The 57,671-nt window shown below is 70.0% G+C and carries 48 protein-coding genes (2 of these 48 running past the window's edge); 21 read left to right on the top strand and 27 right to left on the bottom strand.

From position 1 onward, the window contains the following. The 3 genes from prmC to rpmE form a co-directional block, all read right to left on the bottom strand. Nucleotides 1–179: the 5' portion of a peptide chain release factor N(5)-glutamine methyltransferase gene (prmC, locus tag EDD27_RS52940; RefSeq protein WP_127940221.1), read on the bottom strand. 676 nt of this gene lie to the left of the window's left edge; 179 of the gene's 855 nt are visible here — the first part of the coding sequence; it begins with the start codon at nucleotides 177–179; its stop codon lies beyond the left edge, outside the window. After that, on the bottom strand, nucleotides 176–1,228 hold the full coding sequence (gene prfA / locus EDD27_RS52935) for a peptide chain release factor 1 (RefSeq protein ID WP_127940220.1): 1,053 nt from the start codon (nucleotides 1,226–1,228) through the stop codon (nucleotides 176–178). The genes prmC and prfA overlap by 4 nt, the downstream gene beginning before the upstream one ends. Before the next feature lie 82 nt (nucleotides 1,229–1,310). Continuing rightward, a complete protein-coding gene (rpmE, locus tag EDD27_RS52930; protein ID WP_127940219.1) occupies nucleotides 1,311–1,529 on the bottom strand; it encodes a 50S ribosomal protein L31 in 219 nt (72 codons plus the stop codon). A gap of 199 nt (nucleotides 1,530–1,728) precedes the next feature. Here rpmE and EDD27_RS52925 point away from each other — a divergent pair, with 199 nt between their 5' ends. Next, nucleotides 1,729–2,751, top strand: a complete 1,023-nt coding sequence (locus EDD27_RS52925) for a hypothetical protein (RefSeq protein WP_127940218.1) — start codon at nucleotides 1,729–1,731, stop codon at nucleotides 2,749–2,751. 1 nt (nucleotide 2,752) lies between these two features. On the opposite strand, the gene EDD27_RS52920 is transcribed toward EDD27_RS52925, so the two are convergent. The 5 genes from EDD27_RS52920 to thrC all read right to left on the bottom strand — a co-directional run bounded on the left by EDD27_RS52920 (nucleotide 2,753) and on the right by thrC (nucleotide 9,325). Then, nucleotides 2,753–3,388: a response regulator gene (locus EDD27_RS52920; RefSeq protein ID WP_127940217.1), complete on the bottom strand. Its 636-nt coding sequence runs from the start codon at nucleotides 3,386–3,388 to the stop codon at nucleotides 2,753–2,755. A gap of 10 nt (nucleotides 3,389–3,398) precedes the next feature. Next, nucleotides 3,399–4,661 carry a sensor histidine kinase gene (locus EDD27_RS52915; RefSeq protein WP_241564742.1) on the bottom strand — a complete coding sequence of 421 codons (1,263 nt, stop codon included), beginning with the start codon at nucleotides 4,659–4,661 and terminating at the stop codon, nucleotides 3,399–3,401. A 223-nt stretch (nucleotides 4,662–4,884) separates the two neighbouring features. After that, on the bottom strand, nucleotides 4,885–6,879 hold the full coding sequence (gene rho, locus EDD27_RS52910) for a transcription termination factor Rho (RefSeq protein WP_127940216.1): 1,995 nt from the start codon (nucleotides 6,877–6,879) through the stop codon (nucleotides 4,885–4,887). Between the two features lie 457 nt (nucleotides 6,880–7,336). Further along, nucleotides 7,337–8,242 carry a homoserine kinase gene (thrB, locus tag EDD27_RS52905; protein ID WP_127940215.1) on the bottom strand — a complete coding sequence of 302 codons (906 nt, stop codon included), beginning with the start codon at nucleotides 8,240–8,242 and terminating at the stop codon, nucleotides 7,337–7,339. A gap of 24 nt (nucleotides 8,243–8,266) precedes the next feature. Further along, nucleotides 8,267–9,325: a threonine synthase gene (gene thrC / locus EDD27_RS52900; protein ID WP_127940214.1), complete on the bottom strand. Its 1,059-nt coding sequence runs from the start codon at nucleotides 9,323–9,325 to the stop codon at nucleotides 8,267–8,269. Between the two features lie 155 nt (nucleotides 9,326–9,480). Between thrC and EDD27_RS52895 the strand changes: the two genes are divergently transcribed. Next, nucleotides 9,481–10,953 (top strand): glycosyltransferase family 2 protein, encoded by a 1,473-nt coding sequence (locus tag EDD27_RS52895; protein WP_127940213.1) that lies wholly within the window; start codon nucleotides 9,481–9,483, stop codon nucleotides 10,951–10,953. 565 nt (nucleotides 10,954–11,518) lie between these two features. Here the strand turns inward: EDD27_RS52895 and EDD27_RS52890 are convergent. After that, nucleotides 11,519–13,192: a glycosyltransferase family 2 protein gene (locus EDD27_RS52890; protein WP_241564740.1), complete on the bottom strand. Its 1,674-nt coding sequence runs from the start codon at nucleotides 13,190–13,192 to the stop codon at nucleotides 11,519–11,521. After that, complete coding sequence (locus tag EDD27_RS52885; RefSeq protein ID WP_127940212.1) at nucleotides 13,189–14,271, bottom strand: glycosyltransferase family 2 protein; 1,083 nt, start codon at nucleotides 14,269–14,271, stop codon at nucleotides 13,189–13,191. The genes EDD27_RS52890 and EDD27_RS52885 overlap by 4 nt, the downstream gene beginning before the upstream one ends. A 256-nt stretch (nucleotides 14,272–14,527) precedes the next feature. Between EDD27_RS52885 and EDD27_RS52880 the strand changes: the two genes are divergently transcribed. From EDD27_RS52880 to EDD27_RS52865, 4 genes are read left to right on the top strand one after another with little or no spacing between them, the layout of a single operon-like run. Continuing rightward, nucleotides 14,528–14,968 carry a hypothetical protein gene (locus tag EDD27_RS52880; RefSeq protein ID WP_127940211.1) on the top strand — a complete coding sequence of 147 codons (441 nt, stop codon included), beginning with the start codon at nucleotides 14,528–14,530 and terminating at the stop codon, nucleotides 14,966–14,968. Next, nucleotides 14,965–16,482 (top strand): glycosyltransferase family 2 protein, encoded by a 1,518-nt coding sequence (locus EDD27_RS52875; RefSeq protein ID WP_127940210.1) that lies wholly within the window; start codon nucleotides 14,965–14,967, stop codon nucleotides 16,480–16,482. Before EDD27_RS52880 ends, EDD27_RS52875 begins: the two co-directional genes overlap by 4 nt. After that, a complete protein-coding gene (locus EDD27_RS52870; RefSeq protein WP_127940209.1) occupies nucleotides 16,479–18,590 on the top strand; it encodes a glycosyltransferase in 2,112 nt (703 codons plus the stop codon). The genes EDD27_RS52875 and EDD27_RS52870 overlap by 4 nt, the downstream gene beginning before the upstream one ends. Continuing rightward, nucleotides 18,587–20,257 (top strand): glycosyltransferase family 2 protein, encoded by a 1,671-nt coding sequence (locus EDD27_RS52865; protein WP_127940208.1) that lies wholly within the window; start codon nucleotides 18,587–18,589, stop codon nucleotides 20,255–20,257. Before EDD27_RS52870 ends, EDD27_RS52865 begins: the two co-directional genes overlap by 4 nt. A 4-nt stretch (nucleotides 20,258–20,261) precedes the next feature. Here EDD27_RS52865 and EDD27_RS52860 read toward each other — a convergent pair whose 3' ends face one another. From EDD27_RS52860 to EDD27_RS52845, 4 genes are all read right to left on the bottom strand, one after another. Next, a complete protein-coding gene (locus tag EDD27_RS52860; protein WP_277750820.1) occupies nucleotides 20,262–21,551 on the bottom strand; it encodes a homoserine dehydrogenase in 1,290 nt (429 codons plus the stop codon). Beyond that, nucleotides 21,548–22,930 carry a diaminopimelate decarboxylase gene (gene lysA, locus EDD27_RS52855; RefSeq protein WP_127940207.1) on the bottom strand — a complete coding sequence of 461 codons (1,383 nt, stop codon included), beginning with the start codon at nucleotides 22,928–22,930 and terminating at the stop codon, nucleotides 21,548–21,550. Before lysA ends, EDD27_RS52860 begins: the two co-directional genes overlap by 4 nt. Before the next feature lie 125 nt (nucleotides 22,931–23,055). Continuing rightward, complete coding sequence (locus EDD27_RS52850; protein ID WP_127940206.1) at nucleotides 23,056–23,670, bottom strand: anticodon-binding protein; 615 nt, start codon at nucleotides 23,668–23,670, stop codon at nucleotides 23,056–23,058. Between the two features lie 10 nt (nucleotides 23,671–23,680). Next, nucleotides 23,681–25,528, bottom strand: coding sequence for a hypothetical protein (locus EDD27_RS52845; protein WP_241564739.1), 1,848 nt, complete (start codon nucleotides 25,526–25,528; stop codon nucleotides 23,681–23,683). Between the two features lie 136 nt (nucleotides 25,529–25,664). Between EDD27_RS52845 and EDD27_RS52840 the strand changes: the two genes are divergently transcribed. Continuing rightward, nucleotides 25,665–27,299, top strand: a complete 1,635-nt coding sequence (locus EDD27_RS52840) for an asparagine synthetase B family protein (protein WP_127940205.1) — start codon at nucleotides 25,665–25,667, stop codon at nucleotides 27,297–27,299. A gap of 263 nt (nucleotides 27,300–27,562) precedes the next feature. Next, nucleotides 27,563–29,284 (top strand): maltose alpha-D-glucosyltransferase, encoded by a 1,722-nt coding sequence (gene treS, locus EDD27_RS52835; protein WP_127940204.1) that lies wholly within the window; start codon nucleotides 27,563–27,565, stop codon nucleotides 29,282–29,284. Here treS and EDD27_RS52830 read toward each other — a convergent pair. The 3 genes from EDD27_RS52830 to EDD27_RS52820 form a co-directional block, all read right to left on the bottom strand. Next, nucleotides 29,271–31,538, bottom strand: a complete 2,268-nt coding sequence (locus EDD27_RS52830) for an ABC transporter permease (protein ID WP_127940203.1) — start codon at nucleotides 31,536–31,538, stop codon at nucleotides 29,271–29,273. The genes treS and EDD27_RS52830 overlap by 14 nt on opposite strands. Before the next feature lie 76 nt (nucleotides 31,539–31,614). Continuing rightward, nucleotides 31,615–32,343, bottom strand: a complete 729-nt coding sequence (locus tag EDD27_RS52825) for an ABC transporter ATP-binding protein (protein ID WP_127940202.1) — start codon at nucleotides 32,341–32,343, stop codon at nucleotides 31,615–31,617. Then, the gene (locus tag EDD27_RS52820; protein ID WP_127940201.1) at nucleotides 32,340–32,846 is read right to left on the bottom strand and encodes a PadR family transcriptional regulator; all 507 of its coding nucleotides are present in this window, start codon (nucleotides 32,844–32,846) and stop codon (nucleotides 32,340–32,342) included. Before EDD27_RS52820 ends, EDD27_RS52825 begins: the two co-directional genes overlap by 4 nt. A gap of 127 nt (nucleotides 32,847–32,973) precedes the next feature. On the opposite strand from EDD27_RS52820, the gene EDD27_RS52815 reads away from it, so the two are divergent. The 6 genes from EDD27_RS52815 (at nucleotide 32,974) to EDD27_RS52790 (ending at nucleotide 40,025) form a co-directional block, all read left to right on the top strand. Further along, nucleotides 32,974–34,224, top strand: a complete 1,251-nt coding sequence (locus EDD27_RS52815) for an ABC transporter substrate-binding protein (RefSeq protein ID WP_241564738.1) — start codon at nucleotides 32,974–32,976, stop codon at nucleotides 34,222–34,224. 7 nt (nucleotides 34,225–34,231) lie between these two features. Then, on the top strand, nucleotides 34,232–35,554 hold the full coding sequence (locus tag EDD27_RS52810; protein ID WP_127940200.1) for an ABC transporter substrate-binding protein: 1,323 nt from the start codon (nucleotides 34,232–34,234) through the stop codon (nucleotides 35,552–35,554). Between the two features lie 12 nt (nucleotides 35,555–35,566). Next, nucleotides 35,567–36,943 carry an ABC transporter permease gene (locus EDD27_RS52805; RefSeq protein ID WP_421917188.1) on the top strand — a complete coding sequence of 459 codons (1,377 nt, stop codon included), beginning with the start codon at nucleotides 35,567–35,569 and terminating at the stop codon, nucleotides 36,941–36,943. Further along, nucleotides 36,940–37,839: a carbohydrate ABC transporter permease gene (locus tag EDD27_RS52800; RefSeq protein WP_127940199.1), complete on the top strand. Its 900-nt coding sequence runs from the start codon at nucleotides 36,940–36,942 to the stop codon at nucleotides 37,837–37,839. The genes EDD27_RS52805 and EDD27_RS52800 overlap by 4 nt, the downstream gene beginning before the upstream one ends. A gap of 65 nt (nucleotides 37,840–37,904) precedes the next feature. Then, nucleotides 37,905–39,278, top strand: coding sequence for a M1 family metallopeptidase (locus EDD27_RS52795; protein WP_127940198.1), 1,374 nt, complete (start codon nucleotides 37,905–37,907; stop codon nucleotides 39,276–39,278). A gap of 69 nt (nucleotides 39,279–39,347) precedes the next feature. Then, nucleotides 39,348–40,025: a uracil-DNA glycosylase gene (locus EDD27_RS52790; protein ID WP_127940197.1), complete on the top strand. Its 678-nt coding sequence runs from the start codon at nucleotides 39,348–39,350 to the stop codon at nucleotides 40,023–40,025. 1 nt (nucleotide 40,026) lies between these two features. Here EDD27_RS52790 and EDD27_RS52785 read toward each other — a convergent pair whose 3' ends face one another. The 5 genes from EDD27_RS52785 to mscL form a co-directional block, all read right to left on the bottom strand. After that, the gene (locus tag EDD27_RS52785; RefSeq protein WP_127940196.1) at nucleotides 40,027–41,622 is read right to left on the bottom strand and encodes an FAD-dependent monooxygenase; all 1,596 of its coding nucleotides are present in this window, start codon (nucleotides 41,620–41,622) and stop codon (nucleotides 40,027–40,029) included. A 132-nt stretch (nucleotides 41,623–41,754) separates the two neighbouring features. Then, nucleotides 41,755–42,048, bottom strand: coding sequence for an MTH1187 family thiamine-binding protein (locus tag EDD27_RS52780; protein WP_127940195.1), 294 nt, complete (start codon nucleotides 42,046–42,048; stop codon nucleotides 41,755–41,757). Between the two features lie 110 nt (nucleotides 42,049–42,158). Further along, entirely contained in the window at nucleotides 42,159–42,482 is a 324-nt protein-coding gene (locus EDD27_RS52775) for a hypothetical protein (protein ID WP_127940194.1), read from the bottom strand. Between the two features lie 42 nt (nucleotides 42,483–42,524). Beyond that, a complete protein-coding gene (locus EDD27_RS52770; protein ID WP_241564737.1) occupies nucleotides 42,525–43,100 on the bottom strand; it encodes a hypothetical protein in 576 nt (191 codons plus the stop codon). 60 nt (nucleotides 43,101–43,160) lie between these two features. Continuing rightward, nucleotides 43,161–43,580 (bottom strand): large conductance mechanosensitive channel protein MscL, encoded by a 420-nt coding sequence (gene mscL / locus EDD27_RS52765; RefSeq protein ID WP_127940193.1) that lies wholly within the window; start codon nucleotides 43,578–43,580, stop codon nucleotides 43,161–43,163. A 173-nt stretch (nucleotides 43,581–43,753) separates the two neighbouring features. Here mscL and glgX point away from each other — a divergent pair, with 173 nt between their 5' ends. From glgX to treZ, 3 genes are read left to right on the top strand one after another with little or no spacing between them, the layout of a single operon-like run. Then, nucleotides 43,754–45,847, top strand: a complete 2,094-nt coding sequence (gene glgX, locus EDD27_RS52760; protein ID WP_127940192.1) for a glycogen debranching protein GlgX — start codon at nucleotides 43,754–43,756, stop codon at nucleotides 45,845–45,847. Beyond that, nucleotides 45,840–47,975, top strand: a complete 2,136-nt coding sequence (gene treY / locus EDD27_RS52755; RefSeq protein ID WP_127940191.1) for a malto-oligosyltrehalose synthase — start codon at nucleotides 45,840–45,842, stop codon at nucleotides 47,973–47,975. The genes glgX and treY overlap by 8 nt, the downstream gene beginning before the upstream one ends. After that, nucleotides 47,965–49,680, top strand: a complete 1,716-nt coding sequence (treZ, locus tag EDD27_RS52750) for a malto-oligosyltrehalose trehalohydrolase (protein WP_127940190.1) — start codon at nucleotides 47,965–47,967, stop codon at nucleotides 49,678–49,680. The genes treY and treZ overlap by 11 nt, the downstream gene beginning before the upstream one ends. Nucleotides 49,681–49,791: 111 nt before the next feature. Here the strand turns inward: treZ and EDD27_RS52745 are convergent, their stop codons facing one another. Continuing rightward, a complete protein-coding gene (locus EDD27_RS52745) occupies nucleotides 49,792–50,586 on the bottom strand; it encodes a phosphotransferase family protein (RefSeq protein WP_241564735.1) in 795 nt (264 codons plus the stop codon). 464 nt (nucleotides 50,587–51,050) lie between these two features. Between EDD27_RS52745 and EDD27_RS52740 the strand changes: the two genes are divergently transcribed. Further along, entirely contained in the window at nucleotides 51,051–52,034 is a 984-nt protein-coding gene (locus EDD27_RS52740; protein WP_127940188.1) for a hypothetical protein, read from the top strand. Between the two features lie 80 nt (nucleotides 52,035–52,114). Beyond that, a complete protein-coding gene (pip, locus tag EDD27_RS52735; protein WP_127940187.1) occupies nucleotides 52,115–53,080 on the top strand; it encodes a prolyl aminopeptidase in 966 nt (321 codons plus the stop codon). Nucleotides 53,081–53,180: 100 nt separating this feature from the next. On the opposite strand, the gene EDD27_RS52730 is transcribed toward pip, so the two are convergent. Continuing rightward, nucleotides 53,181–53,741 (bottom strand): phosphatase PAP2 family protein, encoded by a 561-nt coding sequence (locus EDD27_RS52730; RefSeq protein ID WP_127940186.1) that lies wholly within the window; start codon nucleotides 53,739–53,741, stop codon nucleotides 53,181–53,183. 129 nt (nucleotides 53,742–53,870) lie between these two features. Then, nucleotides 53,871–54,173 (bottom strand): hypothetical protein, encoded by a 303-nt coding sequence (locus EDD27_RS52725; RefSeq protein ID WP_127940185.1) that lies wholly within the window; start codon nucleotides 54,171–54,173, stop codon nucleotides 53,871–53,873. A gap of 78 nt (nucleotides 54,174–54,251) precedes the next feature. On the opposite strand from EDD27_RS52725, the gene EDD27_RS52720 reads away from it, so the two are divergent. Further along, nucleotides 54,252–55,046: a universal stress protein gene (locus tag EDD27_RS52720; protein ID WP_241564734.1), complete on the top strand. Its 795-nt coding sequence runs from the start codon at nucleotides 54,252–54,254 to the stop codon at nucleotides 55,044–55,046. Between the two features lie 137 nt (nucleotides 55,047–55,183). Here the strand turns inward: EDD27_RS52720 and EDD27_RS52715 are convergent, their stop codons facing one another. After that, nucleotides 55,184–56,305, bottom strand: coding sequence for a glycosyltransferase (locus tag EDD27_RS52715; RefSeq protein ID WP_127940184.1), 1,122 nt, complete (start codon nucleotides 56,303–56,305; stop codon nucleotides 55,184–55,186). Further along, nucleotides 56,302–57,255 carry a glucosyl-3-phosphoglycerate synthase gene (locus tag EDD27_RS52710; protein ID WP_241564949.1) on the bottom strand — a complete coding sequence of 318 codons (954 nt, stop codon included), beginning with the start codon at nucleotides 57,253–57,255 and terminating at the stop codon, nucleotides 56,302–56,304. The genes EDD27_RS52715 and EDD27_RS52710 overlap by 4 nt, the downstream gene beginning before the upstream one ends. Nucleotides 57,256–57,294: 39 nt before the next feature. Here EDD27_RS52710 and EDD27_RS58215 point away from each other — a divergent pair, with 39 nt between their 5' ends. Next, nucleotides 57,295–57,671: the start of a Gfo/Idh/MocA family protein gene (locus EDD27_RS58215; protein ID WP_338324740.1), read on the top strand. 670 nt of this gene lie beyond the right edge of the window; 377 of the gene's 1,047 nt are visible here — the first part of the coding sequence; it begins with the start codon at nucleotides 57,295–57,297; its stop codon lies beyond the right edge, outside the window.

The following is a 57,671-nucleotide window of genomic DNA, read 5'->3' as shown; positions in this document are numbered from 1 at the left end:
CGGGCGACGCCTTCCCAGAACAGCGCGTCGAAGTCGCCGTCCTTGACCGTGTGGAGCTCGCTCCTGCGCACGCCGTGGACGAACGCCGCGATCTCCTCCGCGTCGGTGCGCGGTGAGGGCACGCCCGCCTCGGCCAGCCGCGCGGTGGCGAGGGCGATCTCGTCCAGCAGAAATGTCATGAGTGTTGTGCGAGCTTCTCCGCCATCTCGGCGTCGATGAGGGCCTGGGTGACGGCGCTGAGCTCGCCGTCGAGAACCTGGTCGAGGTTGTACGCCTTGAAGCCGACGCGGTGGTCGGAAATGCGGTTTTCCGGGAAGTTATAGGTGCGGATGCGCTCGGAGCGGTCGACCGTGCGCACCTGGGACTTGCGCTCCGCCTGCGCGGCGGCATCGGCCTGCTCCTGCGCCACGGCCAGCAGCCGGGCACGCAGAATGCGCATCGCCGACTCCTTGTTCTGCAGCTGGCTCTTCTCGTTCTGGCAGGAGACGACCACGCCGGTGGGCAGGTGGGTGATGCGGACCGCGGAGTCGGTGGTGTTGACGCTCTGGCCGCCGGGGCCGCTGGAGCGGTAGACGTCGATGCGCAGATCGTTGGGGTCGATCTGGACCTCGACCTCCTCGGCCTCCGGGTAGACGAGCACGCCCGCGGCGCTGGTGTGGATGCGGCCCTGCGACTCGGTGACGGGCACGCGCTGCACGCGGTGCACGCCGCCTTCGTACTTGAGCCTGGACCACACACCCTCGTCGCCCTTGGCCTTGATGGCCACGGTGACGTCCTTGTATCCGCCCAGGTCGGAGGGCTGGGAGTCGATGACCTCGGTCTTCCAGCCGAGCCGCTCGGCATAGCGCAGATACATCCGCAGCAGGTCGCCGGCGAACAGCGCGGACTCCTCGCCGCCCTCGCCCGCCTTGATCTCCATGATGATGTCCTTGTCATCATTGGGATCACGCGGGATGAGCAGGTGCTTGAGCCGCTCCTCCAGCTGCGGGACGCGCTCTTCGAGCTCGGCGGCCTCGGCCGCGAACGTCTCGTCCTCGCCGGCCAGCTCCTTGGCGGCGGTCAGGTCGTCGCGGACCGACTCCAGCTCGCGGTAGGTGCCGACGATCGGCGTGAGCTGGGAGTAGCGCCTGCCGAGGGTGCGGGCCTTGCTCTGGTCGGCGTGCACGGCGGGATCGGCGAGCTGCAGCTCCAGCTCGGAATACTCCTTGAGCAACTCGTCGAGATTCACCGTGGGTCCTTCAGTCGTGGGGTTCTTCACCAAGAACGCCGACCCGGCGCACACGTGTGCGTCCGGGCCGGCGTGTGGGAAGCTACTTGCCCGTGGCCTTCTTGCCGAAGCGCTTCTCGAAGCGGGCCACCCGGCCGCCGGTGTCGAGGATCTTCTGCTTGCCGGTGTAGAACGGGTGGCAGGCAGAGCACACGTCAGCGTGGATCACGCCGTTTTTCGCCGTGCTGCGGGTGGTGAACGTGTTGCCGCAGGAGCAGGTCACCTGCGTCACGTTGTAGTCAGGGTGGATATCGCGCTTCATCGCTGTCCTTTCGGGCTGCGGCCGCCGGGTCGCCGTCATGCTGGGCGTGAACCGGAACCGCAAAATGGTCAGCTACCAGTGTGCCAGATCGTCCAACCATCCCAGGCCATCGGACATTCCCCGCGATCTACGCAGCGCCGGACCAGATATCACATTAGGCTCCCTGCCACCATCCCTCACTTTGGTAAGGATCCCAGGCATGAAGAGAAGGGTGCGGTCGCTGCTCGCGATCGCCATGGGGGCCGCCGTTCTCCTCGCGGGCACGAGTGTGAGCGCCGCCGCCGCGATGGCCGACGACTTCACGGGTGACGCCTCCGCCAGCGCATCCATCCCGCTCCAGAACGACGTCGAAGGCGTCGTGACGCTCAACCTCAAGGAGCCGTCCAAGGTCTCCAGCGTCACCGGCTCCATCGAACCGCCGGGCAAGGCGGCGAAGACGGTGACGTTCGACTTCAGGACGGGCGACACCGCCGCGACGCAGAAGATCACCGGCAAGTGGCCGATCTCCAAGGACGACCCGGCGGGCGACTGGAAGCTGAGCGTCGTCGTCGCTCGCGACACCGGCACCAACACCACGCCGTTCGTGGTCAAGGTCGCCGGCAAGCAGGGGATCACCGGCGCGAAGGTCAGCCCTGACCCCGTCCAGCTCGTCAAGGGCAAGGACGTCCAGGTCTCGGTCGAGGCGTCGGTGAAGGACGCGACCACGGTGTCGGCCAAGCTCGTCAGCGACGCGGGCGGTGAGTTCTACGACCTGGGCGACCTGGCCAAGGAGCCGGACGGCCGCTACCGCGGGAGCACGTACTTCGCCGACAACAGCACCCCCGGTGATTGGACCCTCGAGGTGTACGCGCACAAGGGCGGCGAGACGCTCAAGGGCGTGGCGGGGTTCACGGTCGTGGCTCCTGAGGGCGGCGCGTCCAAGAAGACCAAGACGCGGGTCACGATCGCCGCGCCGAACAAGGTGACCAAGGGCAAGACGTTCAAGGTGTACGGCAAGGTCTACCGCGGCACGAAGGCGTACAAGGGCAAGACCGTCGAGGTGTACTTCAAGGCCAAGGGCGCCAAGACGTACAAGCTCCTGGGCTTCGCCAAGGCCTCGTCGACCGGCAAGTACGCCAAGACGTACCAGGCGAAGAAGGACGGCTACTTCCGGGTCCGGGTGCCCGGCACGACGACGACGCGCAGTTCGTTGTCGCCGCAGGAGTTCGTGGACGTCAGGTAGCTCAACGACCCAGATAGGTCAGCACGGCCAGCACACGCCGATGGTCCTCGGGCGCCGGCCCGAGGGCCAGCTTGGCGAAGATGCCGGAAATGTGCTTCTCGACCGCGCCTTCGGTGACGACGAGGCGGGCGGCGATGGCGGTGTTCGAGCGGCCCTCGGCCATCAGGGCGAGGACCTCGCGCTCGCGGGGGGAGAGCGTGTCGAGCGGGGCGCCGCGGCGCTGGCGGCTGAGCAGCTGCACGACCACCTCGGGGTCGATGACCGTGCCGCCCGCCGCCACCTGCCGCACCGCCTCCAGGAACTCGGCCACGTCGGCCACCCGCTCCTTCAGCAGGTAGCCGACGGCCTTTCCGATGAGGTCGCCGGCGTAGCGTTCCTCGACGTACTGCGACAGGACCAGGATGGGAAAATCCGGGCGGACCTCGCGGACCCGCAGCGCCGCCCGGAGGCCCTCGTCGGTGTGCGTGGGCGGCATGCGTACGTCGACGATCGCCAGGTCGGGGTCGTGCTCCAGCACCGCCGCCTCCAGCGCGGGCCCGTCGGAGACGCTCGCCACGGTCTCGATGCCGCCGTCGGCGAGCAGCCGGGCCAGCCCCTCCCGCAGGAGTACGGAATCCTCGGCGATGACCACGCGCATGGCCACATGACTACCACTCGCAGGGCAGCTCCGCACGCACGATCGTGGGGCCGCCGATGGGACTGTGCACGACGAGCACGCCGTCGATGGTGGCCGCCCGGTCCGACAATCCCGACAGCCCCCCTGTGGGGGTGACGACGGCGCCGCCGACCCCGTTGTCCCACACGTCGACGATCACGCCGCGACGGTCCCTGAACACCGACACCGACGCCTCCGTCGCGCCCGCGTGCTTGGCCATGTTGGCCAGCGCCTCCGCGACGATGAAGTAGGCGATGCTCTCCACCGCGGCCGGCGGCCGCTCCTCCAGCTCGACCGACACGTCCACGCGGATGGGCGCCCGCGCGGCCAGCCCCGACAGCGCCGCGTCGAGCCCGCGGTCGCTCAGGATGGCCGGGTGGATGCCTCTGGCCAGGTTGCGCAGCTCCGCGATGGCGGCCTTGGTGCCCGCGTGCGCCTGGGCGATGAGCATCCTGGCCTCCTCGGGCTCGGCGTCGAACTTGGCCTGCGCCCGTCCCAGGTCCACCGCGACGGACAGCAGCCGCTGCTGCGCGCCGTCGTGCAGATCACGCTCGATCCTGCGCCGTTCCGTCTCGGCCGCGTCGATGCCCCGGGCCCGGCTGGCCCGCAGCCGCTCCTCCTCGCTGCCGCCGAGCAGCACCACGGCGAGCGTCCCGTGCAGCCAGGCCATCCCCCGGACGAGGTACGCGGTCAGCACGAGCAGCAGGACGCCGAAGAACGCGGCCACCCAGGCGGCGGACCATTCCTCCAAGAAGTACTCGCCCTCCCCCAGCGTCTCGTCGATCGCCAGAATGATGGGCGCGAGCATCAACCCGCCCGTGACTATCCACAGCGCGGCCGACGCCACCGCCTCCACCAGCCCCAACGGCAACAGCATCAGCAGATAGCCCAGGTCCTTCCATGTCGCCGGATCCGTCACCAGCCAGCGGATGTGCGCGCCCAGCCCGCGCTCGGGACGGCTGCGGTACGGGTCGGGGATCCTGATCCCTAACGCCGCCCCCAGCATCCTGCGCTCCAGCATCGCCCCGCCGCGCCACATCAGCATGGTCGCCATCGCCAGGGGCACGCCGACCCAGACGACCGTGAGCGTGAGCGAGGTCGGCACCGCCAGCGACAACACGATGAACCAGCCGACCCCGAACGCCACGCTGACCAGCAAGTACGGTGCCGCACGCCACGTCATCGGATCGACCAGGACCCCCAGCGGTCCCTTCGGCCCGAAGGGCACGCGGTCTTTCAACGCCACCGATCGCATGCCCCAAGACTGCCCTCCGGCGCGCACGGAGTGAATGCGGCTGCCGTCCGGCCTGAGGTAGGGCTAGCCCCACTCCCCACAGGCCCGCCTGCCCCGCACAGGAATGGGCTCGCCGGCGTACGAGCCGGGATTCGGCCGCATGGTGGGCCCACCCGGCCACTCGTACCAACGGAAAGGGGGCGGCAGGGGAAGAACCCCTGCCGCCCCCTCCCTACAGGAGCCGCTAGTCGCGGTCGTTGCTCACCGTGGTCTTCTGGACCTGCAGGAGGAACTCCGCGTTGGACTTGGTCTCCTTCATCTTCTCCAGGAGCAGCTCAAGAGCCTGCTGCATGTCCAGCGCGTGCAGCACGCGCCGCAGCTTCCAGACGATCTGGAGCTCTTCCCTGGCCATGAGGATCTCTTCCTTACGGGTGCCGGACGCGTCCACGTCCACCGCCGGGAAGATCCGCTTGTCCGCCAGGGACCGGTTGAGCTTGAGCTCCATGTTGCCGGTGCCCTTGAACTCCTCGAAGATGACCTCGTCCATCTTGGACCCGGTCTCGACCAGGGCCGTGGCGAGGATCGTCAGCGAGCCGCCGTTTTCGATGTTGCGGGCGGCGCCGAAGAAGCGCTTGGGCGGGTAGAGCGCCGTGGAGTCGACACCACCCGACAGGATGCGACCGGACGCCGGGGCCGCCAGGTTGTAGGCGCGGCCGAGGCGGGTGATCGAGTCGAGCAGGACGACCACGTCGTGGCCCAGCTCCACCAGGCGCTTTGCCCGCTCGATGGCGAGCTCGGCGACCGTGGTGTGGTCTTCGGCGGGACGGTCGAAGGTCGAGTGGATGACCTCGCCCTTGACCGACCGCTGCATGTCGGTGACCTCTTCAGGCCGCTCGTCCACGAGCACGACCATCAGGTGGCACTCGGGGTTGTTGCGGGTGATCGCGTTGGCGATGGCCTGCAGCACCATCGTCTTACCGGCCTTCGGCGGCGAGACGATGAGGCCACGCTGGCCCTTGCCGATCGGCGACACGAGGTCGATGATCCGCGTGGTCAGGATGTTGTGCTCGGTCTCCAGGCGCAGGCGATCCTGCGGGTAGAGCGGCGTCAGCTTGTTGAAGTCCGGCCGGTTGCGGGCCTGCTCCGGGTCCATGCCGTTGACGGTGTCGAGGCGGACCAGGGCGTTGAACTTCTCGCGCCGCTCACCGTCGCGGGGCTGCTTGACGGCGCCGGTGATGACGTCGCCCTTGCGCAGGCCGTTGCGGCGGATCTGGGCGAGCGAGACGTAGACGTCGTTGCTGCCCGGCAGGTAGCCGCTGGTCCTGACGAACGCGTAGTTGTCGAGGATGTCCAGGATTCCGGCGATGGGAATGAGCACGTCGTCGTCGCCGATGACGGGCTCGCCGCCCTCGAAGCGGTCACGGCCGCGGCCGCGGTTGCGCTCCCTGAAGCGGCCCCTGCGGCCGCGCCCGCCGCGCTCGTCCTCGTCGCCGCCGCGCTGCTGGTCGCCGCGCTGGTCACCGCGCTGGTCGCCACGTTCACCGCGCTGGTCACCGCGCTGGTCACCGCGCTGGTCGCCACGCTGGTCACCGCGCTGGTCGGCACGGCTTCCCGCGTCGGTGACACGCTGGTCGCCGCGGCCTGCGCTCTCGGCGCGGCCGCCCTCACCGCGGTCGCCGCCGGAGCGCTCGCCGCGCTCCCGACGCTCGCCACGGCTACGGCGCTCCCTGCGGCTCTCGCCGCGGTCGGCTCGGCCCTCGCCCTGCCCGGCCTCGACGGCCTGGGGCTGCTGCTCCACGACCGGCTCTGCCGGGGCGGCCACGGGCTCGGGCGCTGCGGCCACGGGCTCAGGCGCCGCGGCGGCGGGCTGCGGGGCGGGCTCCTCGACGGTCTTGGCGCGGGAACGTTCCCTACGCGTACGGGTGGGCCGCTCGGCGGCCGGGGCGGCCTCCGGCGTTGCGGCGGGCGCCTCGGCGGCGGCCGCGGGAGCCGGTGTGCCTTCTCCGGAACCGCCACCCTGCTTCTCCTGGATGGCCGCGATGAGCTGGCTCTTCCGCATGCGCCCGGTCCCGCTGATGCCCAGCTCCGCCGCGATCTTCTGCAGCTCAGGCAGCACCTTGGCGGACAGGCCGGTGCCGGAGCGACGCGCACGCGGCTTGGCCGGAGCGCGGGTGGGGGTGTCGCCGGACGCCGGCTCTGCGCCTGATGCGTCGGAGAGGAGTTCGGTGGTGTCGCTCAACTAAAAGGTCCTTCCCAGGGGTCGGGCGCCGGTTTTGTTCTGCCGGGCGTCCCGGAGGTGCTTGCGATCCGGCGGGACAGACCGGGTCGGGGTGCACTCTGCGATCTTCGGCTGTCGCTTGAGACGGCCGCCACTCTTGGGGAGGGGCTCGTCCACGCCGCCAATGGGCCATGGCGCGTGGCTGACACCCCCCAGATTGCTGTCGCCAGCCAGATGTCGAGTTGATTCGAACGCGCCGATCCCCGTCGTCGCCGCCTCGTTCAGAGCCAACCGGGTGTGGGCCAACCGGAGGCTATTGAGTTCGGGGAGACAGCCGCGCCGCCCACGCCTCGCGACGTGCAGCGTGATGCAGCGATGTATGGCTGACAAGCACGCACCCACCAAGGGGGCATCTGGTGCGGCTACCAGCCTAACATCACCAGCGCACACGGCTATTCCCTGAAGGTCTAAAGAGGCATCAGCGTGTCTCGGGGAACTGAACGTTCGCACCAACCGGGTCGACGTCCATTAGCTGGATGTGCCAGTCATTACCCACTTCTGGCGCGATCAAATCCTGCGTATCCGATGTCGAAAACGCAAGAACCGTGGGACCCGCTCCCGAAACGACCGCGGGCACGCCCACTGCACGGAGACGTTCTACCAGATCCGCGCTCGCCGGCATCGCAGGCGCGCGGTAATGCTGATGGAGCCGATCTTCTGTAGCGGCGAGCAGAAGCGCTCGCTCCGGCCGCTGGGTCAGCGCGGCGATCAGCAACGCGGCCCGGCCGGCGTTGAAGGAGGCGTCCTTGTGGGGCACGTCCTTCGGCAACAGCCCCCGCGCGGTCTCCGTGGCCAGTCGCGCCGACGGAATCAGGGCGACAGGGCGGACCCGCTCGTCGGGAGCTAGTTTCACCATATGCGGTGACCCGGTGTGGTCGGACCATGCCACGGTCAGCCCGCCGACCAGGCACGGCGCCACGTTGTCCGGATGGCCCTCCATCTCGGTGGCCAGCGCGAAAACCTCGTCGTCGGAGAATTCGCCCCCCGACAACGCGCGCGCGGCGAGAATGCCGGCGCAGATGGCCGCCGAGGAGGAGCCCAGCCCGCGGGCGTGCGGAATCCTGTTGCGGCAGCGCAGGCGGATGCCGTCCGGCTGCGGGACGCCCATGCGGCCGAACGTCTCGCGCATCGCCTTGACGATCAGGTGACCCTCGCCGCGATCGACCTCGCCCGCGCCCTCGCCCTCCACCGTGACGTGCACGCCGTGCTCGCCGGTGAGTGCCGCCTCGATCTCGTCGTACAGGCTCAGTGCCAGGCCGAGCGAGTCGAAACCCGGGCCGAGATTCGCCGAGGTGGCGGGCACGCGAACGTCAACGGTCCTCATTCACTCTTCTCCCTGCTGACCCCGTCAGGCGAGGTTGAGCGCCGCCGCGGCGGCGTGGACGTCGATCGGGATGACCACCGGCGCCGGCGCACCCGAGATGGCCCAGTCCGGGTCCTTGAGTCCGTTGCCCGTGACCGTGCAGACGATGCGCTGCCCCGGCGCGACGAGCCCCTGCGCGTGCGCCTGCAGCAGCCCCGCGACGCTGGCCGCCGAGGCCAGCTCCACGAACACGCCCTCTTCCTGCGCGAGCAGCTTGTACGCGGCCGCGATCTGCCGGTCGGTCACCGCCTGGATGGCCCCGCCGGACTCGTCGCGGGCCGCCGTGGCCAGCCCCCACGACGCCGGGTTGCCGATGCGGATCGCGGTGGCGATCGTGTGCGGGCGGGCCACGGGCGCGCCCTCGACGATCGGCGCCGCCCCGCTGGCCTGGAACCCGAACATGCGGGGCCGCTTGGTGGCCACGCCGTCGGCGAAATATTCCTGGTAACCCATCCAGTAGGCGGAGATGTTGCCCGCGTTGCCCACCGGGATGCAGTGGATGTCGGGGGCGTCTCCCAGCGTGTCCACGATCTCGAACGCCGCCGTCTTCTGCCCCTGCAGCCGGAACGGGTTGACTGAGTTGACCAGCGCGATCGGGTAGCTGGACGACAGCTTCCTCGTCATCTCCAGGCAGTCGTCGAACGACCCCTCGACCTGCAGCAGCGTTGCGCCGTGCACGAGCGCCTGGGCCAGCTTGCCCATGGCGATCTTCCCCCGAGGCACCAGAACGGCACATGTCAGCCCTGCGCGAACAGCGTAGGCCGCCGCCGAGGCGGAGGTGTTGCCGGTCGAGGCGCAGATGACCGCCTTGGCCCCCTCTTCGACCGCTTTGCTGATGGCCATGGTCATGCCACGGTCCTTGAAGCTTCCGGTCGGGTTGGCTCCCTCGACCTTCAGGTAGACGTCGCAGCCCGTCAGCGCCGAGACACGGTGCGCGGGCACCAGCGGCGTGCCGCCCTCAAGCAGCGTGATGACAGGCGTCTTCGGCGTGACGGGAAGACGCTCGCGGTATTCCTCTATGAGGCCACGCCACGACCTGCTCATGATGACTCCCTACCTGCGGTGTTGGGCCAGAGTGTACGGGGTCCTGACGACAGGCGCGGATCCGCGTCCACCGGTCGGACGTACCGGTTGGAGATGGCCACTATTGAGGAAATTCTCAGCATCTCCCGATAAGGTCTCGGCAGGGGGTCACCACCATGAACGCGCGTCCTGCTTTGAGGCAGAACGACTATTCACCACTGGCAGCGCCACCGCTCGGCGCCTGGTCGCCCGCCCTTTCCGTGAGCGTGGTGATACCCGCGCACGGAGGGCAGGACAAGCTCGACCTGACGCTGGCCGCGCTGGCGGCGCAGACGTACCCGGACCACCTGCTGGAGGTCCTCGTCGTCGACGACGGCAGCCGGCCGCCGATCCGGCTGCCCGAGATCCGGCCGGTCAACACCCGGGTCATTCCCGTGCGGGACGGGTGGGGGATCTCCAACGCCGTCAACACCGGCGCCAAGGCCGCCGACGGCGAGATCATCCAGCGGCTCGACTCCGACATGGTGGCCTGCCGCGAGCACATCGAGGCCCTGGCCCGCTGGCACCACGTGACGGACTATCTCGTCACGATCGGCATGAAGAAGTTCGTCGAGGTGCCGCCGCTCACGCCGCGCCAGGTGTTCCAGGCGGGACAGCTGGGAGAGCTGTTCCCGCTGGACGAGGCCGTGTCCAGCTCCACCGAGGCGACCATCGCCAAGACCGACGGGCTGCGCAAGAGCCGCAATCCGTACCACGTGTGCACGGGACCCACCTTCGCCCTTCCACGGGAGGTCTTCCACGCCGTGGGCGGTCTCGACCCGACCGTGGTGCGGGGCGAGGACACCGAGTTCTCCTACCGGCTGGCCATGCACGGCGTCGTGTTCGTGCCCGACATGGACGCGCAGGCCGTGCATCTGGGGCTGCCCGCGCAACACCGCGACAGGGAACGTGCCGTGCGGGCCGTGGAGCCGTACCTGGCGCACCGGATCCCCCTGCGCAGGGACCTGCGCAAGGATCGGGGGCGCCGGTGGCTGGTGCCGTACGTGGAGATCGTTCTCGACGTCACCGACACCTCCGAGTCGGTCGTGCGGCAGGCGGTGGCGGCGGCGCTGGACGGCAAGCTCCAGGACGTCGTGGTGACGCTGGTGGGGCCGTGGTCGCGGCTCGACCCCGGGCGGCGGTCCGTGTTGTCGGATCCGTGCTTCGAGCTGCGGCTGATGCGTGACCTGTTCGCGCACGACGAACGCATCCGCCTGATCGACGAGGCCGCCCCCACGCCCGCGCCGACGCCGTTCCGCTACCGCGGGCCGGTGGACGTGCCGTTGCACAAGGTCACGCTGGAGCGCATGATCGAGTCGGTCCAGAAGGATCTGGCGGGCGTGCTGATCGTGGACCTGCCTGATGGGCGCACCGCACGTCTGGAGCGCACGTCGGCGTTGGGCCGTGCCATGTTGCTCGCCGACCCCGGCGCCGACCTGGACGCCGTCATCGCCAGCACCCACGGGGTACGCCACGAGGGCCCGGACCGCTACTGGCCCGCCCCCAAACAGCCGGACGCGGTCACCATCCCGGCGCCGGTGACGGTCCCCGTCGAACCCGCCGAAAAGACCCTCCTGCACCGCCTGAAGTCCGCCCTCCGCCCCAACTGACCCACCGAACACCTCGCGGGCCCAGCGGCCACCGGCTTGGCCACCCTGGCCGTGGCCCGTTGCCCCTTCGCCCGCGAACCACCGCCGATATCCCCGCCCGCCGCAGTCGGACGGCCGACGCGCACTGGCCGCCTCGCCAGCCAGGGGCACGGGCCAGCGGGCGCGGCATGGCCACCACGACCGCCACCGGGCCGATGCGCCCCGCATAACGGCCGCAACCGGCGGCCCGGCCCCACCGGACCAACACCCGTGGCTGCGAGTTCTGCGCCCGGTGCGGACGCGTCCCACGCGCAGCAGGCGGGGCGGCGCGGCAGGCAGGAGTGACGGGCCCCCGCGCTGCCGCGGAGGGCACGGCGCCCGCACCCCCGGGCAGCACAGAGCAGGCGCTCCACCGCACCGGGCCCAGACGCGGCACTCCGCAGAGCCCGAAGGCCTGGGGCACGGGTCCGGAGCCAGCTCCTCTGGAAACCCACGAGCTCGCGAGCCGGGGAAGCGGCCAGGGCCCGAAGTTGGCCGGATGGGCGTGGGAGGCGGGACGAGGGGGGCCGGTGGTGCGGTGAGGCGGTCAGTTGCGGAGGCGCTTGCCCAGGGCGCGTCTCATGGTGGAGGAGATCAGGGCGCGGAGGTTCTTCTGGGTGTGGGTGGCGGCGGAGAGCCGGCGGCGTAGTGTCCCGACCTCGCGCCGGAGCTCCACGGCAGTCTTGCGCCAGCGCCCCGACTCCTCCTTCCACTTGGCCACCTGCTCCCGCAGCCGCTCCGTCTCCTTGGCCAGCCGGGCGGCCTCGGCCTGGGCCTCCACCCGGACCCGGTACGCGCTGCGCCGCCCCACCGGCGACGTCGCCTCGGCGGTGAACCCGTACGTCTCGCCCTCGACCCAGGACACACCCGACACCGCGTCCACCACGTCGTCCAGGTCCTCCCCCGGCTCGGCCACGATGCGGGCCCTGGCGAAGGCGGACACCCGTTCCAGGCGGCCCGCGACGACCGCTTGGGACGACTCGTCGAGCAGCACGTTCACCAGGCCCAGGGCCTCGTCGCGGGCGAGATCGAGGAGGCGGGCCAGACTGTCCTCGCCGGGAATCCAGCCGGCCGGCAGCCGCAACACGAAAGGCACGGCCGGGTCGACGTCCTCGGCGGCGGACAGGCGTACCCGGCCCTCGTGCCGGTAGTGGCCGTGGACCAGCACCAGGTCGAGGGCGGGGTCGCGGAGCGGGGCACGGCGCTCGTGCTGGAGGGTGTCCCACGGCCCCAGGAGGAGTACGGAAATGTCGGGGATGGTGCTGGCCAGCAAGGCGTCCACCGTCGCTCGCACCGCGTCATAGCCCGCCGTGCCGTCCACCACGACCGTGACGTACGGGACCTTCCACTGCCGCCCGGGATGCCCCCGCAACCACCGGTAGGCCGGGATGCGGTCGGCCACGAACGCGTGGCTCACCCGGTCGATCGGCTGCTTGTCGCGCATCCGCATCGTGGGCCCGAGGTGGTAGGCGCGCGCCGCGGGCTCCGGTACGAAGACCGCGCCCGCCTGGCTCAGCCGGTAGCCCATCTCGGTGTCCTGGCCGAGGATCAGCTCCTCGTCCATCGGCCCCGCCGCCGCGACCAGCCGGGCGTTGACGGAGGTCGCGCCGCCCACGTGCAGGCTGAACGGGCGCTGCGGGTTGTCGGTGAGCCCGTTGGTGCGCTCGACGAGGTCCACGATCCAGGCGTGCGGCTCGGCGGGCTCGAAATGTTTCTCCAGGTCGCCAGGCAGTCGCGCGGGCACCTCCGCGGAGGTGAACCTGATGTAGCCGGTGACGACCAGGTATGGCGCGGCGTGGTGCCAGCGCATGTGCGCCTCGATCGCGCCCGGCGTGAGCACGACGTCGGAGTCGAGCCAGTGGATCACATCGCCCGTCGCCGCCGCCAGGCCCGCGTTGCGCGCGGCGGCGCGTCCCGGCTCCGTACAGACGATCAGCCGGGTACGGGCGGGACGGTCGGCCGGCAGGCGCAGCGGCGGCGTGCTGCCGTTGTCTACGACGATGACCTCGGTGAGCTCTGTCGGATAGGTCTGCCTGGCCAGCGCGGCCAGCACCAGGTCGAGCTTGTCCTGCCCGCCGTAGGCCGGGATGACCACGCTGACCGTCAGTTCGGGGGTGAAGCGCTCGGAGGGCTGGAGCACGCGGTAGTCGTTGCCGCGCACCCGGGCGACGCGCTTCCCGTAGGGCTTCGGGCGGCGACCGGCCTCTCTGAGGGGGGTCACGCGGCTTCCATCAGCAGGCTCGGGCGGAAACCCCGCCACTGGTTGGCGGCCACCTTGAGGAAGTGGCCCAGCGGTAACCGCCACGTGTGCTCGTCACTGAGCCCTCTTCGCAGCACGTAACCAAGCCCGTGAGTACGGTAAATGCGCGCCCCCGCCCGATGGGCCGCCTTCAGTAACTCGAGATCGACAGCCCGACAAATCCCGGGAAATCCGCCAATTTCCCGAAATTTTGCCAAAGACATCATGATCGTGCCGCCGGCCACGTGATCGGACCATACCTCGCTCGGATAGCCCGCTCCGCTGGCGAACGTCGTCCGCCTGATCGTGGCCCGCAGCGGCTCCAGGTAGAAGAACTCGGCCGTCGTGCCCACCACGTCGGCCTCCGCGTAGGTCAGGGCCATGAACAGGTCAGCGAGGTGCCGCGGCCCGTACCAGTCGTCATCGTCCCATTTGGCCAGGTAGTCGCCGCTCGCCAGGGCCGCCGCCCGGTTGAGCACCTCGCCGAACGGCACGCGGGCCTCCGCCTCCACCCATTTCACCGGCAGCGCGCAGCTCTCGACCGCCGCGCGCACCTGGTCGAACGCCACCCCGTGCAGCCCCAGCAGCACCTCGGCCGCGACGTCGCGCTGCCGCTCCATCTGCGCCAGTGCCGCGCCGACCAGGCCAGGTCGTTTGGTGGACATGACGATGCTGATCTCGGCCGCCGGGGTGGGGTGGGCCAGGCGGCGCAGGAGGACGCTGTGCTCCTCGCGCCGCAGGTCGGCCAGGCACCGCGCGGTGCCGTCGGGGGCGTGGTCGAGCCAGGCCCGGTCGGTGAGCAGGGCCGCGAGATCATCCGGTATCCAGGGGACGGCCCGGTGGGCCGTCAGCGGGATGCCCGCGGCGGCCAGGCGCAGCAGGCCGTCCAGCGCGAGCTCCGGCACCTCGGCCTCGGGCCACTCGATCTCCAGCCCGCGCAGCGACCGCAGGGCGGGCACGTCGGGCGGCCGGCCGTCGACCGCCCAGCCGTTGTCCGCCCAGTGCAGGCGGGCCAGCCCCTTCTCCGGCGTGCGCGCGAAGCCATAGGGGGTGACGGACATCGATGGGCGCTCCTCCACTGGATCGATCGGCGCCTACCTTACGCCGGTTTTACTGACCAGTAGACGCGTAGTGCACTTTCGGCAGGACAGGCATCGCAGGTCCTGGGGCTGTGATTCTCAGTCATCCTCCAGGAACTTATGGCACGGTAGTGGCCGGTGTTTATTAAGGTGTCAATAATCCCGACATGTCCGTGACGCCTCGGTTGTCCTGAGGTATGCGCGCCGACAAGGCGTGATCAACGAAAGGTATGCGCGGATGCTCTCGCCCCGCCGACTGGCAGCGACCGGCGCACTCCTCTCGGCCCTGGTGGCCGCAGTGCTCGTGGTCCTCGTCCTCGCCGGCCTCATCACGCTGGGCGCGGCGGCGGCCACGGCGGCGTTCCTGGTGGCGCTGGCTGCCCTCGCGTTCCTCGTGCTCATCGTGCGGCGCGTGGACGGCAAGGCCCACCGCATCGACCTGCGGCTCAAGAAGTACGAGGCCGAGCTGGCCCGCACCACCACCGCGCTCAAGAGCCTCGACACCAGGCTGGACCTGCTGGTACGGGCCGTGGAGGAGTCGGCGGCGCGGCGCGCGGACGACCTCGGCGCCATCCTTGCCTCGCTCGGCGAGGACCGGGTGAACGCCATGGCGCGGGCGCGCGAGCTGGAGGAACTGCGCGAAGAGGTTCGCGCGCTGGCCAAGGACGCCGCGGTATGACGAGCCGGATCAGGCACAACGACTACGGCGTGCTGCGGCCGCCCGCGATCGGGGCGTGGAAGCCGTCGCTGACCGTCTCGGTGGTCATCCCCGCCTACAACTGCGCGGAGGCGCTGGAAGGCACGGTCGCGGCGGTGGCGCGGCAGACGTACCCGGCCGAGCTCGTCGAGGTGGTCGTCGCGGACGACGGCAGCGACCCGGAGCTCGAGCCCCTGGACGTGGCGGGCGCCCGGATCGTACGGGTGACCGAGGGATGGGGGCGCGGCGCGGCCAGGCAGACCGGGCAGCTCGCGGCCTCCGGGGCGGTGATCCACTGGCTGGACTCGGACATGCTGCTGGCCGAGGACCATCTCGAGGCGCACATGCGCTGGCACCACCTCATCGACTACGCGGTGGTGATCGGCGACACGCGGTTCGTGGAGGCGCCGGGCGAGGAAGGCATTCAGTCCGAGTACACGAGGAAGACGCTGGAGTCGACGAGGCGGCTCAAGGACGCCGGGGCCGGCGCGTACCTGCTGCACACGGGCGCGTCCAGCTCCGTGCGCGCCGACCTGCTGCGCGCGGCCGGGGGTGTGGACACCGCGCTCAACATGGCCGAGGACACCGAGCTGGGATACCGGCTCGCGCAGGCCGGGGCCGTGTTCATCCCTGACGCCGAGGCCAAGGCGTGGCACGTCGGGCCTTCCACCGTGATGGAGCGCGAGAAGGAGGTGCACCGGCACAACTGGTCGTTCCTGGGCGATCTGATCCCCGATCTGCGCTGGCTCCGCAACCATCCGCGCCGCCACTGGCTCGTGCCGTACGTGCGGGTGGTCGTCGCGGCCACGACGTACGAGCAGACGCGGGCGAGCGTGGACTCGGCACTGGCCGGGACCCTGACGGACGCCGCCGTCACGCTCGTCGGCCCTTGGGGCAAGCTGACCGGTGAACGCCGTGCCAACCTCGACGATCCCCTGCTCGACCTGCGCCTTCTCCACAACCTGTACGCCCACGAGCCTCGGGTCGTGTTCGCGGAAAGCGTACCGGCCTCCGCCGCTCCCGCCCCCTTCCAGCTGCACCTCCCCACCGGATGGGTGCTCGGCGCCGACTCGCTGGCCAAGCTGGTACGGCATGCCGACAAGGACCTCCTCGGGCTGGTGAGCGTGGCGCTGGCGGAGGGGCAGGACGGGGTCGTGGCCGCCCGCCTGGAGCGCACGGCCGCGTTCTCCCGCGCCGCCCTGTTCGACGGCCGGCCCGATGACCTGGTGGACGACATGTACGGGTCGGAGTGGGTCAGCGGGAGCGAGTACGACGTCGCGATCGCGGACGAGGCCGAGCCGTTGACCGGCGACCCGGCGAAGTGGCGGGCGCTGGCGGGGCAGCGGCAAGCGGAGATCAAGAAGCTGCGGGGCGAGGTCGAGCGGCTCAAGGCCGAGGTCGAACGCCTGTCGGCCGCCCCCGCGCCCCAGCCTGCCGAGGACAGTGGGCGGGGGCCGTTGAGCTCCCTGATCAGGCATCTGCGGAGCGCCGGATGATCCCTGAGTTGCTGGCGGAGTTGCGCGAGGCCCGCGTGTTCTTCGCCGGGATCGACGACGTGGACCCGATCTACACAGCCGCGTCCGGCGGGTCCGGGGCGGGTGAGCGCGGTGCGGTCGTCGATCTCGATCGGGATCTGCTGGAGCCGGCCCCCGAGGCCGAGCCGGTGCCGGAGGTCCTCGTGCTGGCCAAGACGCCGGCCGACCTGCGGCGCATCGCCACGCTGCACAAGCTGCTGCCCCAGGCCGAGCGGGTCGTGGTGGCGGTGCTCGACACGCCGGCCGCCCATCCGGCGCCCGTGCCCACGCCGACACCCGCTCACCGGTGGCGGTCGCTGACCGATCTGCGGGTGTACCGGGCCAAGAACCGCATCTGGGTGGTGGACGCCCGGTTCTCCGCGCCCACGCCTTCCGGTCGTACCGTGACGGCCACGGCGCGGGCGTTCGCCGGGCACCGGCTGGACGTGATCACCGCGCCCGCGGCCGCGATCGCGGGCGTCGGCGCGGCCGACTGGCGGCCGGGCGACCCGAACGCGACGCCGGCCGAGATCAACGGGCCCGTTCCGGAGCGGGTCGGCGCACCGGGCAGCGACATGGTCCTCCGCACGATCGGCCGCCCCGACCCCCGCCGCGCCCCCACCACCGCACAGGCCGACCCGGCCTCGGCGGTCGCGCAGGCCGGCGAAGCGGACGGAACCCGCACCGACGCGACGCACGCCGGCGACGTGGGAACGCGCGCCGGCGCGCCGGGCCCCGCCGTGTGGGACGGGGACGTGGGCCCGGAAAGGTGGGAGGAGGCCGGCCCGGTCGAGTGGGCCGGGGACGAGACGCCCATCGAGCGGCCGACGACTCAAGCGGCCAGCTGGGAACGCCTCGGCCGCCCAGGGATGGCCGATTCACCCCTGGCCGACCCCGACGTGCTCGGCGAGCCCTCGATGATCCCCCCGGTGGACGAGCGGCTGGTCAACCCCCAGGGCTTCGTGACGACTCCCTCCCGTGGCATGGCGTCCCTGGCCGAGCGGGACGGCCGCTGGTCAGTGGTGCTCGACGGGAAGATCCTGACGTCGTTCGCGGAGTCGGGCGGGGTCACCGACGCGGACGTGGCCAGGCTGCGCCAGATCCGCGGCGTCGAGGTGGATTGGCGGCACGCGCACAGCGGCCCGCTGGCCGCCGTACGGGTCCTGGCCGGCCTGGCCGCCGCGGGCGTGCCCCTGGTGGCCGGCGCGGTGCCGCGCTGGGCCGGCGCCCTCGGGGAGGGCGTCATCGAGCTCATCGAGCGCTGTCCCGACCTCAGTGACGAGCTCAGGCGGGAGGAGCACAGCATCCGCCTGCGCCGCGCCGCCCTGCGTACGCACGGGGTGGCGGCCAGATGGGAGCAGCTCGGCGCGCCCGCCCCCGCTCCCCCGCTCACCTCGGTGCTCATGGCGACCCGCCGTACCGACATGGTCTCCTTCGCCCTCGACCAGGTCGCCCGCCAGCGCGGCGTGCAACTGGAGGTGGTCCTCGCCCTGCACGGCGTGCCCAAGGGCCATCCGGACGTGGCGGCCGCGATCGCGGCGTACGAGGGCCCGCTCACCGTGTACGAGGCCGACCACCAGGCGGTCTTCGGCGAGGTGCTGAACGAGGCGGCCACCAGGGCGTCGGGTTCGTTCCTGCTGAAGATGGACGACGACGACTGGTACGGCCCCGACTTCCTGTCCGACCTGCTGCTGGCGCACTCCTACACGGGCGCGCAAGTCGTCGGCACGGTGCCGGAGTTCGTCTACCTGTCCTCCATCGACGTCACCGTGCACCGCAAGCAGATCACCGAGCAGATCACCAGCTTCGTCGCCGGTGGCACGATCCTGGTGGAGCGTTCGGCGTTCCAGGCGGTGGGCGGGTTCCGGCCGTTGCGGCGCTCGGTGGACACCCAGTTCCAGGAGGCCCTGCAGGCGGCGGGCGGGCAGATCTACCGGACCCACGGATTGGGCTACATCCTGCGCAGGGGCCCGGCGGCGAATCACACGTGGCAGGAGCCGATCGGCACGTTCCTGCAGCGCAACAGGCGTCAGTGGCGCGGCTTCCGCCCGAACGCCCTCATGGAACTGGACGGGAGCCTGCGGCCATGATCCCCCGGATCCCCCACAACGACTTCGGCGTGCTCACCCCGCCCGCCCTGGGCGCGTGGGAGCCGACGCTGACCGTCACGGTCGTCATCCCGGCCCACGACCGCCAGGAGACGCTGGACCTGACCCTGGCCGCCCTCTCGGCCCAGAGCTACCCGGAGCGCCTCCTCGACGTCGTCGTCGTGGACGACGGCAGCGCCACCCCGCTCCGTCTCCCCGACCTCGCCCCGGCCAGGACAAAGCTCATCTCCAGCCCGCCGGGCGGCTGGGGCCGGGCCTGGGCGGTGCAGGCGGGTCTGGACGCCGCGACCGGGGAGGTCGTGTTCGTCCTGGACGCCGACATGGTGCCGCACCGCCATCACGTGGAGGCCCAGCTCCGCTGGCACCACCTGGCCCCGTACGTGGTGGTGCTGGGGTGGATCGACTTCACCGCGGCCGGCGAGCTGCCCTCGCCCGAGCAGGTACGCCGGGCCGTGGAGTCCGGCGCGGAGAACGCCCTCTTCCCGCTCGCGGCCCAGCGGCACGAGTGGGCGGAGACGATCATTCACGATCACCACGGCCTCCGCACCGCGCCCAGCTCGCTGGCGACACGCATCCACGTAGGAGCCACGGTTTCGTACCCGGCCGCGCTGCTGCGCTCGATCGGCGGCATGGACACGGCGCTCGTGCTGGCCGAGGACACGGAGCTGGGCTACCGCCTCACCCAAGCCGGCGCGGTGTACGTCCCCGAGCCCGAGTCCCGTGCCTGGCACATCGGCCTGCCGACGGCGATGCGCGACTTCGCGGCGCTGAAGCGCTACAACGACCCGTACGTCGCCGACCGCGTCCCCTACCGCCGCTACCTGCGTACGGATCCCGGCAGGCAGTGGCTGGTGCAGTATGTGGACGCCACGGTGCCGTCCGGCGCCTACGAGGACGTCCGCGCCACCGTCGACGCCCTGCTGGCGTCCTCGATCCCCGACGTCGGCATCACGATCACGGGCCCGTGGCACGCATTGACCGGCGACCGCCGTTCCCCGCTCCGCGACCCTGACCTCGACCTGCGCCTCATCCACGCCACGTTCGAGCATGATCCGCGGGTGGCGCTCGCGTCCGGCCCGGTCACCACCGGCGCCCCGTTCCGCCTCCAGGCGCCGTCTGGGTGGGTCGTGTCCAAGGACACGCTGGAGCGCCTGATCGAGCACATGGAGGAGCACGACTTGGGCGCCCTCCGCATAGCCCTGGAGGAGAGCGCGGACGGCGTGACCGTGGCCCGGCTGGACCGGACCGCGGCCCTGTCCAGAGCCTCCCTGGTGGCGACCCCGGACGACGACGTGGACGACCTGATCGACGCCCTGTTCGGCGTGGAATGGGTGGACGGCGAGACCTGGGGCTTCAACCGCCGCCCGGCCGTCTACCCGCCGCGCAAGAAGCCGATCTCGGAGGTGGCCAGGCTCACGGCCGCGCACGAGAAGGAGATCGCCCTCTACCGCAAGCGCGTGGCCGCCCTCCGCGCCGAGATCGGGCAGCTGAGGCGGGAAGCGGGCAAGAACAGCAGGGACGCCGCCCGCTGGCGCGAGAAGGCCGAGTCCTGGCGCCGCGAGGCGGTCCGCCTGGCCCGCGAGCGGAACCGCACGGTACTGAAACGAGCCGTCCGCCGCGTCCGCAACCTCGCCTTCCCGGACACCTGACCGGCTAGTCGTCGCCCTCCACGCGCATCACGCTGGCCACCGCGCGGACGCTGTCCAGCTCGCGCAGCCCCTCCATCGTCGCCGACAGGGCGGCGTCGGTGGCGCGGTGGGTGACGATGACCAGCTGGGCGTCGTCACCGTGGCCCTCCTGGCGCACGGTCTGGATGGACACGTCGTGCTTGGCGAACAACTCCGCGACACGGGCCAGCACACCGGGCTTGTCGGCCACGTCCAGCGCCACGTGGCAGCGGGTGACGGTCTCGCCCATGGGGTGCACGGCCAGGTCCGCGTACGTGGACTCCTCGGGCCCGTGCGTGCCGGCCAGGCGGTTGCGGCCGACGGCCACGATGTCGCCGAGCACGGCCGAGGCCGTGGGCGCGCCGCCGGCCCCCTTGCCGTAGAACATCAGCTGCCCCGCCGACTCCGCCTCCACGAAGACCGCGTTGTACGCCTCCCGCACCCCGGCCAGCGGATGCGTCCGCGGGATCATGGCCGGGTGCACCCGTACCCCGAACGAGCGGCCGTCGTCGGAGCGGGCGCAGATGGCCAGCAGCTTGATCACGTAGCCCATGGCCTTGGCCGAGGCCACGTCCGTCGCGGTGATCTCGGTGATGCCCTCCCGGTGCACGGCGGCGGCCGGCACGCGGCTGTGGAAGGCGAGGCTCGCGAGGATGGCGGCCTTGGCGGCGGCGTCGAAGCCCTCGACGTCGGCCGTCGGGTCGGCCTCGGCGTAGCCGAGGGTCTGCGCCTCCTCCAGGGCGTCGGTGAACGACGCGCCCGTGGAGTCCATCTTGTCGAGGATGTAGTTGGTGGTGCCGTTGACGATGCCCAGCACCCGTTTGACGTGGTCGCCGGCGAGCGACTCGCGCAGCGGCCGCAGCAGCGGGATGGCCCCGGCGACGCTGGCCTCGAAGTAGAGGTCGCCGTTGCCCTTCCTGGCGGCCTCGTGCAGGGTGGCGCCGTCCTCGGCCAGCAGGGCCTTGTTGGCGGTCACCACGGACTTGCCCCGCGACAGGGCGGAGACGATCAGCGTGCGGGCGGGCTCGATGCCGCCGATGACCTCGACGACGATGTCCACGTCGTCGCGGGCGACCAGCGACTCGGCGTCAGTGGTGAACAGCTCGGGGGCCACGTCGACGTCGCGCTTGCGGCCGAGGCGGCGCACCGCGACCCCGGCGAGCTCCAGCGGGGCCCCGACCCGCGCCGCCAGGTCGCCGGCCTGCTCGTGCATGAGCCTGATGACCTGCGAGCCGACGACGCCGCAGCCCAGCAGTGCCACTTTCAGCGGTTTCACAGCTGCCCCCTCAACAGGTCGTCCTCGGTCTCACCCTGCACGATCACCCGGGCTGCGCCACGCGAGACGGCCACCACGGCGGGCTTGAGCAGGTAGTTGTAGTTGCTGGCCAGCGATCGGCAGTAGGCGCCGGTCGCGGCCACGGCGATCAGGTCGCCCGGCGCGAGGTCGGCGGGGAAGTGGCAGTCGCGCACGATGATGTCGCCGCTCTCGCAGTGCTTGCCGACGAGACGGCTCAGCATGGGCTCGGCGGTGCTCTCGCGGCTGGCCAGCACGGCGGTGTATTCAGCCCCGTAGAGCGCCGTGCGGATGTTGTCGCTCATGCCGCCGTCGACGCTGACGTAGGTGCGCAGCCCCTCCACGTCCTTGACCGTGCCGACCTCGTAGAGCGTGATGCCGCCTGGGCCGACGATGCCGCGGCCGGGCTCGACGGTCAGCCGGGGCACGGGCAGGCCCGCCTCCACGCACGCCTTGGTGACGATCTCCCGCAGCCCGTCGGCCAGCTCCTTGATGTCGGGAGCCTCGTCGCCCTCGACGTAGGCGATGCCGTAGCCGCCGCCGAGGTCCAGCTCGGGCAGGACCACGTCGTGCTCGTCCTTGATCTGCACGAGCAGCGCGGCCAGCCGCCGCGCGGCCACCTCGAACCCGCCCGTGTCGATGATCTGGGACCCGATGTGCGAGTGCAGGCCGACGAGCTCCAGCTGCGGGAGGGCGAGCACGCGGCGCACGGCCTCGGCCGCCGTCCCGGCGTTGAGCGACAGGCCGAACTTCTGGTCGTCGTGCGCGGTGGCGATGAACTCGTGCGTGTGCGCCTCGACGCCGGTGGTCACCCGGATCATCACCTTGGGCCGCTTGCCCTGCTGCTCGGCGAGGTAGCCGAGCCTGGCGATCTCGTCGAAGGAGTCGACCACGATGTGCCCGACGCCGGCCTCCAGCGCCCTGGCCAGCTCGGCGACGGACTTGTTGTTGCCGTGCATCGTGATCCGCTCGGGCGGGAAGCCGACGCTGAGTGCGACCGCCAGCTCACCGCCGCTGGCCACGTCGAGCCCGAGGCCCTCGTCGTGCAGCCAGCGCACGATCTCCTTGCACAGGAACGCCTTGCCGGCGTAATGCACGTCCGAGCCGGCGAACGCCGTGGCGTAGTCGCGCATGCGCGAGCGCACGTCGTCCTCGTCGAGGACGTAGACCGGGGTGCCGTAGTCGCGGGCCAGGTCGCGGACGTCCACACCGCCGACCGTGAGCGCGCCATCGGTCCGGGTCGACGTTCGGGGCCAGATCGCGGGATCGATCCGGTTGAGGTCGGCGGGCGCCTGCGGCGGGCGCTCGTGGGGCAGCATCTCGGCATGCCGGTCCCCGGCAGGATGGACGAATCGGCTCACCCGATCGAGGCTATCGGAACCGCAACTCCACCATGACCCGCTGCCCACGTATCGAGACGCGATCAAGCCCCAAAACAGAGATTTTTACGTTTTTTTCGCCATTTGGCCGGATATTTTGCAATTCCTCACAGCCGTTCCGGCCCCATCAGCACTTCCCCGACGGCCTGCGCCAGCCGCACCCGCGCCGTGTGCATCACGGTGACCGGCTCGTCGCCCCGGGGGACGGCCGGCGCGTGCTCATGGGCGTCGTGGTAGGCCAGCGCCAACCGCAGCAGGTACGTCTCCCACCCCGGATCCCTGCTGACCGCCCGTCCGGGCAGCTCCGCCAGCACCCGCAACACCCGCCGGTCGCGGGGGTCATCGAGCAGCTCGGGCCGGAAGCCGGCCTCCGGCACTCCCAGCTCCCGAGCCCACCGCCGGACAAAGCAGGCACGTACATGCCCGTACCGCACCACGAAGCCAGGGTTGTCCCACGTGCGGGGAAAGTCCGGCCAGGCCGGCTCCGGGATCTCGACCGGCTCCATGGCCTCCAGCAGCTCGCCGGGCACCGCCACCGTGATCCGCAGGAAGCCGTCGCGTCGCACCTCGACGTCGGCGACCCCGGGCACCGCCCGTACCCGTTCGGCGAGGACGTCCGCGGGCACTCGACGCCGCAGGGCCGCCGCGGAGACGTACACCGCCTCACGCTCCCACGAGCCCTCGGGCACGGGCGGCTCCCCCAGCACGCCGGCCAGCTTCACACCGACGACTCTAGATGAGCGCGTGCGGCTCGGCGGAGCCGTATTCGACCAGGTGGGCGGCGCCCAGGAGCCAGCGGTCCTCGTCGCGTACCCGGACGTAACCGAACCTGTCGGCGGAGAACACCTTGATCCCGTCCGTACGGCACTGCCGCATGAGGACCTCGTCCCAGCCGTCCGTCAGGTCGGCGAAGCCCAGCTCGCGCAGCGCGTTGCGGCGGGCCAGGAGGGTCGCGCCGGCGATCTCCGGGAGGTAGGCATATTCGGCGTCGGGCTGCTTGAGCAGCGTGGCCTGGGGTTTGCGCAGATGGGCGTAGAAGGCGCCCTTGCCGACGATGTCCGCGGTGCTGAACAGGAAGGCCCGGCGCAGGTCGGACAGGTAGTGCGGGCCGTACACGTCGCGCGGGTCCATGACCGCCACGAGGTCCGCCTCGCACAGGTCGAGCCCGGCGTTGAGCATCGCGCCCTCGGTCATCGAGGGATGCGGGCGGCGGTAGATCACCTCCATGTCCGGCAGCACGTCGCGGGCGCGCAGCTCGGCCTCGGGCGGTCCGATGACGATCACCTGGGCCACGCCCGACTGCTTGGCGACCTGCGCGAGACCGTGCTCCATCAGGTACGGGTCCAGGATGGGCAGCAGCACGGAGGTGTTGAGCGTGGCGCGGGCGCTGGGCAGGCCGATCGCCTCCAGCATCTCGTCGATCCGCTCCGTCATCGTGCCCATCTGGTACGCCCGCCGCAGCGCCACGTGCGCACGCCGCGAGTCCGGCTCGGTGCCGATGGGCGTGCCGCAGGCGGCGATCTCGGCCAGCCGCCACTGCGGCGTGCCCGGCGGGCAGTCGGCCGCGGCCGGCCAGCGATAGGAGGTCAGGACGTCGGGGTAGCTCAGGTGGCCGGGCAGGAGTTGGTCGAGCGTGAGCACCCGGTCGATGCGTCCGCCCGCGAGCGGCAGCGGGTTGTGGATCCTCGGCTGGATCCCGAACTGCAGCCGAGGCCAGGCCACCGCCAGGTCGTTCGTGAACCGGTGCTCGAACAGCTGGGCGGTGGCGGCGTACGCGGCCACGTCACCCTGCGTGTGCCAGAACACGGTGCGGATGCCGCGCTCGGCGCACCAGGCCAGCAGCGCCTTGATGCCCTCGCCGGGCTCGCCGGTGATCTCCTCGGCCCACGGGCCCTGCGTGACCGACTCGACGACGAGCAGGTGGGGCACCTCGAGCGGGAGCACCCGGGCGAAGTCACGCGGCGTGAAGCCGGTCGTCTGGCGCCACTCGTAGCGCAGCAGCGCCTCGGCGTGCGGGTCGGCGATCACCGCAGCCGTCAGGTGCGGGCGCGTGTTGGGTCCGGTCGGCACCCGGAACGGCTTGAGCTTGAACGAGGCGCCACCCAGCGTCCGGGTCGAGGTCGTGGCCTGGAACGCGGCCCCCGGGCGCTCGTCCTTGCCGGGCTTGACCGGGGCCACCGGCTTGCGCTTGGGCGCGGTCGGCCGCTTGACCGGCTTGGCCGCGCCCCTGAGGCCCTTGGCGAGCCGGACCGGGTTGCTCTTGCCTGTCTTGATGGCGTCGCCGAGGCGGTTCCAGCGGGCGACCTTGATGGAGGACAGCTTCCAGTTGGCCACCTCGGCCTGGAAACGTTGCTCGGCCAGCTCCCTGCGCAGCTTGTCCGCGGCGGCCTGCTCGGCCGCGAGCCGCTCCTCTGCCTCGCTGAGCCGCTCGGCCAGGGCCTTGGCCTCCTCGACGCTGCGCTCCGCCTCGGCCAGCCGGCCCTGGGCGGCGTCCAGCAGCCTGGCCAGCTCTGCCGCACGCTCGGCCTGCGCGATGGCATCCCGCAGTGCTCTCCGTGTGCTCTCAAGCTCCGTGGTCACCGGTCCTCCTTCGTCGGCCCGGCGACAGGTCGCTGCGTCTGAGTGTTCGCTCGCTCCGCTCGCAAACTATGCCTCCGCTCACTTAGCCCGGCAAAGGATACTCTTTTGCGGAAGCGTCTCGAAGGGATGAGATCCGGTGCAGTTCAACGTGCGGCCCTATGTCTGCGGCGCTCTCGGCCGGATCGACACCGCCATACTCGGCAAGCTGACCGCCGCCGGCCCGCGCGTGCGCCCGGCGCTCCAGACGGCCGAGGCGGCGTTGTTCAGCTCCACGCCGTTGCCGCCCTACCACCGGGTCGGCGACTCGTACGCGTTCGCGTGGGGCGAGCGCAGGCCGACCGCGGTGGAGGACTGGATCACGGTCGCGGAGACGTACGAGACCCCGGGCCTGATCGGCGACGCCGACAAAGTCACGCTGCACACGGGCGCGCTGGGGCTGGTGGACGTCTACTACGTGCGCCAGGGCGACGCGGTCTACTTCTCGTCGCTGATCCAGCCGCTGCTCAGCCTGGTGCCGATCGCGATCGACTGGGCGGCCTGGGCCTCGATCATCCAGGTGACGTTCCCGCTGGGCGAGGCGACCCCGTACACCGAGGTCAAGCGGCTGTCCGGGGCGAGCGCGCTGGTGTGGCAGCACGGCCGGGTGACCACCGAGCGGCGGCTGCCGCGCTGGCTGCGCACCGAGCCGTACGAGGCGTGGATCAGCCCGGGCGAGATCGTCGAGCTGCTGCACCAGGTCTATGAGGATTACGACGGGCGCAAGCTGCTCGTGCCGGTCAGCGGCGGCTACGACTCCCGATTGCTGGCGAGCGTGGCCAAGGCCAGGGGCTTCGACGTCGAGTCGTGGACGACGAGCCCGGACGACGGCACCGACACCGACATCGCCTTCGCCAGGTCGATCACCAAGGAGCTCGGCATCCCGCACCGGGTGGTCACCCAGGACGCCGCCGACTATCCGCGGGACGCGATGGAGGTGGCCCGCAGGCTCGAATACCTGACGCCGCACCACGCCTGGTACGCGCCTTTCGCCAAGGAGGTGCACGGCGCGGGCCGGATCCTGGTCGACGGGCTGGCCGGCGGCCCGCTGCTGAAGAACTTCATGGTCAGCGGCGCCGCGCTGGAGGCCAGGACCCAGGCGGAGCGCTCGGCGGCGGTGCTGGGCTCGTTGTCGCTCGGCGCGCCCTCGCAGCCGTTCCTGTCCAAGGGCGCCGCGCAGTGGATGGAGGAGACCGTGCGCGAGCAGTTCGCGGCGGCCACCTCCATGCTCCACGGCCACCGGGCGGAGCTGCCGCTGTCGGTTCTGCACACCCGGACGGTGCGCGGCATCGCGCGTTCGGCGGTCAATTTGGTGGGACCCGAGGCGTCGTTCGCGGCGCCGTTCATCCACCCGGACTTCTTCGACGCCGCGTTGTCGGTCGGCGTGGCGCGCAAGGACAAAGGCCGCTTCTACCGGGAGGTGCTCTACGCGGCCAATCCGCGGGTGGCCGCGCTGCCGTCCACGAATGTCGTCAAGCAACCACTCCAGCGGGTGCCGTTGCGGTCCACGGCCGCGCCCGCCCGAATTTATGCGCACGGCATGCTGGAGACTGTGGTCAACCGGGTTCCCGGCTTGTTGTCGGAGGAGCTGCACGAGCTGATCGCGGGTGGTCCCGACGCGCTGACCAGGTTCAATGGTTGGAATGACCGCTTCTGGGTGCGGGGGTTGGTACTCTTCGGACTCTGGCTGAGCGACTTCGAGAACGACCTCGCAGATCTCGCGGCACCGTTTTGATGAACCCTGGGTAACAGGGCGATTACATACGGATCTCGCGGGTATTAATCGTCGCACAGCAGAAGCGGGTTCCGGAAAGCCAACGGGCTGGTAGTGTTCGGCCCGTAAGCGCCGCACAAACGGGTCACCGGATCACAAATCCGGCCCCGTTCTAGGGCATGGAGTTCGCAGGGATGACGACTCCAGGCGGCGCGGTCACCAGACAACAACGCCGGGGCAACCGGTGACTTCGTCCTGCCCACATCTCTTCCTGTGAGCGACATATGATCAACGCATCCCCATTGCCGGAGCCGATCTCCGAGGCGTTCGTCTCGGAGGATCCAGCCTGGTACAAGCGGGCGGTGTTCTACGAGGTGCTCGTCCGGGGGTTCAAGGACTCCAACGGAGACGGCACGGGCGACCTGCGCGGGCTGATCGAGAAGCTCGGCTATCTCGAGTGGCTCGGCGTGGACTGCCTGTGGTTGCTGCCGCTCTACGAGTCGCCGCTGCGCGACGGCGGCTACGACATCTCGGACTACATGAAGATCCTGCCGGACTTCGGGGATCTCGGGGATTTCGTCCAGCTGATCGAGCGAGCCCACGAGCGCGGCCTGCGGATCATCACCGACCTCGTGATGAACCACACCAGCGACAAACATCCCTGGTTCCAGGCGTCCCGTCACGACCCGGAGGGTCCGTACGGCGACTTCTACGTGTGGTCGGACAACCCTGGCGGCTATCCGGACGCGCCGATCATCTTCATCGGCGCCGAGGAGTCCAACTGGACCTACGACCCGGTGCGCAAGCAGTACTACTGGCACCGTTTCTTCCACCACCAGCCGGACCTGAACTATGACAACCCGGCGGTGCAGGAGGCCATGCTGGAGGTGCTGCGGTTCTGGCTCGACCTGGGCATCGACGGGTTCCGCCTGGACGCGGTCCCCTACCTGTTCGAGCGTGAGGGCACCGCGTGCGCCGGCCTGCCGGAGACGCACGCGTACCTGAAGAAGATCCGCGCCGAGGTGGACCGGCTCTACCCGGACCGGGTGCTGCTGGCCGAGGCCAACGGCTGGCCCGAGGACGTCGTGGAGTACTTCGGCGATCCCACCACGGGTGGCGACGAATGTCACATGGCCTTCCACTTCCCGCTCATGCCGCGCATCTACATGGCGGTCAAGAAGGAGACCCGCGAGCCGATCTCCGAGATCATGTCGCTCACGCCGAAGCTCCCGGAGAACGCCCAGTGGGGCATCTTCCTGCGCAACCACGACGAGCTCACGCTCGAGACGGTGACCGAGGAAGAGCGCGACTACATGCACAACGAGTACGCCAAGGACCCGCGCATGCGGGCCTACCTCGGCATCCGCCGGCGCCTGGCCCCGTTGCTGGACAACGACCGGGACCGGATCGAGCTGTTCACCGCGCTGCTGCTGTCGCTGCCCGGCTCGCCGATCATCTACTACGGCGACGAGATCGGCATGGGCGACAACATCTGGCTGGAGGACCGGGACGCGGTCCGCACGCCGATGCAGTGGAGCCCGGACCGCAACGCGGGATTCTCCACGGCCGACCCCGGGCGGCTCTACCTGCCGGCGGTCATGGACCCGATCTACGGCTTCCAGGCCGTCAACGTGGAGGCCCAGCAGCGGCACGAGGGTTCACTGCTCCACTTCACCCGCAAGATGCTGGAGATCCGGCGCAGGCACGCGGTGTTCGGCGTCGGGGCGTACACGGAAATGTGGTCGTCGAACCCGGCCGTGCTGACGTTCGTGCGCGAAGAGGGCGACGACGTGATGTTGTGCGTGAACAACCTGTCGAAGTTCCCGCAGCCGGTGGAGCTGGACCTGCGCAGGTTCGAGGGCCTGGTGCCGGTCGAGGCGCGCGGCGGGGTGCCGTTCCCGCCGATCGGCGAGCTGCCCTACCTGCTGACGTTGCCCGGCCACGGCTTCTACTGGTTCGCGCTGAAGCGCGCCGAGGCCGTCGTGGGGGCCGTCAGCGCGACGTGACCGGCACCTGGGCACGGGCCGCGCGCCGCGCCGGGATGAGCGCGACCGCGAGGGCCGTGCCCACGGCCGTCACGACGGTGATGGCCAGCGTCAGTGCCGAGGGCGCGCGGCCGATGCCCGCTCCCACGCCGCTCGTGTGGCCCTGCAGGTCGATCAGCCCCTTCACCACGGACATGCCGGCCGCGGCCCCCACGCCGACACCGAGCACGACCAGCAGGCCCGTGCCCATGACCAGCGTGGCCATGACCTGGCGCGGTGTCAGCCCCATGGCCTTCAGCACGGCCAGGTCGAAGGCGTGGTCGCGCAGGCCCAGCGCGCTGGCGGTGAGCAGGTTGGCCAGGCCGATCAAGGTCAGCACCGCGATCAGCGCCACGATCACCACCCTGATGACCGCCAGCCGGTCGGCCGGGTTGACCGCGGCCTGCACGTCCAGGCTCTCGGCCGACTCGGCCAGCAGCCTGCCGCGCACCTCCCCCTGGTCGGCACCGGGTTTGAGGGCGAGCGCGTAGAACTCGGGCGGCACCGCGTCCTTGGCCGCCAGGCTGTCGAGCCCCACCGAGAGCACCTCGCCGTCCTGGTCGGGCTCGACGGTCCTGCCCACGATCCGCACGATCAGCGGCGTGCCGCCCACGGTCAGCCGCACCCGGTCGCCGATCTTGACGCCCAGCAGGTCGAGCAGGCCCTGCCCGGCCACGGCCTCGCCCTGGCGGCCGTACGTGCGGCCCTCGACCACGGGGAACGGGTACGGTGCCGTGGAGCTGCCGATGGCCCGCACCCGGACCGAGCGGGCCTCGCCCGGCGCCAGGGCGTTGACGTCGGTGCCCGGGTAGACCGCGGCGACGTCCCTGTCCTGCTCGGCGATGCGCTTGGCGTCGGCCGCCTCCAGCTTGCCCGGCCTGACGTACAGGCTCGCGTGCTGGCCCACCTGCTCCGGATGGTCGGCGAAGTCGTCCAGCGTGGCCCACACGCCCAGACCGATCGTGATCATCATCATCGGCACGGCCAGCCCGAACGCCGTCAGGAACGCCGGCACCCGCCGGGTGAAGGCGTCCCTGGTGCCGAGGACGAGGGCGGGCGGCAGGCGTACGAGGAGGGCGAGCCTGGCCAGCCGGGACAGGCGGCCACGCGGCGGTGCGGCGGGCACGTCGGGAATCGGCGGGGTACGCCCGCCGCGCCAGGCGGGCAGGCCCACGGCGGCGAGCACCACCAGAGCCGTGCCGCCGATGATGGCCAGCACGGGCACCGGCGCCACCGACGTCGCGCCGAGCATGAGCGCCATGACGCCCCAGCCGGCCACGGCGCCGATCGCGACGCCCAGCAGCCCGAGCGCGCCGTGCTCGACCAGCAGCAGCAGCGCGACCTGGCCCCGGGTGAAGCCCATGGACTTGAGCGTGGCGAGGTCGCGCAACTGGCCGAGCACCCGGCCGCCGGCCGCGTTGGCCAGCGCGAGCGCGGCCGCCACCAGCCCGACCACGCCGAAGAGCGCCAGCAGCGTGCCGAGCAGCCGGTTGTCCAGCTCCATGGCGGCCCTGACCTCACGCCAGGTGTAGACCCGCTGCAGCTCGTCCTCCAGCATGACGACCACGCGCTGGGCGACGACCTGGGTGGCGTCCGGGTCGGCCAGGCGCAGCCCGGTCACCCACTCGCTGCGGCCCAGCATGGGCTCGACCCTGTCGAGCATGGCCGGCAGGACGTAGGCCAGGCCGGGCGTCCACTGCGGGTAGAAGCCCTGCTCGGCGGAGTCGGCGATGCCGCGCACGTACAGGGTGTGGCGCTCGCCGCTGAGCGCGATGACCGTGAAGGGCGCGCCGACCCTGAGCCGCAGCGCGGTCGCGAACGACCGCTCGACGACCACCCCGTCGGGCTGGGTGGCGTCCAGCCACTTGCCCTCGGCCACCACGGGGTGCGCGACCGCCGGCGTCGTCGCGGGCATCGCGCGTAGCGCCGCCGGCTCCTTCTTGCCGTCCTGCGCCACGGTCACGGGCGCCGACCGGTACGGGCCCGCGGTCTGCGTCACGCCGTCGATGCCGTTGAGCGCCACCCGCGGACTGTCCTTGGTGTAGAGCCAGACGTGGGCCCCGTCGGTCTGGGCGAACAGGCTCCGCCACGGGTTCGTGCCGTCCTCGAGCAGGGTCGCGGCGGTGATCAGCGCGGCCACGATCCCGGCCACGGCGAGCACGGTCAGCACCGCCTGGCCTTTCCTGGCCCGCAGGTCGGCCTTGATCCACCGGCTCCCCGCCAGCGAGGCGCTCATCGGCGGCTCACCGCTCCCCTGGGTTGGAGTGCGGGGACGGAGGGCGGCGCGTGGGCGGCGTCGGCTGGGGTGGTGCTCATCGGAGGTCGATCACCTCGCCGGCGGTGCCGGTGCGGCGGCGCGCGATGCGGCCGTCGTCGACGATCTCCCCGTCGAACAGCGACACCAGCCGGTCCGCCAGGCTCGCCACGCGGGCGTCGTGCGTGACCATGACGATCGTCTGCCCCTCCTTGTGCACCTCGCTGAGCAGGCGCAGCACGTCGCGCGTGTTGCGGCTGTCGAGGTTGCCGGTCGGCTCGTCGGCCAGCAGCAGGCTGGGCTGGTTGGCCAGCGCCCTGGCCAGCGCCACCCGCTGCTGCTCGCCACCGGACAGCTGGGCGGGCGCGGCGTCGGCGCGGTCGGTGAGGTTGAGCGCGGCCAGCAGGCTCTCCCTGCGCTCGCGGGCCACCTTGGGCGAGGCTCCGGCCAGCAACGCGGGCAGCTCGACGTTGTCGCCCACGGTCATGTTGGCGACGAGGTTGAAGAACTGGAAGACGAAGCCGATCTTCTTGCGCCGCAGCAGCGCCCAGGCGCTCTCCGAGAGCGTGTCGACGCGCTTGCCGTCGAGCCAGATCTCGCCGCTCGTCCTGGTGTCGAGCCCGCCCAGCATGTGGACGAGCGTGGACTTGCCCGACCCGGACGGTCCCATGATCGCGACGAACTCGCCCGCCTCCACCTGCAGGTCCACCCCGCGCACGGCAGGCACGGGCACCGCGCCATCCTGGTAGATCTTGACCAGATTGACCGTTTTCAGGACAGAGCTCATGCCAGATCCTCCTGACACCGCTCCAGCCAGTCAAGGTCGGCCTGCAGGTGCAGCATGGCGCCCTCGATGAGCAGAATGGCCACCCGGTCCGTCGGCGGCGTGCGGGAGAGCAGGTCGTTGAGGTCGCTCATGAGCCCGAGGTAGTGGCGACGCTGCCGGTTGAGCAGCGCCATCCGGTCGGCGATGCCGGTGAGCGGGGCGAGCACGAGCTTCATGAAGAACTCATCGCGTACCCTGGGTCCTTCGGTGGGCTCGTCCACCCAGGTGGTGAGCAGGTCGCGGCCCTTGGCGGTCAGGTAGTAGACCTTCTTGTTGGGCCGGTTGGACTGCTCCACGTCCACAGCCCTGACCAAGCCGTCCTTCTCGAGCCTGCCGAGCGTCACGTAGATCTGCCCGATGTTCGGCGAGGGGTAGGCACTGCCGAAGGTCTGCTCAAGGGCCTGCTTGAGCTCATATCCGTGGGCCGGCTCTTTGGCCAGGAGCGCGAGCAGGTGAAGCCGCACGCCTCACCTCCCGCTGTGTTACGAATGCGTTACGCGGTTATCCGTTGACCTTCAGATTACAGGTGTGCATAACATGAATGCATCTACCTAACACGTATGTAACCACTCTGAACACGGAGGAAACAGAGTGCCGCGCTCGCTTTCGCTCATGCTGGCCGTGCTCCTGACGGCCGGCGGCTGCGCGACGGCGGGCGAGGAGGGCGGCGGCGACACGGGTACGGGCGGAACCGGCCCCATCACGTTCGCCACCGGCCGCGACACGACGGCGTACCTGCAACCCCTGCTGGACCGCTGGAACCAGGCCCACCCGGCCGAGAAGGTGACGCTGCTGGAGCTGCCCGAGGCCGCCGACGAGCAACGTGCCCAGATGGTGGCCAACCTCCAGGCCCAGAGCAGCCGCTACGACGTGCTGGGGCTCGACGTGGTGTGGACTGCCGAGTTCGCGGAGAACGGCTGGATCATCCCCCTGGAGCGCGGGTTGTTCCCGCTCGACAGGTTCCTGCCGCCGGTCGTGGAGACGGCGATCTACAAGGACAAGCTCTGGGCCGTCCCGTACACCAGCAACGCGGGGCTGCTCTACTACCGGACCGACCTGGTCAAGAAGCCGCCGCGAACGTGGGCGGAGCTTCGGGAGCAGTCACGAGAGATCAAGAAAAAGCACAACATAGAAGGCTATGCCGGGCAGTTCCTCGCCTATGAGGGGCTGACCGTGAACTTCTCGGAGGCCGTGCAGTCGGCCGGCGGGCAGATTCTCAGCCGCGACGGCACTGAGGTGACACTCGACCCGGCCAAGGGCGAGGTCGCGCTGGACTTCCTGCTCCAGGGCCTGCGCGAGGGCTGGATCCCCGAGGAGTCGCTGAGCTACAAGGAAGAGGAGTCGCGCCTGGCCTTCCAGGAGGGCGAGCTGGCCTTCGCCCGCAACTGGCCCCACGCCTACGGCCCCGCCAAGGCGAAGCTGGGCGACAAGCTGGGCGTGACCCGGCTGCCCGGGCTCAACGGCCCGGGGTCCAGCACGCTGGGCGGCGCCAACCTGGCCATCAGCGCCTTCTCCAAGCACCAGCAGACCGCCCAGGAGTTCATCCGCTACTTCACGAGCCTGGAGAACGAGCGCAGGGTCCTCACCGAGGGTTCCTTCCCTCCCGTGTGGACCGAGCTCTACGACGATCCAGGCCTGATCAAGCGCTTCCCGTACCTGCCGGTGCTCAAGGAGAGCATCCTCGCCGCCAAGGCACGTCCGGTCAGCGCCAACTACAACCAGCTGAGCCTGGTGATCGCGAGCTCGGTCGCCAAGGCCCTCAGCACCCCCACCCCCGAGTCCGCCGACGACGTCGCGGTCTCCATGAAGTCCGAACTCGAAGAGATCATCAGAACCCAGTGAGGCATCCATGCGAAAAGCCAGAGCAGCAGCGATCCTGGCCGGGCTCGCGCTAGCGGTCGCCGCCTGCGGCAACGCACCGACGACGACGCAGCCCACCGCCACGGGGTCCGCGCCCGCGACCGCCGGCGCCAAGACCCTCGAGGGCGTGAAGCTCGAGGTCGCCGCCAAGTGGACCGGAGCCGAGCAGAAGAACTTCGAGCAAGTGCTCAAGGCGTTCTCCGACAAGACCGGCGCCCAGGTCACCTACGCCTCCACCGGTGAGGACACCGGCGCCTTCCTCGGCCCCCGCATCCAGGCCGGCAGCCCGCCGGACGTGGCCATCCTGCCGCAGCCGGGTCTGGTGCAGCAGTATGTCGAGCAGAAGGCGCTCAAGCCGCTCACCGACGCCGTCACCGCCGAGATCGACGCCAACTACACGCCGTACTGGAAGGAGCTCGGCTCCGCCGACGGCCAGGTCTACGGCGTGCTGATCAAGGCCGCGCACAAGTCGCTGGTCTGGTATCGGTCGCAGGCGTTCGACGACGCCGGCGTGCAGCCGGCGACGACCTGGGACGAGCTTGTCAAGAACGCCCAGACCATCGCCGACTCCGGCACGCCGCCGTTCTCGCTCTGCGGCGCCTCCGGCTGGACGCTGACCGACCTCTTCGAGAACGTCTATCTGTCCACCGCGGGCCCGGAGAACTACGACAAGCTCGCCAAGCACGAGATCCCGTGGACGGACCCGACCGTGACGACCGCGCTGGAGAAGATCCAGCAGATCGTCGGCAAGCAGGAGTTCCTGGTCGACGGGACGTCCGGCACGATGCAGACCGACTTCCCCACCTGCGTGAGCAAGGTCTACAGCACCAAGAAGTCCGCCATGGTCATCGAGGCCGACTTCGTGGCCGTCGAGGCCGTGCAGTCGGGCGCCAAGGTCGGCGAGGACGCGAAGTACTTCCCGTTCCCGAAGGCCGGTGACACGGCCCCGGTCGTGCTCGGCGGCGACGTCGCGGTGGCCATGAAGGACTCGCCCGGCGCCATGGCGCTGCTGCAGTTCCTGGCCTCCAAGGAAGGCGGCGAGATTTGGGCCAAGCTGCCCGGGTACCTGTCGCCCAACAAAAACGTCTCTCCCGACAACTACCCGGACGAGCTGACCAAGCAGCTCGGGCAGACGATCATCTCGGCCGGTGACGCCGTCCGTTATGACATGTCCGACCTCGCGCCCAGCGCGTTCGGCGGCACCGACGGCAAGGGCGAATGGAAGGTCCTGCAGGACTTCGTCCGCAAGCCGACCGACATCAAGGGCGCCCAGGAGGCGCTGGAAGCCGAGGCCAAGAAGGCCTGGAAGTAAAGAGGTAAGGCCGTGACCGAACGGTTGGACGGCCCGAAGGTCCCGCCCGCGGAAATCGCGGGCGGGGCCGCCACCGGACCGGCTGAAACCCCCCACATGCAACGACGCCTCGGCCCCTCGCCGGCGGTCGCGATCGCCTTCCTCCTCCCAGCGGCGCTGCTGCTGGGAATCTGGGTGGTCTACCCGATCGTCTACTCGCTCTTCCGCAGCCTGTTCGACGCGAACGGCACCGGCTTCGTCGGGCTGGGCAACTACACGACCATCTTCACCGACTCCGGCACGCTCACCACGATCCGCAACAACCTCATCTGGGTGGTCATCGCCCCGATCATCGTCACCACACTGGGACTGATCTTCGCGGTGCTGACCGAGCGCATCAGGTGGTCGACGGCGTTCAAGCTGATCGTGTTCATGCCGATGGCGGTCTCCCTGATGGCCGCCGGCGTGATCTTCCGTCTGGTGTACGAGGAGAACCCGGACAAGGGCCTGGCCAACGCGGTGCTGACGACCGTGCGCGACACGTTCTCCTCCTCCCAGGGTTATCCGGAGGCCCGCCCGCGCGAGGGCGCCCAGTCCCCGGTCGCCGCCCAGAACGGCGCGGTCGTCACCAAGCAGCCCGTCCAGGCGGGCCAGCAGGTGCTGATCCCGATCGTCGGCGTCAAGCCGGCCGTCATGCCGGCCGACGCGCGGCCGGCCCCGGAATCGGCGAGCGGCAGCGGGATCTTGGGCATCGTCTGGTTCGACTTCACGCCGGGAGGCGGCGGCCAGAGCGGCGCGGTGGACACCGGCGAGAAGGGCCTGCCCGGCATGACCGTCGAGGCGGTGCAGAACGGCAAGGTCGTCGCGACCACCGCGACCGACGACCAGGGCGCGTTCCGCTTCGCGGACCTGCCTGCGGGCTCCTACACGATCCGCCTGCCGCAGTCGAATTTCGAGGCCGCCTACGGCGGTCTGACCTGGCTCGGCCCGACGCTGATCACCCCGGCGATCATCGGCGCGTTCGTCTGGGTGTGGGCCGGCTTCGCCATGGTCCTGCTCGCGGCGGGGCTGGCGGCGATCCCCCGGGACGCGCTGGAAGCGGCCCGCATCGACGGCGCCACGGAGTGGCAGGTGTTCCGCAAGATCACCGTGCCGCTGCTGTCGCCGGTGCTCCTCGTCGTCTTCGTGACGATGATCATCAATACCTTGAAGGTGTTCGACCTGGTGTTCATCATCGCGCCGGCCTCGGTCCAGCCGCAGGCGAACGTGATCGCGCTGGAGATGTGGCGCGTGTCGTTCGGCGGCGGGAACAACCAGGGCATGGGCAGCGCGCTCGCCATACTCCTGCTGGTTCTGGTCCTTCCCTTCATGATCATGAACATCCGCCGGTTCAGGAGGGAGAACACATGACAGCCGCCACCGCTACGGCCCCGAAAGGGCTGGAATCGGGTGCGCCACGAAGGGGCGTGCTGAGCAAGATCGTGGACCGGCTCGGGAGCGGCGCCGTCCAGGTCGTCATGGTGGTGCTGGGCCTGTTCTGGCTGGTGCCGACGCTGGGCCTGCTGGTCGTCTCCATGCGGACCACCCAGGTCAACAACGCCGAGGGCTGGTGGACGGTCTTCACCAAGCCGGCCGAGCTGACCATCCAGAACTACCAGAACCTGCTGGGCAGCGGCTTCACGGCGTCCTTCTGGAACACCGTGCTGATCACGGTGCCGACCACGGTTCTGGTGATCGGCATCGCGGCGATGGCGGGATACGCGTTCGCGTGGATGGACTTCCCCGGGCGGGACACGGCCTTCCTCATCGTGGTCGGCCTGCTCATCGTGCCCATCCAGATCGCGCTGATCCCCGTCGCCACCCTCTACGGAAACGCCGGCATCTTCGGCTCGATCCCGGGGGTGGTGCTGTTCCACGTGGCATTCGGGCTCCCGTTCGCCATCTTCCTGTTGCGTAACTTCTTCGTCGGCATCCCGGCCTCGCTGCTGGAGGCGGCGCGCATGGACGGGGCCTCGGAGTGGAAGATCTTCGTGTCGGTGGTGTTCCCGCTGGGCAAGCCCGCCATCGCCTCGCTGGGCATCTTCCAGTTCCTGTGGGTGTGGAACGACATGCTCATCGCGCTGGTCTTCGCCGACACCGCCAACCAGCCGATGACCAAGTATCTGCAGTCTCAGATGCGGCAGTTCGGGTCGAACGTGGACATCCTCTCGTCCGGCGCGTTCCTGTCGCTGATCGTCCCGCTGATCATGTTCTTCGCGTTCCAGCGGTACTTCGTCCAGGGCATGATGGCCGGCTCGGTGAAGTGACGGCTTACGGGCGCCCGTCCATCGGGCGCCCGTAACGTCCGTTTTCGTCGTTCCGATGCCCCTTCATGAAGCGTCTTCTCGCTCTCACCGCAGCAGCCTTCATCTCCCTTCCCCTCTCCCCCGCTCTCGCGCACGACGGCACGCCCGGCGCGCCGGGCGCGGGCGACCCGTACTTCCCCGGCCAGGGGAACGGCGGCTACGACACCGGCCATTACGACCTCTCGCTGGACTACGACCCGTCATCCGGACGCCTCATCGGCGTGGCCGGGATCACGGCCCGGGCCACTCAGGCACTGAGCCGCTTCAATCTGGATCTCGTCAGCACTCTCTCGGTGCGATCGGTGACGGTGGACGGTCGGCCCGCAACGTTCACGCAGAGCGGCTCGGAGCTCGTGGTCACGCCCGCCAGGAGCCTGCACTCAGGCCGCGACTTCTCCGTCGTCGTCCGGTACGACGGCAAGGCCACGCACGTCATCGACCCCGACGGCTCGCTGGACGGGTGGATCAAGACGAGCGACGGCGTCTACAACGCCAACGAGCCCCAGGGCGCCATGACCTGGTACCCCGGCAACCACCACATGACCGACAAAGCCGGCTACCGGTTCACGGTGACCGTGCCGAGCTCTCGGGTTGCGGTGGCCAACGGGGATCTGGTGGCGAAGTGGCCGAAGGGCGAGCGCACCACCTACGTGTGGGACTCCCGTGAGCCGATGGCCAGTTACCTGGCCACGGTGTCGATCGGCAAGTTCGAGTTCGCCGACACCAGGATCGGCGGCTACCGCGTCACCACCGCCGTGGACCCCAAGCTGGCCGGCGACGCGAAGGGCTTCCCCGAGCGGCATCCGCCGGTGCTCGACTACTTCAGCTCGATCTTCGGCCCGTACCCGTTCTCGTCGACCGGCGGGATCGTCGATCACGCGCCGGAGGTCGGCTACGCGTTGGAGACCCAGACGCGGCCCGTCTACCCGCGGGTCCCCAGCGAGTCGCTGCTCGCGCACGAGCTGGCGCACCAGTGGTTCGGCAACTCGGTGACGCCGACGTTGTGGCGCGACATCTGGCTCAACGAGGGCTTCGCCGTCTACGCCGAGTGGCTCTGGCTGGACAAGCTCGGCACGCGTACCGTGCAGGCCTCCTTCGACGCGGCCTACGCCCCGGCGGCCGAGGACCAGTTCTGGCAGAGCCCGCCCGCCGACCCGGGCGGCCCGGAGAACCTCTTCCACGACCCCGTCTACGACCGCGGCGCGATGACCCTGCACATGTTACGGCGCGAGGTCGGTGACACGGCGTTCTTCGCGATCCTGCGTGCGTGGGCGAGCGACTACAAGTACGGCAACGCCGACACGGCCGCCTTCATCGCCCTGTCCGAGCGTGTGTCGGGCAAACAGCTCGACGCGCTCTTCGAGGCGTGGCTGTTCAAGCCGGGCAAACCGGCCCTGTGATCATTCTGGTACGGCGTGAACCGACGTTTCGGCCTCAAGCCGTACCAGACCTAGATAAGCTCATCGGCCATGGCCGGTCGTCCACTGAACGAAGTCGTCGAAGCCGGATGGGCCACAGCGCTTGAGCCCGTCGCCGAGCAGATCTCCCTGATGGGCGAGTTCCTGCGCAGGGAGATCGCTGAGGGGAGGCAATACCTTCCCGCGGGGGCCAACGTCCTGCGAGCGTTCAACCAGCCCTTCGACGAGGTCAAGGTGCTGATCGTGGGCCAGGACCCCTATCCGACGCCCGGCCACCCGGTCGGGCTGTCGTTCTCGGTGGCTCCGGACGTGCGGCCGCTGCCGGGCAGCCTGGTCAACATCTACAAGGAGATGGAGACCGACCTCGGCCTGCCGCGTCCTTCCAACGGCGACCTGACGCCGTGGGCGGAGCAGGGCGTGCTGCTGCTCAACAGGGTGCTCACCGTGATGCCGGGCAAGCCGGCCTCGCACCGGGGCAAGGGCTGGGAGCAGGTCACCGAGCAGGCCATCCGCGCGCTGGTGGCGCGGGCCAAGCCGATGGTGGCGATCCTGTGGGGCCGCGACGCGCGTAACCTCGCGCCGATGCTCGGCGACGTGCCGCGCATCGAGTCCGCCCACCCCTCCCCGCTGTCGGCACGCAGCGGATTCTTCGGCTCGCGGCCGTTCAGCCGGGCCAATGAGCTGCTCGCTCAGCAGGGCGCGGCGCCTGTGGAGTGGAAGCTCCCCTAGGTCACCGGCAGAGCACGCGCCGCATGACCCGCTCCAGGGTGGCGAGCGGGTCCGGGTCGGCGTCGGGAGAGCGCCACGCCACGTAACCGTCCGGCCGGACCAGGACGGCGCCGCCCCCGCTGACGCCGTACCGTTCCCGCCAGCATCCCTCCACGTCCACGAGTTCCTCGCCGATCAGCAGCCGCGTGAGCTGCATTCCGAGCCGCTCCTTGACCAGGCGCCCGGCGTCCGTCCACGCCTGGCCGTCCTGTTTGTCGGCCAGCAGGACGAAGCCGGAGCCGAACAGGTCGATGGTGGAGATGCGCTGGCCCTCCCAGTCGAGCACCACGTGCGGGGCGCGGCTGCCGGGGCGCCCGTTCGGCACGCGGGGATCCTCCAGGATGGAGCCGTCGTCGCCGGGTTCGTCCAGGATCGCCGAGGAGTGGTAGCGGTATCCGATGAGGGCGCCCACCGGGTCCTCCAGGGGCTCCGGGTAGCCGACGCGGGCCGCGGGAGGCATGCGTACACCGAGGTTGGCGAGCTGGGCGTCGGCCGTCAGCGTGCCGATGGGGCGGCGCTCGGCGTCGTAGGTGTCGAGGAAGCCGGGCCCGGCCTGCCCTGTGAGCACCAGCCAGAGCCGCCAGGCGATGTCGCAACCGTCCTGGAGTGCCGTGCTGCCGCCCTGCCCGCCGGTGGGCGGCATGGTGTGGGCCGCGTCCCCGGCGAAGAACACCCGCCCGGCCCGGTAGGTGTCGGCCAGCACGTGGGCCAGGGGGAAGGCCGTCTTGTCCAGGATCCGCACGTTCAGGTCGGGCCGGTCGGCAGCGATGCGGATCAGCTCGACGCAGCGCTCGTCGGGGAAGTCCGCCTCGCTCTCGCCCTCAGCGAGGTTGACGCCGAGCACGTGCGCCCCCACGCCGGTGCCGGTCAGGATCACGCCGGTGAAGACCTCGTTCTGCAGGTACCAGAGGGTGACCTCACGGTCGCGGACCAGGCCGGACAGGTCGGCGTCGAACATGATCGAGCACATCTGGACCAGCTCGCCCTTGCCTGAGGTCGGCACACCCAGGAGCCGCCGCAGCGGGCTCCGGTAGCCGTCGGCGGCCACGACGTAGTCGGCCCGCACCAGGCGCTCCTCGCCGGCGGTGCGGATCAGCGCCGTCACCCCGTCCGCATCCTGCTCCAGCGAGCGCAGCTCGGTGGAGAAACGCAGGTCGGCGCCCAGTTCGTCGGCCCGGTGGCGCAGCACGCGCTCGATCTCGGCCTGCGGCGCGCCGACCATCGCGGCGGGGGTGACGTCAGCCAGGAAGGCGAGCTCGTCACGCTCATCGCTCATGATCATGTGGGGGTTCGGGTCGGCCAGGCTCTTGGCGATCGCGATGCGCATGTTGTCGCCGATGCCGGCCCAGATGTCGCTCAGGGCCTCCTCGATGCCGGGCACGGGACGCAGCAACTCGACGGCTCGCGGACCGACGCCGAACGCCTTGGGCTGGACCGAGGTGCTCGGGTGCCGTTCGACCAGCATGACGGGCACGTCGCGCCAGGCCAGGAGCAGCGCGGCGCTCAACCCCGCATACCCGCCGCCGACCACGAGGACCGGCACTCGCTCATGCTCCATTGCTCTCCTCCTTCGAGAACGCGTACTATCGCGTCTGTCGGTCGAAGACACGATATGTCGCGTCGATCGCGAGAGTCAAGATATGTCGCGACTTGGCTGACGGGTATCCCCCGGTGTGTCAGTGGGGTGGGACTACTCGGACAGGTGGCGTTCCAAGGACTCGACCTTGGAGGTCATGCCGTCCGTGATCCCCGGCCGCACGTCGGCCTTGAGCACGAGGCTCACCCGGGGTGCGACCTCCGCCACCGCCTCCACGGCCCGCTTGATGACGTCCATGACCTCGTCCCACTCGCCCTCGATCGTGGTGAACATCGCGTCGGTCCGGTTGGGCAGACCGCTGGAGCGGACCACCTTGACGGCACGGGCGACGGGCTCGGCGACACCTTCGCCGACGCCCAGCGGGGTGATGGAGAATGCGACGATCACTGCGTGTCCCTTGCGGCTCGGCGTATGGGTTTCGATCTTAGCGAGCGACATGCGAAAAGCCACGACGTCTCTGAACGCCGTGGCCACCGCCCAAACCGCTCACGTGCTGGTCACACGTGGTGGTGCTCCTCCTCGTCCTCTTCCTCGCCGGGCCCCTCCGACGGCTCCACCCCGAGCACGGCCTCGCGCGGCTCGATCTCGGAGATGTGGTCGACCAGCGCCAGCACGTGGTCCGGCTCGATCAGCCACTGCAGCGCCGAAGCGCCGCTGTCGTCGGCGTTGACGAGCTCGGCCTGCTCCGTACGCTCCTCCTCGGTGAGGTCGGCGTCGGGGTGCCGGATCTCGGCCAGCGCCGCCGCCTGCAGCGCGTCGATGTCAAGCACCTCGACGGTCAGCTCGACCGTGAGACGCAGGAATTTCGGTTCATCACTCATGGCGACGATCGTAGTGGTGTCTCCGCTGCAAGGAGCCCCGGCTCAGGACGACCACGCATGGCGGGTCAGGAACCCGCGCTCGCCGGTGGCGTACTCCTGGAACGCCTGCCGCACCTCCTCCAGCTCCGGCACCACCGTGCGGACGAGCGTCCCTTCCTTGTACTCCAGCTCGTAGCCCGGCGAGACCTGCAGGAAGTGGCGGCCGAAGTTCACCAGGGCGACGAACGGGTTCTGCGGGGACAAGGTGGCCAGCACGTCGTGCACCAAGCCGAGGTCCGGATCGTGCAGCATCATCCCGTCCCCGGTGTGCAGCTGCATGCCCTCGTAGACGCCCAGCGGCGCCACGTTGTGGACGAGGTCGCGTTGAGGGTCGTAGCAGACCAGCCCGTGCGCCCGCGCGATCGTGAACACCTGCGCGGACGTCTCGTCCATCGTGTCCAGATCCATCGTCACCAGGACGTGCCCCGGATAGACCGTGACCTCCCCGGGCAGCTCCTTGGCGACGCCGGGCACGTCCCCGGCCACCGGCTCGGTCCGCTTGACCGCCAAGTAGGCGGCGCGGGCCTGGTCCCTGCTGATCGGCACTGGCTCGTCCCAGACCATCAACTCAACGCTCATCGGTCCATCTTGCCGAACCCGCTCTGCGACCGCGCGCCGCGGGGTCGGGTAAGCGGGTGACTACCTGGGTTTTTCCGACTCGGGCACCAGCTCGGAGGTGCACTGGGCGCAGCGCCGGGCCTCGGCGGGGATGTCGCTGAGGCACTCGGGACACTGCTTGGTCGCCGCCGCCTTGTCCCGGTCGAACACCCTGATCAGCCTGGTCATCGGGGCCACGATCAGCCAGTAGACGATGGCCGAGATGAGCAGGAAGCTGATCAGGTGGTTGAGGAAGTCGCCGTACTTGAACCGGCTGCCGTTGATCGTGAAGGAGTACTGGGCGAAGTCCGGCTGTCTGCCGCCGGTCACCGCGCCGATCAGCGGGGTGACCAGGTCGCTGACCAGCGCCTGCACCAGACCGCTGAACGTGGCGCCGACGATCACTGCCACGGCGAGCTCGACGATGTTGCCGCGCAATAAGAACTGCTTGAAACCGCTCATGACGCGCCACGTTGCCGGTGACCGGCGATGCAAACACTTCGGGACGGCTCAGCGGCGTTCAGCTGGAGTAACGAGGTGGTGAGCGTGGGAAAGAAGAAGGGGGTTCGGCAACGCCCGGGTTGTCCGGCTGAGCGGGGGGACAGAACATGGGGAGAGACCGCAAGGGAGCCTCGATGATCGAGATCTGGCCGGGAGACCCCTATCCGCTCGGAGCCACTTATGACGGGGCCGGAACCAATTTCTCGCTCTATACCGAGGTCGCGGACAATGTCGAGCTGTGCCTGTTCGACGAGGACAACGTCGAGTCGAGGGTGCCGCTCACCGAGGTGGACGGGTTCATCTGGCACGGCTACCTGCCGGGCATCGGCCCGGGCCAGCGGTACGGCTACCGGATCCACGGTCCGTACGACCCGGCGCGCGGGATGCGGTGCAACCCGGCCAAGGTGCTGCTCGACCCGTACGCCATGGCGATCGAGGGGGGCGTGACCTGGAACGAGGCGGTGTACGGCTACCGCTTCAGCCACCCCGACACCCGCAACGACCTGGACTCGGCCCCCTACGTGCCGCGTTCGGTGGTGATCAACCCGTTCTTCGGCTGGGGCCACGACCGGCCCCCCGCGACGCCGTACCACGACACCGTGATCTACGAGGCCCACGTGCGCGGGCTCACGATCAGCCACCCCAAGATCCCCAAGCACCTGCGCGGCACGTACGCGGCCCTGCACCACCCCGAGATCCTCGACCACCTCACCAAGCTCGGCGTGACGGCGCTGGAGCTCATGCCGGTGCACCAGTTCGTCACCGATCACATTCTCGAGCAGCGCGGCCTGTCCAACTACTGGGGCTACAACTCGATCGGGTTCTTCGCGCCGCACAACCGCTACTCCAGCCAGGGGCAGCGCGGCGGGCAGGTGCTGGAGTTCAAGGCCATGGTCAGAGGGCTGCACGAGGCCGGCATCGAGGTGATCCTGGACGTCGTCTACAACCACACCGCCGAGGGCAACCACCTGGGGCCGACGCTGGGGTTCCGGGGGATCGACAACATCAACTACTACCGGCTGGTCGACAACGACAAGCGCTACTACGTGGACACCACGGGCACGGGCAACAGCCTGCTCATGCGTTCCCCGCACGTGCTCCAGATGATCATGGACTCGCTGCGGTACTGGGTCATCGAGATGCATGTGGACGGGTTCCGCTTCGATCTGGCCTCGACGCTGGCCAGGGAGCTGCACGAGGTGGACCGGCTGAGCGCGTTCTTCGACCTGGTGCAGCAGGACCCCGTGTTGTCGCAGGTCAAGCTCATCGCCGAGCCATGGGACGTGGGCCCCGGCGGCTACCAGGTCGGCAACTTCCCGTCCCGGTGGACCGAGTGGAACGGGCGCTACCGCGACACCATCCGCGACCTGTGGCGGGGTCAGGCGGCCACGCTGCCCGAGTTCGGGTCGCGGTTCACCGGATCGAGCGACCTCTACCAGGACGACAGCCGCCGGCCCGCCGCCTCGATCAACTTCGTCACCTGCCACGACGGCTTCACCCTGCAGGACCTCGTCTCGTACAACAACAAGCACAACGAGGCCAACAAGGAGGGCAACCGCGACGGCACCGACGACAACAGGTCCTGGAACTGCGGCGAGGAAGGACCGGCGGGCATCGCCGTCGAATCGCTGCGTGAGCAGCAGAAACGTAACTTCCTCACCACGCTGTTCCTGTCCCAGGGCGTGCCGATGCTCTCCCACGGCGACGAGCTGGGCCGCACGCAGAAGGGCAACAACAACGGCTACTGCCAGGACAACGAGCTGACCTGGGTCGACTGGTCGGACGTGCGGGAGAACTGGTTGCTGCTGGAGTTCACGCAGAGCCTGGCGGCGCTGCGGAAGAAACATCCGGTGTTCCGGCGCAGGAGGTTCTTCTACGGCAAGCCGGTGCGCGGCCTGAACGACATCGCCTGGCTCACCCCCTCCGGGGAGGAGATGACCGACAGCGACTGGACAGTCGGGTACGCCAAGTCGCTGGCCGTCTTCCTCAACGGCGACGCCATCACCGAGCCGGACCGGCGCGGCCGGCCGATCCGGGACGACTCGTTCCTGGTGCTGTTCAACGCCCACTACGACACGATCAAGTTCACGATCCCCGAGGATTATGGCGAGATGTGGCACACGGAGATCGACACCGCCATGCCGATCATGCTCGACGCGCGGATGTGCCGTGGCGGCGAGGCGATCGCGGTGCCCGGCCGCAGCGTACGGGTGCTGCGTCGTGTCTAGGCCGGCGTCCACGTACCGGGTGCAGCTGACCCCGGACTTCGGCTTCGCCCAGGTGGCCGAGATCGCCGAATACCTGCGGGACCTCGGCGTGAGCCACGTCTACCTGTCGCCGATCCTGCAGGCCACGCCCGAGTCGCGGCACGGCTACGACGTCATCGACCACTCCAGGATCAGGGAGGAGTTCGGTGGGGCGAGCGGGTTCAGGGAGATGGCGCAGCAGCTGGCCGCGCACGACCTGAGCGTGGTCGTGGACATCGTGCCCAACCACATGAACACGGTGAACGCCCAGTTCTGGTCGGTCTTAAAGAACGGGCCGGACTCGCCGTACGCGAAGTGGTTCGACATCGAGTGGGTGGACGGGAAGGTGGCGCTGCCGGTCCTGGGGGACGACACGCCGCCTGTGGTCGATGGCGACGTGCTGCGCTACCACGAGCACGCCTTCCCCTATCCCGGGCACTACCGGCTGGTCGACTGGCGCGAAGGGCCCGGCTACCGGCGCTTCTTCGACGTGTCGACGCTGATCGGGCTGCGGGTGGAGGACCCGGCCGTGTTGTTCGCCACGCATGAGGTGATCTTCTGGCTGCTCGACGAGGGGCTGGTGGACGGGCTGCGGGTGGACCACCCGGACGGCCTGGCCGACCCGCGCGGCTACCTGGAGCGGCTACGTACCCGGGTCGGCGAGACGTGGACGGTCGTCGAGAAGATCCTCATCGGCCCCGAACGTCTTCCGGACGACTGGCCCTGCGACGGCACCACCGGCTACGACGTGCTCAACAGGGTCAACGGGCTCTTCGTCGACCCGGCGGGCAAGGAGCCGCTCGTCCGGCTCTTCACCGAGCTGACCGGGCAGCCGTCCGAGTACCGTCCGGTGATGGCCCAGGCCAAGCGGGAGGTCCTGGAGCTGTTCTTCGGCGCCGAGGTCAACCGGCTGGCCAAGAGCGCCTCCTGCGCGCCGGAGACGGTGCGGGAGCTGCTCGCCGCGATGCCGGTCTACCGCGCGTACGTGGTGCCCGGCGAGCCGCCGCCGCCCGAGTCCGTCGAGATCGTCGAGCTGGCCGCCGAGGCCTGCTCCCCCGCCGTGCAGCCCCTCGTCCGCGAGGTCCTGTACGGCTCCGCCGAGTCGATCGTGCGCTTCCAGCAGGCGTGCGGCCCCGTCATGGCCAAGGGTGTCGAGGACACGGCGCTCTACCGGTGGTATCCGCTGGCCTGCCTCAACGAGGTCGGCGGGGAGCCGGACGCGTTCGGAGTGACGGTGGAGGACTTCCACGACTTCTGCGCGGAGATGTTGCCGTACACGATGACCACGCTGTCCACGCACGACACCAAGCGGTCGGAGGACGTGCGGGCCCGGCTGTCGGTGTTGTCGGAAATGCCGGAGGAGTGGGCCGCGGCGGTGGCGCAGTGGTCGGCGGCCGTGCGCTTCGATCCGCACCTGGACTACCTGGCCTGGCAGAACCTCATGGCGGCCTGGCCGATCTCGGTCGAGCGGTTCACGGACTACCTGCTGAAGGCGGCGCGGGAGGCCAAGACCGCCATTTCCTGGATAAATCCGGATCCGGCTTATGAGCGGGGGTTGCGGGAGTTCGCGGAGGCCGCCGTCCGGCTGCCGATCGGCCAGTTCACCGAGCGCATCGAGCCCTTCGCGATGTCGAACTCGCTGGGCGCCAAGCTCGTGCAGCTCATGATGCCCGGGGTGCCCGACGTCTACCAGGGCAACGAGACGACCGACTTCTCGCTGGTCGATCCGGACAACCGGCGGCCGGTGACGTACCCGCGCAAACCCGAGACCTCGTGGGACGCGGCCAAGCTGCTGGTCACCACCCAGGCGCTGCGGCTGCGGCGGCGGCTCGGGGGCGCGGCACCGTACCTGCCGCTGTGGGCGGAGGGTGAGGCCGCGGAGCACGTGATCGCGTTCGCCCGCGGCGGCGATCACCACCCGCAGGCCGTCGCCGTGGCCACCCGGCTCCCGGTGCGCCTGGCCAGGACCGGCTGGGGCGGCACGACATTGACGTTGCCCGCGGGCACGTGGCGGGACCTGCTCACCGGCGGGCTCCACACCGGCCGCATCCCGCTGGCGCATCTGCTCGGTCAGTACCCGGTCTCACTCCTGGAGAGACATGATCTTTGAGGTCTGGGCGCCGAACGCCACGTCAGTCGAGGTGATGGTCATGGGCGGGCGCCGCCCGATGTCCCGCGGGGCGGATGGATGGTGGTCGGCCGAAGTGGCGGAGGCCGAGCACGGCGCCAGGTACGCCTTCATGGTCGACGACGACGGCCCGTACCCCGATCCGCGCACGCGGCGGCAGCCGGACGGCGTCTTCGGGACGAGCGCCGTCTACGACCACGCCCGTTTCACCTGGTCCGACCACGAATGGAAGGGCCGGGACCTGCGCGGGGCCGTGATCTACGAGCTGCACATCGGGACCTTCACGACCGAGGGGACGTTCCAGGCGGCGATCGAGCGGCTCGAGCACCTCGTCGAGCTGTGCGTGGACTTCGTGGAGATCATGCCGGTGGCGCCCGTTCCCGGCGGGCGGAACTGGGGGTACGACGGCGTGGACCTGTACGCCGTCAACGAGACCTACGGGGGACCCGACGGGCTCAAGTCGTTCGTGGACGCCTGCCACCGGGCCGGGATCGGCGTGATCCTGGACGTGGTCTACAACCACCTCGGACCGTCCGGGAACTTCCTGCACCCCTTCGGGCCGTACTTCGCCGGCTTCAAGGGGAGCTACTGGGGCGACGCGGTCAACCTGGACGGGCCGGGCTCCGACGAAGTACGTCGTTACTTCATCGGCAACGCGGTGCAGTGGTTGCGCGACTACCACATCGACGGGCTGCGGCTGGACGCCGTGCACGCGCTGCACGACCGGCGCGCCACCCACCTGCTGGCCGAGCTGGCGGCGGAGGTCGACGCGCTGGCCTGCGCGATCGGCCGGCCGCTGTCCCTGATCGCCGAGTCCGACCTCAACGATCCGCGCACGGTGCGGCCCCTGGAGGCGGGCGGGCTGGGGATGACGGCGCAGTGGAACGACGACGTGCACCACGCGCTGCACTGCGCGGTGAGCGGCGAGAGCCACGGCTACTACGCGGACTTCGCCGGCCTGCCGGCCCTGGCCAAGGTGCTGACCGGCGGCGTGCTGCACGACGGGTCGTACTCGACCTTCCGAGGACGCTCGCACGGCAGGTCCTTCACCGGCGTGCCCGGGCACCGGCTGGTGGCCTGCCTGCAGAACCACGACCAGATCGGCAACCGGCCGGCCGGCGACCGGCTGCCGATCCCGGCGCTCAAGCTCGGGGCCGGACTGCTGCTGACCTCGCCGTTCACGCCGATGTTGTTCATGGGCGAGGAATGGGGGGCGCGCACGCCGTTCCTGTTCTTCTCCGACCACGTGGAGCCCGCGCTGCGGGAGAGCGAGGGAGAGCGGAGGGAGCGGGAGTTCGACGGGTTCGGGTACGTGTGGGAGGCGCCCGACCCGTCGGAGGAGGAGACGTTCCTGCGTTCGAAGCTGGACTGGAGCGAGGTGAAGGAAGAGGCGCACTGGTCGTTGCTGTGCTGGTACCGCGACCTGATCGCGCTGCGCAAAGCGCTGCCCGAGCTGTCGGATCCGCGGCTGGAGCGGGTGCGGGTGGAGGTGGATCCGCTCGGGAAGTGGCTGCTCATGTGGCGGGGGACGCTGGCGGTGTGCGTGAACTTCGCGGCGGAGTCGGTGACGTTGCCGGTGACGGGTGGGACGGTGCTGCTCGCCTCCGACGAGCCTGTCTCAGCGGGCGCGGACGGGCTGCGGCTGCCCGGCCAGTCACTGGCGATCTGCCGCCCCGCGTCGCCGTGACGGTCCCCGCGGTCGGAGCCGCCGTGACCGTCACCGCGGTCACCTTGGTCGGAGCCGCCGTGACCGTCACCGCGGTCACCTTGGTCGGAGCCGCCGTGACCGTCACCGCGGTCACCGCGGTCGCAGCCTTTGCGCCACGTCCAGCCACAGGGTCACCTCAGAGGCGGTGAAGTGCCGGATGGCCCAATCCACCAGGCGCAGGCTCATGTGCGCCCAGCAGACCAGGGCCACGGTGTCGGGCACGTCCACGTGCAGGTCAGGCGCGCGGTGGGCGAGGTCGAAGCGGAGCGTGAACAGGTCGAAGTCCCCGTGACCGCGGGTGGCGCCGTCCCAGTCGATCACGCCGGTGACCGCCCCTGTCGCGTCCACCAGCACGTTCTCCGGGTGGAAGTCGGTGTGGACGAGGTCGTCACCCTCAAGGGTGTCCGGGAACGCCCGGCCGATCTCCTCCACTTGGTCGAGCAGGTGGCGGGTCCGGCTGTCGTAGGCGCGCAGTGATCCGTGCAGGCAGAAGCCCGGTCCGTCCTCGCGGAGGTAGAGCCGGAGTCCTGGCAGGTCGGAGCGTCCGGCCAGCAGACCGCGACACCGCCGGTTGATCTCGATCATGGACTGTATCGTCGCCGCGGTCGGGGTGTGGACAACGGTGCCGGGAAGCAGCTCCTGCACGACCACCGGGGGCTGGACCAGCTCATACTCGGGCGCTGGGATGCCCGCTGCGCGCGCCACCGACAACAGGTGGCGCACATCCGGGCCGCGGGTCAGGACGGATCGGTGGCCGTCGGGCCAGCGAATGTATGCGGCGCCGACCTGTCCGCCGGGGCAAGGGCCCTCGTAGACGAGCGGGACGGGAAGGTCGTGCAGGTACTGGTGGATGTCGAGGCGGGGCACTGGCGGCGGGATCGTCACTAGGTCCTCATGCGTCATCGGGATGCGGCGGGGCGAGGTCAGGTTCCCGGGGCGTCCTCACGTTACCGGAGTGGCACCGCCCCGTCCCAGGGCGAAGGCGACACGACGGGACTTTCGGCCACGCCACCTGAGCCGTGACCCACACGGCCGCAGCAGCATCCCATCTGCCCCCTGAAGGGGTGGTCGACGTCGGCCCTCAGCTGTCAGCCGAAGGCCGCAAGGCGGAGGCCACAAGCCGGAGGTCACAAGGCGGAGGCCACAAGGCGAGGCGTGGGGACGCGAGCCGGTGATGGGACGTGAACCGTGAATCGCGGGCAGCGGCGAGGAGGTTATCCACAGGGCGGGCACATCCTGTCGCCGCTATCCCCAGAATCCCGTTCGCCTCCACCGGCCCGGCCCACCATCTCCGATCCTGAGTGCCTCACCAACCCGACGGGATCCCATCACGATCACGGAGGCCACTCATGAAGATCATTCTCCCGTTGCCTCGCACGCTGACATCCCTGTTCGTCATCGCCATGGAGCACCTGTCGTTCGATCTCGGCTCGTTCGTGCCCTGGCGCGTCGGAGGGCCGCACAAGAAGGCCGTGGTCAGCGCGATGGGCAGCCGATCCCTGACCGTGACGCACCACGCGACCCCATGGAAACCGTTCGGAGCCGCGCTCACGGACGACGACCGGCGCCGCCTGCGCCGCACGAAGCAACACATCGTGGTGTCGGCCACAGCGCCCCCGCACAGGCTTCCCGTCAGCGTGCAGGCGGCACGGGCGGTCGCCCGGTCCCTGGCCCGCACATGCGACGGCATCCTGCTCGACCCCTTGATCGGCTCCGCCCTTGTCACATGCGGCGGATGCGCGACCGAGCCTGCCGACTTCAGCCTCGGCGACGACTGGCTGGCCTGGGACGTCCAGGTCCACGACGACGCCACCTGCCCTCCCTGGGACCCGGCTGACACGGCCGTGTGCGACTGCCTGCGCGTCACCTCTCGCGGCCTGCGCCGCTTCGCCCTGCCGGAGATCACCCTCGACGGCGCGGCCTGCGCCCACAACCTGTGCGCGACCAACCTCCTCCGCACAGTGGCCCACCGCCTGGTCACCGACCACCTGGCCTACGTCGCAACCCACCCGGACGCCACCGAACGCCAGATAGACGACTTCCTCCGCATCCAGCCCTCGGACCAGCCAGACGGCACCGGACTGCCCTTCGGCGTCCAGCTGACCCCATACGACGCCGACACGGGCGAGCTGGGCCGCACCGGCAGCATCCGCCGCCTGAAGGTCGGCCCCGCCCCCGGCACCGGCCAGGTCACCTGCCTCAGGGTCGGCCCGCCCTCCGGCTTCACCGGCTCGCTCAACGACTGGCTCTGCGCCACCCAAGCGACCCACCACGCCACCCTGACCTCCATCGACTGCCACGCTCCGGACCCGGCACAGGTCCTGGCGGCGTAGAAGAGCGCAGAGGAAATGTCGAGCGACCATGCCTCCAGGTATCGCGTTCCACCCACGCACATGCGGCAGTATCGGGGGGCATGAGAACCTTGTACCCGCCCATCGATCCATACGACTCCGGCCTGCTCGACGTGGGCGATGGCAACCAGATCTACTGGGAGGTCTGCGGCAACCCCGACGGCAAGCCGGCCGTGATGTTGCACGGCGGGCCGGGCGGCGGGTGCACCGCCAAACATCGCCGCCAGTGGGATCCGGAGCTGTACCGGATCGTGCTGTTCGACCAGCGCAACTGCGGGCGCAGCCTGCCGCACGCCAGTGATCCCGCCACCGATCTGAGCACCAACACCACCTGGAATCTGGTGGCGGACATGGAGCGGCTGCGAGAGCACCTGGGCATAGACCGATGGCAGGTGTTCGGGGGGTCGTGGGGCAGCGCCCTGGCGCTGGCGTACGCGCAGACACATCCCGACCGGACGACCGAGCTCGTGTTGCGCGGGATCTTCATGTTGCGGCCGCAGGAATTGCGGTGGTTCTACCAGGAGGGGGCGTGCTACCTGTTCCCCGACCTGTGGGAGCGGTACGTTGCGCCCATTCCGGAGGAGGAGCGGGGCGATCTGATGGCGGCGTTCCGCAGGCGGCTCGAAGGGGAGGACGCGGACGCCAGGCTGGCGGCGGCCAAGGCGTGGGCGCAGTGGGAGGCGGGCACGATCACGTTGTTGCCTGATCCCGAGCTGGTCGCGGAGTTCGGGGAGGACAAGATGGCCGTCTGTTTCGCCCGGATCGAAAACCACTACTTCCATCACGGCGGCTGGTTCGCACCCGACCAGCTCATCAGGGACGTCGACAAGGTCCGGCACATTCCCGCCGTGATCGTGCAGGGCCGTTACGACACCTGCACGCCGATGGCGACCGCCTGGGATCTGCACAAGGCGTGGCCGGAGGCGGAGTTCCACGTGGTGCACGATGCCGGGCACGCCTTCACCGAGCCCGGCATCCTGGACCGGCTCATCGCAACGACCGACCGCTTCGGCGGATCCGCGCCCTAGTCAGGACCTCAGCGCACCGAGCGGAGCCCGGCCAGGGCTCAACGCACGGAGCGGAACTCGGCCAGGGCCTCAGCGAACCGAGCGAAGACCGGCAAGCGCCTCAGCGCACCGAGTCGAGCCGAGCCAGGTAAAGGCGCGTATGGCGTACGGCGGGGGTGACCGCGCCGACCGCCAGCAGCGCGAACAGCGGCGCGAGTACGAGCCCGAGCAGGAGTCCCACGACCACATCGTGCGGGTGGTGCACCCCCACGAACACCCGCGAGAACGCCGTGACGGCCGCCAGGGGGAACACCACCCATGCCAACGCGCGCCAGGCCAGCACGAGCGTGGCCGCCGCGCCGGCCGCGATCACGGAGTGGTTGCTGGGGAAGGACCAGTCGTCCGGCGGCGGGCAGTGGGCGATCGTCGCGATCCCGCCCCGGCACGGCCGGTCCTCCCTGACGAAGGTCTTGATCACCTCACTCACCACGTAGGCGAACACCACCCCCGCCGGCCCCGCGATCACGAGTGCGAGGTCGCGGGCCGGTGCCCGCCACGCACGCAAGGCCGCCACCGCGAACAGCGCCGCAAACACGAATAACCCGGCATCCGTCCCCACTTCGGCGAGCGTGTGGAGCCAGTCGGGTGTGGTCAGGGCGAAGCCGACGATGTCGTTGTACACACGTGTCCAATCCGTGAACGAGTAGTGGACACGACCTTACGGACAACAGCCGTCACATACGTCAACCCAATGGCGGAATGTCGGGTCATACCTCGGTCAGATGGCCGATCCCCCGAAATATGACGAAGGTCAGGCGAGCAGCTGCCGGACCAGCGCGGCGTGCTTGCTCTCGAGCTCGGCCTGGGTGATGAGCCCCCGGTCGAACGCCTCCGTGGTGGCGTCGCGCTCCGCCACGTAGTACGCCGCCATGATCTCGCTGCGGAGCGGCGTGAAACCGCGCTCCACGCAGTCAGCGAAAATGATGACCTTCTGGTCGATGACGTCCGCAGCCACCGTGCACGCCAGACCCTGCTCACGGAGCTGCTGAACCGCTTCATGAAGGGTGATCGGGCCATGGGCCCCGTTGAAGCGGACGTCAAGAGCGATCTTCACTGTTTTGCGCCTCCGGAGGTTTACAACGTTCGGATCAAGACCGCGTATTCCCAGCTCAGAGCGGGTAAGAGGGCATTCGTGATCGGTGAGCACGTGATCGTCGGCTATTCCAGCGACCCGGGCGGGCGGGAGGCCCTGGCCCTTGGCGCCACGATCACGCAGGTCACCGGCGGCGAGCTCACGGTCGCGACGATCTACCCGCCGGGCAGCCCGGGACTGGCGGTCGAGGCGCAGGCCAACCTCGCGCACGCGGCCGAGGAGCTGGGGCCGGCGCCGGCCGAGTACATCACGTACGAGAGCAGGGGCGCGGGCCGCGGGCTCTCAGTGCTGGCCAGCCGGATCAGGGCCGATCTGATCGTGGTCGGCTCGACGGACGGCGGGCAGCACGGCCGCATCGCCATCGGCTCCACCTCCAACCACCTCCTCCACCTGTCGTCAGAGGCGGTCATGGTGGCGCCTGCTCAGTACGCGCCCTCCGACGGCCCTGGCCGCCTCACGCTGGCCTACGTGCATCGGCCGCAGTGTGACGCGGCGGTCGAGCGGATGGCGCAGGCGGCGCTGCGGCTGGGCGTCACGCTCAGGCTGATCACGTTCGACCTGCGTACGGAGGATCAGGTCAAGCTCAGAGACGATCTCGCGCTGGCCGTGCGGCTGGCCTGGGAGAGCACCGGCATCGAGGCGGAGTCGGAGGTGGCCGAAGGGCATGACGTGGCCGCCGCGATGGCCGACGTCGAGTGGCTGCCGGGCGAGTTGCTGGTCTGCGCGGCGAGCGAGGACGCGCAGCCGCACCGGGTGTTCCTCGGCGAGCTGGCCATGAAGATGTTGCGGGCCTCCCCCTGCCCGGTCACCGTCCTGCCCCGGGGCTTCTCATGAAGCCGCCGGCTGACTGCCCAGGCGCCGTGACATGGTCCCGGCCGCAGTCGCCTGTGCCCTGACCCGGCACTGGCTTCGGTGACGCAGCGCAAAGGGACAAGGGCCCCGCCTTGACGGCCGGGCCCTGCTCCTTGAGCTCATGCTGCAGTTCGCGCGACCCTCTCGTACAGCTCCAGGTAACGATCGGCCATGACCGACGGCGAGAAGCGGCGGCGGGCCTCGGCGCGGCACTCCTCGGGGTCCAGCTCGTCCACCCGCAGCACCCACTCGGCCAGCTCCTCCTCGGTGTCGGCCAGGAAGCCGGTGCGGCCGTGGTCGATGATCTCGGGAAGGCAGCCGCGGCGCAGCCCGATGGGCGGTACCCCGAGCGCGAGTGCCTCGACGACGGCCGTGCCACCGGGTTCGTCCCACTGGATGGGGAAGAGCGCGGCCCGCGCCGAGGCGTACAGATAGTCCCTGGCCGGGCCGGCCACCGCGCCGACCCACCTGACCAGCTCGTCGTCGAGGTAACGGGACACCTGGTCCAGGTGGTAGCGGACGTCCGGATGGCCGTACAGCGGGTGGTAGGGATTCTGCGCCACGACGTCCAGCTCCGCCGGGGTGTTGCGGCCGCTGACCGGCCCGGCCAGCACCAGCGGCAGCCCCAGCTTCTGGCAGAGGCGGGCCGCCACGTGCTGGCCCTTGAGCTGGCAGATCCGGCCCATGACCACGAAATGATCTCCACGTGTGGCCCCGAGGTCGCGGTCGGTGAGCGGGGTGGCCAGGTGGATCGCGCCGAGGGAGGCCGCGCGCAGGGCCTCGGGGGCGCGGGCGAGTTGTGACTCCGAGACGCCGTTGACCGCGATCGACGACGGGAACGCGCCGTAGAAGTCCGGATGTTTGCGCAGGTCCCAGTGGAGGGTGTGGAGGACAGGAGGACCGTCCAGAGCGGACAGGATCGCGGGCCCGACCACCTCCAGGTGGTCGTGGACGAGGTCGATGTCGTCGCGGGCGCGCAGCTCGGCGACCAGCCTCGCCTGGTGCGCGTGCGCGATGCCCATGACCTGGTTGTACGGCTTCTGCAGCTCCGTGAACTGCCCCTTGTCGTAGACGCCGATCAGCTCGTCCACGTCGAGCGTGCTCGCGCCCACAGAGGCCAGCACCACGTGCACGCCCCGCTCACGCAGCGCCGGCACCAGTGTGGCGACCACGTTCTCGATCCCGCCGTAGCCGGGGGGCGGAACCGTGAGCCACGGCCCCGCGTTGATCAGGACTTTCATGCCACGTCCTCCTTCAGTACGAGGGAGGCGAGCGGAGGTCGCTCGGCCACGGCCACATCGACCAGGTCGGCGTCGCCGTCGAGCCCGAACTGCAGCATCATGTGCGCCGGGGGCTCGGACGCCATCACGCGGCCCTGCCGTTCGAGGCGGGACCAGGCGGTGAGCATGATCTGCCCGGCCATCCGGCCGAGCGCGGCCATCGACTGGTGACTGTGCGTACGGCGGCCCAGGTCCACCTGCGCCATCGCGTCCAGCCCGACGAGCTGGAGCAGGTCGACGAGGAGCCCGAACTCCACGCCGTACTCGGTGACGAACGGCACCTGTTCGAGCACCGCGCGCCGGGCGGCGTACTCACCGCCGAGCGGCTGGGCGAATCCGGCCAACTCCGGCCAGAACAGGTTGATCAGCGGCCGGGCCACCAGTTCGGTGACGCGCCCGCCGCCGCCCTGCTGGGCGACGCCGTCCGCGCCGATGTAGGGCCGCTCGTACGTGGCCTTGACGAAATGCGTGTCGGCGTCCACCAACAGCGGTCCCACCAGGCCGGATATGTAGTGCGCACCGAAACTGCGCAGGTCGGCGTCCACGAAGACGACGATGTCGCCCCTCGATGCGGCCAGTCCCTTCCACAGCGCTTCGCCCTTGCCGGTCAGCTCGGGCAGGTTCGCGAGCACCTCGTTCTGCGCGACGACGCGCGCCCCCGCCTCGCGTGCCCGTTCGGCGGTCGCGTCGGTGGAGTTCGAGTCGACCACGAGGATCTCGTCGACGAGCGGTGTGCGCTCCACGAGGTCGCGGCGGATGACGGTGACGATGTCGCCCACTGTGCTCTCCTCGTCACGAGCAGGCAGGACAACACTCACCGTGGTCGTTCCCTTGGCCAGCATTAAGGCGTCGACGGGCCACTCGGCTGCGGTGCTCGAGTGTGGGCCGTACCACTCCTGGACCCTGGACAAGGCTCGCACATCTGTCTCCATGCAGTCAGCCCCGTTCTCATGAGGTCACGACATCTGCCCGATCTATACGGGCTTGAACATGTTTGTTTGGTCGCGACCAGATGTGGCATATGCGAGGTTGTGTCCCCAATGACCCGCGTCGGCATCATAGGTGCCGGAAATGTCGCCGCTCGCCACGCAGACGTCCTGTCCGGATTCCCCGATGTCACGATCGCTGGGATCGCCGACACAGATCCCCACAGGGCCGAGGCTCTGGCCTCCAAGCATGGCTCCCCCGCCTATGGCGGCCATGCAGACCTGCTCAGTGCCGGCGGTCTGGATGCGGTTTACGTGTGCGTTCCTCCTTTTGCGCACGGTAACCCGGAATGTGATGTCCTGTCGTGTGATCTACCTCTCTTTGTCGAGAAACCCCTATC

The sequence above is a fragment of the Nonomuraea polychroma genome, assembly GCF_004011505.1.
Lineage (GTDB): Bacteria > Actinomycetota > Actinomycetes > Streptosporangiales > Streptosporangiaceae > Nonomuraea > Nonomuraea polychroma.
This window is presented reverse-complemented; position numbering and strand designations above follow the sequence as displayed.

Coding starts and splice junctions, on each gene's coding strand:
- rpmE (WP_127940219.1), bottom strand. CDS start 1,529: ATGAAGCGCGATATCCACCCTGACTACAACGTGACGCAGGTGACCTGC.
- EDD27_RS52925 (WP_127940218.1), top strand. CDS start 1,729: ATGAAGAGAAGGGTGCGGTCGCTGCTCGCGATCGCCATGGGGGCCGCC.
- EDD27_RS52920 (WP_127940217.1), bottom strand. CDS start 3,388: ATGCGCGTGGTCATCGCCGAGGATTCCGTACTCCTGCGGGAGGGGCTG.
- EDD27_RS52915 (WP_241564742.1), bottom strand. CDS start 4,661: ATGCGATCGGTGGCGTTGAAAGACCGCGTGCCCTTCGGGCCGAAGGGA.
- thrB (WP_127940215.1), bottom strand. CDS start 8,242: ATGAGGACCGTTGACGTTCGCGTGCCCGCCACCTCGGCGAATCTCGGC.
- thrC (WP_127940214.1), bottom strand. CDS start 9,325: ATGAGCAGGTCGTGGCGTGGCCTCATAGAGGAATACCGCGAGCGTCTT.
- EDD27_RS52895 (WP_127940213.1), top strand. CDS start 9,481: ATGAACGCGCGTCCTGCTTTGAGGCAGAACGACTATTCACCACTGGCA.
- EDD27_RS52885 (WP_127940212.1), bottom strand. CDS start 14,271: ATGTCCGTCACCCCCTATGGCTTCGCGCGCACGCCGGAGAAGGGGCTG.
- EDD27_RS52880 (WP_127940211.1), top strand. CDS start 14,528: ATGCTCTCGCCCCGCCGACTGGCAGCGACCGGCGCACTCCTCTCGGCC.
- EDD27_RS52875 (WP_127940210.1), top strand. CDS start 14,965: ATGACGAGCCGGATCAGGCACAACGACTACGGCGTGCTGCGGCCGCCC.
- EDD27_RS52870 (WP_127940209.1), top strand. CDS start 16,479: ATGATCCCTGAGTTGCTGGCGGAGTTGCGCGAGGCCCGCGTGTTCTTC.
- EDD27_RS52865 (WP_127940208.1), top strand. CDS start 18,587: ATGATCCCCCGGATCCCCCACAACGACTTCGGCGTGCTCACCCCGCCC.
- treS (WP_127940204.1), top strand. CDS start 27,563: ATGATCAACGCATCCCCATTGCCGGAGCCGATCTCCGAGGCGTTCGTC.
- EDD27_RS52830 (WP_127940203.1), bottom strand. CDS start 31,538: ATGAGCGCCTCGCTGGCGGGGAGCCGGTGGATCAAGGCCGACCTGCGG.
- EDD27_RS52825 (WP_127940202.1), bottom strand. CDS start 32,343: ATGAGCTCTGTCCTGAAAACGGTCAATCTGGTCAAGATCTACCAGGAT.
- EDD27_RS52810 (WP_127940200.1), top strand. CDS start 34,232: ATGCGAAAAGCCAGAGCAGCAGCGATCCTGGCCGGGCTCGCGCTAGCG.
- EDD27_RS52800 (WP_127940199.1), top strand. CDS start 36,940: ATGACAGCCGCCACCGCTACGGCCCCGAAAGGGCTGGAATCGGGTGCG.
- EDD27_RS52795 (WP_127940198.1), top strand. CDS start 37,905: ATGAAGCGTCTTCTCGCTCTCACCGCAGCAGCCTTCATCTCCCTTCCC.
- EDD27_RS52790 (WP_127940197.1), top strand. CDS start 39,348: ATGGCCGGTCGTCCACTGAACGAAGTCGTCGAAGCCGGATGGGCCACA.
- EDD27_RS52785 (WP_127940196.1), bottom strand. CDS start 41,622: ATGGAGCATGAGCGAGTGCCGGTCCTCGTGGTCGGCGGCGGGTATGCG.
- EDD27_RS52775 (WP_127940194.1), bottom strand. CDS start 42,482: ATGAGTGATGAACCGAAATTCCTGCGTCTCACGGTCGAGCTGACCGTC.
- EDD27_RS52770 (WP_241564737.1), bottom strand. CDS start 43,100: ATGAGCGTTGAGTTGATGGTCTGGGACGAGCCAGTGCCGATCAGCAGG.
- mscL (WP_127940193.1), bottom strand. CDS start 43,580: ATGAGCGGTTTCAAGCAGTTCTTATTGCGCGGCAACATCGTCGAGCTC.
- glgX (WP_127940192.1), top strand. CDS start 43,754: ATGATCGAGATCTGGCCGGGAGACCCCTATCCGCTCGGAGCCACTTAT.
- treZ (WP_127940190.1), top strand. CDS start 47,965: ATGATCTTTGAGGTCTGGGCGCCGAACGCCACGTCAGTCGAGGTGATG.
- EDD27_RS52740 (WP_127940188.1), top strand. CDS start 51,051: ATGAAGATCATTCTCCCGTTGCCTCGCACGCTGACATCCCTGTTCGTC.
- pip (WP_127940187.1), top strand. CDS start 52,115: ATGAGAACCTTGTACCCGCCCATCGATCCATACGACTCCGGCCTGCTC.
- EDD27_RS52715 (WP_127940184.1), bottom strand. CDS start 56,305: ATGAAAGTCCTGATCAACGCGGGGCCGTGGCTCACGGTTCCGCCCCCC.